The organism is Rhodococcus sp. PvR099, from assembly GCF_017833315.1.
GTDB classification, from domain to species: Bacteria; Actinomycetota; Actinomycetes; order Mycobacteriales; family Mycobacteriaceae; genus Rhodococcus_G; species Rhodococcus_G oryzae.
Genome location: NZ_JAFIBV010000001.1, coordinates 5334078 through 5391748, shown reverse-complemented (window position 1 = coordinate 5391748; position 57671 = coordinate 5334078). Strand labels below are relative to the sequence as shown.

Sequence of the window (57671 nt, the reverse complement as noted above, 5' to 3'; positions counted from 1 at the left end):
CGAAGCGGTACGCATCGAGCTGCCAGGCTGTCGACACCTCCTTGGAGGACCTGGTCCGGCGGGAGGGGACGATGTCGATGTCGTCCAGCTCGTAGGTGCGACGGGCGGTTCTGCCCATGCCGATTTCAACGAGGTCGCGCACGCGCGCCCCTTTCTTCGTTGTGGCTGATGCTTGCCTGGATCTTCGCTGGAAACTATCCCGCGCGGCTACCGCGCGGCGTAGTTCGGCGCTTCCACCGTCATGGTGATGTCGTGCGGGTGGCTCTCCTTGAGACCCGCGGCGGTGATCTGCACGAACTGCGCCTCCTGCAGTTCCTCGATGGTCGCGGATCCGGTGTAGCCCATGGCCGCGCGCAGGCCGCCGGTGAGCTGGTGGATCACCTGCGTCAGCGGGCCACGGAACGGAACCCGACCCTCGATGCCCTCGGGAACCAGCTTGTCCTCGGCGAGCACGTCGTCCTGGAAGTACCGGTCCTTGGAGTAGGACTTGCCCTGCCCGCGGCTCTGCATCGCGCCGAGCGAACCCATGCCGCGGTAGCTCTTGAACTGCTTGCCACCGACCAGGACCATCTCTCCCGGGGACTCGGCGGTGCCGGCGAGGAGCGAGCCGAGCATGGCGGCGGACGCACCGGCCGCGAGCGCCTTGGCGACATCGCCGGAGAACTGCAGGCCGCCGTCGGCGATGACCGGGACGCCGAGCGCCTTGCACGCCGCGGTGGCCTCGAGGATCGCGGTGATCTGCGGGGCACCGACACCGGCGATGACGCGGGTGGTGCAGATCGAGCCGGGACCGACACCGACCTTGACGCCGTCCGCGCCCGCCTCGACCAGTGCGAGGGCACCTGCCCGGGTCGCGACGTTGCCACCGATGAGCTGGACGCGATCGCCGATCTCCGCCTTGAGCTTCGCGATCATCTGCAAGATGTTGACCTGATGGCCGTGCGCGCTGTCGACGACGAGCACGTCGGCCCCGGCGTCGGCCAGCGCCATCGCGCGGGCCCAGGCATCGTCGCCGACACCGACGGCGGCGCCGACCAACAGGCGGCCGTCCCGGTCTTTGGTGGCGTTCGGGTGCTGCTCGGTCTTGACGAAGTCCTTGACGGTGATCAGTCCGGTGAGCTTGCCCTGGCCGTCGACGATCGGCAGCTTCTCGAGCTTGTGCCTGCGCAGCAGCCCGAGCGCGGCCTCGGCAGTGACGCCCTCGCGCGCGGTGATCAGCGGGGCCTTGGTCATCACTTCGGCCACCGTGCGGTTCTGGTCGACCTCGAAGCGCATGTCGCGGTTGGTGATGATGCCGACCAGCTGACCGGCGTCGTCGGTGACCGGTAGCCCGGAGATCCGGAACCGCGCGCACGTTGCGTCGACCTCGGCGAGCGTGTCCGACGGCTTGCAGGTGACCGGGTCGGTCACCATGCCGGCCTCGGACCGCTTGACCGTCTCGACCTGACCGGCCTGCGTCTCGACCGAGGAGTTGCGGTGCAGCACGCCCATCCCGCCCGCACGCGCCATCGCGATCGCCATCCGAGACTCGGTGACAGTGTCCATCGCCGAGCTCACCAGCGGAACCTTGAGCCGGATCTCGCGGGTCAGCTGGCTCGAGGTGTCCACCTGGTTGGGAACGACGTCCGACGCGGCGGGCAGCAGCAGCACGTCGTCGAAGGTGAGTCCCAGCATGGCAACCTTGTCGGGGCGGTCCCCTCCGGTACGCACGTGCCCTCCGGAAATACTCATGCGGCTCGGGACCCTTTCCTGGAACTGTGGTGCGCCGCCGTGCGGGGCGTCGAATCCCCGCGGCGCGGTCAAGTCGTGATTGCTTCGGGACTGAGAAGAATGCTCGGTCGAGGGCGAACTATTCCCTCAGCCCGTCCACCATGGTATCGGCTGGACACGGGTGCGAGCGAACGCGGTTCGTGTGACGGCTGGCGCAGACCCGCCTGCGCTGCGTACCGTGGACCTGTGCGTGATCAATTGCCCCCCGGTCTGCCGCCGGATCCGTTCGCCGGCGACCCCTCCGATCCGTCGGCCGCGCTGGACGCGATCGAGCCGGGTCAGCCCCTCGACCCCCATGAGCGACTGGCCGTGGAAGAAGACCTCGCGGACCTCGCCGTCTACGAGGCCCTGCTCGGCCACCGCGGCATCCGCGGGCTCGTCGTGTGCTGCGACGACTGCCAGCAGGATCACTACCACGACTGGGACATGCTGCGCGCCAACCTGCTGCAGCTGCTCGTGGACGGCACCGTGCGCCCGCACGAGCCCGCCTACGACCCGGTCCCCGAGGCCTATGTCACGTGGGACTACTGCCGCGGCTACGCGGACGCGTCGATGAACGAGGCGCTGCACGGCGACGGCTTCGACGCCTGACCCACCCCCGACACGACGAAACGGCCCGACAAGGAATTCACCTTGTCGGGCCGTTTCGTGTCTGGGCTCGGATCAGCTGGGGGCCAGTTTCGACGTCAGGTCCCGCGGCGTTGGCGTGTCCTGGGTCGGTGGCTCGATCCTGGTGGTGGTCGGCGCGGGCGGGACCGTCGTCGGCACCACCGGCGGGCTGGTGATCACCGGCGGGACCGTCAGGTCGACCGGCGGGATCGTAGTCGGCGGTACCTGAGTCGTCGGCACCCCCGGCTCGACCGGCAGGATAGTCGGCAGGCTCGGGAGGTTCGGCACGGTGGTGGGCAGCACCGGCGCGGTCACCGTGGTCCCGTCCAGCGTGACACCCGGCACCACGGGCAGTCCGGGGACAGTCCCGGCCGCAGAGGGCAGCGTGGTCGTCGTCGGAGGGGTCTTGGCGGCATCGGCCACCAGTCGCTCCCGCCAGGCCGTCAGCTCGTCGTGCTTGGCCGACTCGTTCACGCCGTCGACCCGCTTGCGTGCGGACTCGAGCACCACCAGCGCCGCCTGCGGGTCGCCTGCGCGGATGAGGCGCTCGGCCTCCTCCAGGTTGGTGGTCGTGTCGATGCCCGCGACGGTCGAGTTGGCGCGCTCGGTGAACACGACCTCCTTGACCTTCCACAGCGGATCACCCGGAACGGCGTTGTAGGAGAAGACCGTCAGCCCGGCCATCACGACGGCGACGGCCGCGGCAGCGCCCGCGATGGGCCGGAGCAACCGCAGATTCGAGCGGCGGGGTGAGCCGATCGTCGCGAGTTCGCGGTCAACGGCGGCGGCCACCTGGTCGAGGTCGGGCTCCACCGGCATGGCGGGGGCGAGGATCTCGGCGCGCCATGCGGTCAGCAGGGTCGCGAGCTCGAACTCCTCGGGGCTGTTCGTCGCGATCGGGCCGTCACCGGCGATCGCGTCGATGAGGGCGTCGTCCCGCGCGATGGCGGCGAAATCGACGGCGGTCGCATCCGCGGACTCCTCGGCGTCGCCGAGGGACGACGCGTCGGTGTCACCGAGGGACGACGCGTCGGTGTCACCGAGGGACGACGCGTCCGGGGTGAGATCGGCACCGGACGTGTCCCGCTGCGTTCCCTCGTCGTCCCCACCACGCTTGCTGCCCCTAGCCATACATCTCACCCGCTTTCGCAACTTCGTTCTTCAACTTCGCGAGCGCCCTGTGCTGGGCGACCCGTACTGCTCCGGCCGTGCTGCCCACGGCAGCTGCCGTCTCCTCCGCCGACAGGCCGACAACCAAACGCAGGACCAGGATCTCCCGATGCTTCTCGGGGAGGGTTCCCAATAGTGCGCTCATCTGCCGGGTGGTCTCCGAGTCCAGAGCGAGCTTCTCGGGTCCCTCGTCGGTGGAGATGACATCTGGTACCTCGGCCATCGACTCGGCTTTGTTACGCCCGGCGTTCCGATGTGCATCTGCCACCTTGTGCGCGGCGATGCCATACACGAATGCCATGAAGGGACGGCCCTGATCCTGATACCGCGGCAATGCGGTCATCACTGCCAGGCATACCTCCTGCGCCACGTCGTCCGCGGACAGTTGTCCCCTTTCCGCGGCTCCGACCCGTGATCGGCAGTAACGCACAACCAAGGGTCGAACACTCTCGAGCACTCGAGACAAGGCAACTCGATCGCCCTGCGCTGCCGCAGCGACGGCTGAGTCCAACTCCTCGCTCGTATTAGTCATCGTCAGAGTGATTCCTGGCGTTACAGTGGCGCCCGCTCCAGAGCGCTCCCACCTGGCGGTGGAACGTTTGAAGGATAGCGACAGACACTCACAGATCCCTGAATCGGCCACCGCGGTCGGAGATTTGCCGTCGACATTCATCCCGGATCGCCACCGCGTCCGCACCGGGACGGACTCCATTGACAAGCATCGCCGCGGCCCAGCGCAGTGGCAACAGCCCGTGCTCGGCACACCGGTCCAACACCTGTTCGCCCAGATCAAGTGCCGCGGCGGGATCCGGGCCTGCGCTGTGGGCGGCCGCCAGCAGGAGGTCCGACTTCACCTGGTGCCGAACCGAGTCGACGCCCCGGGCGAGTTCGACGGCCGCGCTCGCGTGCCGACGCGCCGTGACGGGATCCCCCGACGCCAACGCGATCTCGGCGGTCACCCAGTTCAGGCGGATGCGCTGCCGCCACAGCCCTTGGTCGTTCCCGACCAGCGGCGCGCACCGCTCGAGCAGCGCGGAACCGAGTGCGAGCCGCCCGCAGCCGAGCGCGTCCGCGGCCAGCCCGGTCAATGCGTCGCATCGAGCGGCGGTCAGCGCCGACTCCTCCCCGCCCGCCGGTCCGGCGAGTGCCGCGAGCGCGCGCCCGTCGAAGCCCGCAGCCAGCCGATGCCACCCGAGTTGCCTGAGCAACGAGGCCTCCGTGCTCAGCGCGAGCGAGGCGACGACCGGGCTCGGGCGCCCCCGTGCGATGCGCAGGAGTTCGGTGCGGGCCGCGGCGTATCGCCCCTGTCCACCGAGCGTCACCGCCATGAGCCAGCGCTGTTGGTTGTCGTCAGCGGCAGGCAACGGAGCCAACCCGGGCTGGTCGCCGAATGCGGCGTTGATCAGTGTCCCCACCAGGCCAAGAGTAGGGCCGGCCCGCGCGCCCCTGCGCCGCACCCACCCTCGCCCGAATACCCATTCGCGTCGCGTTTGTCGAGAGTTACGGGCGCGTCGACGTATTTCAAGGTTGAATCAAAGATTGAATCAGGCAACTGATTCAGAGTCCGGTTTGTGGCAATTGCGTTAACCAAGAATCTCAACCCCGCTCCGCGCGCCGACAGGGCACACACCACGCCCTCCTACCGCATCGGACCAGCAAAAGTACTCGTCAGCACCCACAACAGGACACCGAGGCCGAGCCGGAGGACCGGCGCAGCGACAGCTGATCACGGCTACATGTCCTTGTCTATGAACAGAACGTTAAATTCTCGTGCGAACACTATGGAAATCCCCACTTGAAGAACTATTGACTCGTTTTCCGCAATACCTCTAACGTTGCCGAGACGAATTGATTTCAGACCTGGAGGCTCTTCAGGTGTATGGATGGACAGGAGATGGCATGCCTCAGCCGAATCACCTCCCCGGACCGAACGCCGATATCTGGGACTGGCAGATGCACGGCCTGTGCCGCGGAGTCGACTCCGCGATGTTCTTCCATCCGGACGGTGAGCGGGGCCGGGCACGCACCCAGCGTGAGACCCGCGCCAAGGAGATGTGCCGTCAGTGCCCCGTGCTCGCGCAGTGCCGCAGCCACGCCCTCAGCGTCAGCGAGCCGTACGGGATCTGGGGCGGCATGTCCGAGACCGAACGTGAGATGCACGCCCGCAGGGGCCGCCACCGCATCGCGGTGTAGACGACGTCGTCTCGGCGCGGCCCCGGCTTCCTGGGCCGCGCCGAGATGCGTGACCCATCCTCTGCACCACCCGCTCCGAATGCCTTCCCGACAGCACTCGCACAACTCGGGAAGGCAGTCCATGAGCATCAGCACCACGCGCATGCGAACCCTCGCCATCGCGGCCACCGCGTCGGTCGCCCTGATCGGCGTCTCGGCGTGTTCCTCCGCAAACAGCGACGACTCCGCGCCCTCCTCCCCCTCGTCCGGTGACGAGATGTCACCGGCGATGACGGCCGACCCCGCAGTGAATCTGGTCGGGCCCGGCTGCGCGGACTACGCCGAGGCCGTGCCGCAGGGCGACGGCTCGATCTCGGGGATGGCCCAGGATCCGGTGGCCGTCGCCGCCTCGAACAACCCCCTCCTCACCACCCTGGTGGCCGCGGTCTCGGGGCAACTCAACCCCGACGTCAACCTCGTCGACACCCTCAACGGAGGGCAGTTCACCGTGTTCGCACCCGTCGACGACGCATTCGCCAAGGTGGATCCGGCCACCATCGACACGCTGAAGACCGACGACGCGCTGCTGACGAAGGTCCTCACCTACCACGTGGTGCCCGGCCAGATCACGCCGGACGAGATCGCCGGCCGGCACCCGACGGTCGAGGGCACCGCGGTGACCGTGACCGGATCGGGGGACGCCCTCAAGGTCAACGACGCGAATGTGACCTGCGGCGGCGTGAGCACCGCGAATGCCACCGTCTACCTCATCGATTCTGTGTTGATGCCGCAGTAACGTGACTATCGATGAAGGAAAACGGACAGTCGTGACGGACCCGGGGTCCACGGATTCCGGCGCCGCGCCCGATCACGGCATCGACGAGGCGGCCTGCCCGGCTGACGTCGGGCAGGCCCTTGCCGTGCGCGCGGCCGAAGCGGCCGAGCTGGCCGCCCTGCTTACCCGCGCCGCCGACGGCGATTCGGGGTCGTTCGCCGAGCTGTACGACCGGACCTGCGCCCGCGTCTACGGAATGGTGCTGCGGGTGCTGCGCGATCCGGGCTTCGCCGAGGAGACCACCCAGGAGGTCTACCTCCAGCTCTGGCGCACCGCCGACGACTTCGACGCGACAAGGGGCTCCGCGGTGTCCTGGCTGATGACCCTCGCGCACCGCAGGGCGGTCGACCGGGTCCGGTCGGAACAGTCGCACTCGAACCGCGAGGTGGTCTACGAGTCACGCAACCGTGGCAGCGAATTCGACGAGGTCGCCGAGGAGGTCTCCGGGCGCCTGGACAGGCAGGCCGTCATCGAGTGCCTCGACACCCTCACCTCGGTGCAGCGCGAGTCGGTCTCGCTCGCCTACTACGGCGGACGCACCTACCGCGAGGTCGCCGCCCAGCTCGGGGTCGCGCTGCCGACCATCAAGACCCGGATCCGGGACGGGCTGGTCCGGCTCAGAGGATGCTTGGGGGTGGTGTGATGGACGACGACCAGATCGACCTGGCCCACGCCTACGCCCTCGATGCGCTCGACGCGGACCAACGCCGTGCGGTCGAGCAACTCCTCGCGACCTCCGACGACAACCTGCGGGTCGAATTCGAGGCGGTGGTACGCCAGGGCCGGGAGACGATGGCGGCCACCGCCGCCGCGTACGCGACCCCTCCGCCCGCACACATCCGTGAACGCCTGCTGACGCAGATCGCGCGGGAGCCCCGCCTCGGCCCGGGTCGGGCGGCGGCGCCGGTCTCGCTCACCGATCGGCGGCGCGCCACCCCCCGGTGGCGTCTGGTGGGCGCCGCGGCGGCCGCCGTCGCGCTGCTCGCGGGCGGCGTGTTCATCGGACAGCAGCTGCGCGAGACGACGCCGCCGCAGCCGGTGGCGGCCCAGGTGATGAGCGCCCCTGACGTCCGGACGTCCTCGACGGAGGTGCCAGGCGGCGGCTCGGCGACAGCCGTCTACTCCCGGTCGACCGACGCCGCGGTGCTGATGATGAACGACGTCACCCCGCCCGCTTCGGACTCGGTCTATCAGATGTGGCTCTTCGCGGGCACCGGTGCGCCGGTCTCGGCGGGCATGATGGCGCCGGATCAGGTGTCGCCCTCGACCGTGGCCGTACTCGACGACCTGGACGGCGCCTCACTGCTCGCCTTCACGGTGGAACCCGCGGGCGGCTCGGAGCAGCCGACCACGGACGTGTTCGCCTCGCTGCCACTGGGATAGAGAAAGCGACAGGCCCCGGACGAGGATCCGTCCGGGGCCTGTCGCTGCTGTCACCAGGGGGCGACGGTGGTGCTAGTGGCTGTGGCCGTGGCCGTGATCCGCATCGGCGGCCTCGACCGGCTTCTCGACGACCGTGGCCTCGGTGGTGAGCACCATCCGGGCGACCGAGGCCGCGTTGACCACCGCGGAACGGGTCACCTTGACCGGGTCCACCACACCGTCGGCGAGCAAGTCGCCGTAGGTGAGAGTGGCGGCATTGAAGCCGTGACCCTTGGGCGCCTCGGCGACCTTGCTGACCACGACCGAGCCGTCGACGCCCGCGTTCGTAGCGATCCAGAACAACGGGGCCGACAGCGCCGCGCGCACGACCTCGACGCCGGTCGCCTCGTCGCCGGAGAGCGATGCGGCCAGCGCGCCGAGCGTCTGGCCCGCCTGCACCAGTGCGGAGCCGCCGCCGGGCACGATGCCCTCCTCGACCGCGGCCTTGGCCGCGTTGACCGCGTCCTCGACGCGGAACTTGCGCTCCTTGAGCTCGGTCTCCGTTGCGGCACCGACCTTGATCACCGCGACGCCACCGGACAGCTTGGCGAGGCGCTCCTCGAGCTTCTCGCGATCCCAGTCGGAGTCGCTGTTCTCGATCTCGCGACGCAGCTGACCGACACGGGCCTCGATGTCCGCCTCGGTGCCTGCGCCGTCGACGATGGTCGTCTCGTCCTTGGTGACGACGACCCGACGGGCGCTGCCGAGCAGCTCCAGGCCGGCCTCCTTGAGGGTCAGGCCCACATCGGAGTTGATGACCGTGCCCGCGGTGACGACCGCGAGGTCGTCGAGGAACGCCTTGCGCCGGTCACCGAAGAACGGCGCCTTCACCGCGACGGCCTTGATCGTCTTGCGGATGGAGTTCACCACCAGGGTGGAGAGCACCTCGCCCTCGACGTCCTCGGCGATGATCAGCAGCGGCTTGCCCGCCTCGGCGACCTTTTCGAGCAGCGGCAGGAAGTCCGGCAGCGAGCTGATCTTCTCGCGGAAGAGCAGGATCAGCACATCCTCGAAGATCGCCTGCTGCGCATCGATGTCGGTGACGAAGTAGGGCGAAAGGTAGCCCTTGTCGAACTGCACGCCCTCGGTCACGACGAGCTCGGTCTGCAGTGTCGAGGACTCCTCGACGGTCACGACGCCGTCGACGCCGACACGCGTCATCGCCTCGCCGACCAGCTCACCGATCTCCTCGTCGCGCGAGGAGACGGTGGCGACCTGAGCGATCGCGTCCTTGCCCTCGACGGGGGTCGCGGCGGCGATGAGAGCCTCCGACACGGCATCTGCGGCCTGGCTGATGCCCACACCGAGTGCGATCGGGTTGGCGCCGGCGGCGACGTTCTTCATACCGCCGTGGATCAGCGCCTGGGCGAGCACGGTGGCGGTGGTGGTGCCGTCGCCCGCGACGTCGTTGGTCTTGGTGGCGACGCTCTTGACGAGCTGGGCGCCGAGGTTCTCGAACGGGTCCTCGAGATCGATCTCACGGGCAATGCTCACGCCGTCGTTGGTGACGGTGGGGCCGCCGAACGCCTTGGCGAGCACCACGTGTCGACCGCGGGGGCCGAGGGTGACCTTGACCGCGTCCGCCAACGTGTCGACGCCGCGCTCGAGAGCCCGGCGGGCGGTCTCGTTGAACTGGATTTCCTTGGACATTTGCTCAGCTACTCCTGGATTGGGAGGGTCCGCAACGCGATCCGCCCCGGGCCCATGTGTGGGACGCCGGGGCGGTTCGCAAGTGGCTTACTTGGAGATGACAGCCAGCACGTCACGTGCCGAGAGGATCAGGTACTCCTGGCCGGCGTACTTGATCTCGGTTCCGCCGTACTTGCTGTAGATGACGGTGTCGCCTTCCTTGACGTCGACCGGGATGCGGTTGCCCTTGTCGGTCACACGCCCTTCGCCAACGGCGACGACGGTGCCCTCCTGGGGCTTCTCCTTGGCCGTGTCGGGGATGACCAGGCCTGAGGCAGTCGTCGTCTCGGCCTCGTTGGCCTGGACGAGGATCTTGTCCTCGAGCGGCTTGATGTTCACGCTCGCCACGATGAGCCCTCCACTTTCAGGGGTTTATGCGTCCAGGGCTGTTCCCAGGACGTGATGGTGTGTTCGTACGCTTGCGGCATCTCACTCGAGCCCCGTCGTCGCGGGTGCCGAGGCTCGGTCAGCGCCAACTAGCACTCTATACATGCGAGTGCCAGCGCTCAAGGTCGGCGGGTACTTAGGTGCTCGATGCGAGATTTGTGTGGATTGGGGGGTCAGGACCGGAGTTCACCATGTTCGTCGCCACCGTCATCGTGACCGTTCTGCTCGCCGCACTCCTCGGGTACGCGGCCATCCGGAAGCTGAGCAACCGGGAGGCGGTGGTTCGGGAATACGCCGAGCTCGGTGTGCCCGAGAACCGCCTGAACTCGCTGGCGGGAGTCCTCCTCGCCGGCGCCGCCGGCCTGGCCCTCGGCCTGGCGCTGGCCCCGCTCGGCGTCGCCGCCGCGATCGGGGTGATCTGCTACTTCACCGTGGCCGTCGTCGTCCACATCCTCGCCCACGACCCGAAGCACCTCCCCGTCCCGCTCACGTACGCGGCGCTCGCCGTCGCCGCGCTCGTTCTGCGCCTCGCGTCGAGTTGATCGACCGGCCGCGCAGTCGCGGCCGATGTCGCGGGACGGCGGCGTGAACCCGAGGTGTACGGCAGGTGACCTAGAGTCGTCGCCGTGGCAAACATCAGCAGGCGCGCATTCATCGGACTGGCCGGACTCGGAGCCGCGGGAACCCTCGGGGCCGGCGCATTCGGGAGAGCGCCGTGGGGTACCTGGTACGCCGCGGCCGACACGCTGCCCGCCTCCTTCGCAGGCACCACCCTCGAGGCCGTCGCAACTCCGGTCGGCGGAACCGGCTACCGGACGCTCACCGCGGGCCCCGGGTGGCCGATGATCGTGCGGGGCGAGCTCGCCGAGGCACGGTCGGGACGCGAGGAGCGCAGGACCGCCCTCGCGTCCGTGGTGCAGCTGACCGACCTGCACATCCTCGACGCCCAGTCCCCCATGCGTTTCGAGTACGTGCATCCGCTGAACGGGTCGGCGTTCCGACCGCACGAGACGCTCACCACGCAGGGCCTGGTCTCGCTCGTGTCGCGGATCAACTCCCTGCCCGGCGGCCCGCACACCCGCCGCGCGTTCGACGCCGTGGTGACCACCGGCGACAACACCGACAACAAGGAGCACGCGGAGCTCGGCTGGCTGCTGACCGCGCTCAACGGCGGCACCTTCATCCCGAACACCGGTGCCGCGGATCGCTATGAGGGCGTACAGAACTCCGGGGCGGACCTGTACTGGAACCCCGAGTCACCGATCCGCGACATCTACAAGAAGGCCGGCTTCCCGGAGATGCCGGGACTGCTCGGCGCTGCGGCCCTCACCCCCGTCACGAGCCCGGGCCTGCGCACCCCCTGGTACAGCGTGTTCGGCAACCACGACGACTCGATCCAGGGCACCATCCCCAGCGGAATCGGACCGCTCGAGGCCATGTACACCGGCTCGATCAAGATCGAGGCGCCCGATTCCGAGCAGGCCCGCGCGATCGGCAGCGCCGCGAGCTCGGATCCGGCTGCGCTGCCAAGCATCCTCGCCGCGGTCACCACCCCGCCGCGCATCGTCACGCCCGACGGCAACCGGGCACCGTTCACCCCGCGGCAGTACATCGCCGCCCACCTCGACCCCAGGAACGCGGGCCCCGGACCCGTCGGGCACGGCTTCGCCCCCGACGCGGGCGAGACCGGCATCGGCTTCTACTCGTTCGAGATCGCGCCGGGCGTGGTCGGTATCAGCATGGACTCCACCAACCGCGCCGGTTTCGTCGACGGCTCCCTCGGCGAGGCCCAGTTCCGCTGGATCGAACAGACCCTGCAGGCGGGCAGCAGCCGCTTCTTCGACGCGGGCGGCCGCCCGGTGACGCAGTCCCGGCAGGACACCTACTTCCTGTTGTTCAGCCACCACACCAGCGGCACGATGGACAACCTGATCCCCGACCCCGAGAATCCCGGCGAGCGCCGTCACTCCGGCGCCGAGCTGCTGGACCTGCTGCACCGCTTCCCGAACGTGCTCGCCTGGGTGAACGGGCACACCCACGAGAACAAGATCACGCCGCACCCGGGTGCAACTGCCGCACAGGGCTTCTGGGAGATCAACACCGCCTCGCACATCGACTTCCCGCAGCACGCGCGGCTGATCGAGGTTGTCGACAACACCGACGGCACGCTCTCGCTGCTGACCACGCTCGTCGAGTCGGACAGCCCGTACGAGGTCCGGCACGGGGACTTCAGCCAGGAGGGCCTGGCCTCGCTGTACCGCGAGTTGTCCTTCAACGACATCCACGCCGACCCGAAGCTGCTGGGCGGATCCGTCGATCACAACACCGAACTGGTGCTGGTCTCGCCGCGCGCATGACGGTTTTGTTGCATCTCAGATGCAAGTATCATACGGTCGGTACGTGCAGCTGACGCGTTTCACCGACCTTGGGCTGCGCGTGGTGATGCGCCTGGCCGCCTCCCCTGGAGGCGGCGGCCTGACGACAAGTCAGGTGGCGGATCAGATGTCGATTCCGTACACGCACACGGCCAAGGTCGTTGTCCGGCTACGCGAACTCGGCATGGTCGAAGCCCGCCGCGGTCGGGGCGGCGGGCTCACGATCACCGAGGCGGGTCGGCACACCTCGGTGGGCACGCTCGCCCGCGCCCTCGAGGGCGACGAGGAGGTCGTGAACTGCGAGGGCGACCATCCGTGCCCGCTGCGCAGCGGCTGCCGTCTCCGCAGCGCACTGCGCCGCGCCCAGATCGCCTTCTATGACTCCCTCGACGGGGTCACCATCGACGACCTGCTCCGGGCGCCGACCGGGCTGACCCTGCTGGAGTTGTCCGCCCCCGTCAGGGCCTGACGCCGGCGCTCACGTCGCGGCGTCCTTGCGTCGCTGTCCCAGCCGCACCGCGGCCGTGATGATGCGGACACCGACCGCGAGCAGGAACAGGTTCCCCACGATCTGCGCCGAGACGACGGCCCTGGAGACCTCGGTGGTCGCGGTGATGTCCCCGAACCCGACAGTCGAGAAGCACACCAGCGTGAAGTACACCGAATCGATCTTCGTCAGCGGCTCGTTGAAGTTCTCCGGCCCCGACAGGGACATCAGGTGGTACAGCGTCGCGAACGCGAGCAGGTACCCCGGCAGCATCAGCCCGAGGCCCTCGATCGCCTGCAGCCCCGGATGCTCCGCGCGCACGATCTTCCGGATCTGCCAGGCGAAGAGCGCGCCGACGAAGACCAGCCCCAGCACCAGCCCGCCGATCGCGGAGGCGGATTCCAGGTTCTGCATCGGGATGACGAAGTACACGAACACCAGCGCGGCCGCACTCAGGAGCGTGCGGATGGCGACGCGCCGGATCAGCCTGCGCCGCTGCTCCTTCGGCAGCTTCTCGATCCGGTCATCGACCATCGCTCGCCGTCCGTGACTGGCTGACGGTCACCGAGAGGCCCGGATCCGTGGCGACCGTCAACGGAGACGGCGTGGCGCCCCCGGCGATGACGTGCGCTCCCAATGCGGCGATCATCACCCCATTGTCGGTGCACAAGCGCGGCTTGGGGATGCGAAGGGTCAAACCGGCCTCGGCGCAACGCTCCTCGGCGAGCGAACGGATACGTGAATTGGCGGTTGCCCCGCCGCCGAGCACCAGCGTGTCGACGCCGACGTCGGTCGCCGCTCGCACCGCCTTCATGGTGAGCACATCGGCCACCGCCTCCTGGAAGGACGCCGCGATGTCGGGGATCGGGAGCGTCTCCCCCGCCCGCTCCTTCGACTCCACGAAGCGCGCGACCGCCGTCTTGAGCCCGGAGAACGAGAAGTCGTAGCGGGCGTCGCGCGGTCCGGTCATGCCGCGAGGAAAGGCGATAGCCCGCGGATCCCCTTCCTGCGCGGCCGCATCCAGTGCCGGGCCGCCGGGGAACCCGAGTCCGAGCAGCCGGGCCACCTTGTCGAATGCCTCACCCGCGGCGTCGTCCACTGTGGTGCCGAGCTCGACGATCGGCCGCGCCAGGTCCTCGACGTGCAGCAGGTGGGTGTGACCGCCCGAGACCAGGAGGGCAACGCACGGCGGCATCGGGCCGTGCTCGAGGGTGTCCACCGCGACGTGCCCGCCCAGGTGGTTCAGCGCATAGAACGGCACATCCCAGGCCGCGGCGTACGCCTTCGCGGCGGCCGCGCCGACCAGCAGCGCCCCGGCAAGCCCCGGTCCGATGGTCACCGCGAGCGCGTCCGGCTTCGCGATCCCCGCCTGTGCGAGGGCCCGCCGCATGGTCGGGACGATCGCCTCGAGATGGGCACGCGAGGCCACCTCCGGCACCACGCCTCCGTAGCGGGCGTGCTGATCGACGCTCGAGGCCACCTCGTCGGCTAGGAGCTCACAGGTGCCGTCCTCGTGCCACCGGACGATGCCGACGCCCGTTTCGTCGCACGAGCTCTCGATCCCCATCACGATCATGACAGCTGCCCCTCGACCCGGGCGGCGGGCCTGCGCATGGTGTACGCGTCGGCGCCGCTGGGCTGGTAGTAGTTCCTTCGGGTCCCGACGATCTCGAAACCCGTTCCCCGGTACAGGGCGATGGCCGGCTCGTTGTCCGTGCGGACCTCGAGGAACACAGGACCGCCGTGTTCATCGGCCTCCCGCAGCAGCGCGTCGAGCAGTTGCGCGCCGAGGCCCAGTCGCTGGTGGGCGGGATCGACCCCGATGGTGTGCACCTCGGACTCGGCGTCGGCCCCACGCCCGAGCAACGCGATCCCCGCGTAGCCGAGCATGGTGCCGGACTCGGCGCGGGCGACGAAGTAGCGGTTGTGCTGCCCGGTCAGCTCCGACCGGAACGCCTCCGCGCTCCACGGGCTGTCACCGGGGAACAGCACCGTCTCCAGCTCCTCGCAGCGGGTTGCGTCGGCCGCGGTCATCCCGACGATCCGCGCGGTCATTTCTTCCGGTCCGCGATGGCGACCGCGTCGGGGCGACGCAGGTACAGCGGCACCAACGGCGCGGGCTCCGCACCGGAACGCAGTGCTGCCACGGCCACCGCGACCAGACCCGAGGGCGACGGCGTCTCGACCGGCTCCACGGGCAGGTCGAACAGGTCGACGTGACCGGCCGATCCCGCGATCGCCTGGGAAGGAGTCGGCTCGAGGTCCGCGGGCTTGTTCACCTCCGGGCCCTGCACGCGGGCACCGCCGCTGTAGCGCGCCCAGTACACCTCGCGGCGACGGGCATCGGTGACCACCAGCAGATCCCGTCCCAGCGCGGCCTCGATCGCGATCGCGTCCAGGCTGCAGACACCGTGCACGGGAATCCCGAGGGCATCGCCGAACGCGGCCGCCGTGGCCATGCCGACCCGCAGGCCGGTGAACGGGCCGGGGCCACAACCGACCACGACGGCATCGAGGTCCGACGGGGCGAAGCCCGCCTCCGCGAGGCATTCGAGGATGTGCGGGGTCAGCACCTCCGCGTGGGCCCTCGCGTTGACCGTGATCCGGGTCGCCAGGGTTCGTGGGGTGTCGCCCTCAAGGCGCACCACCCCGGCTGTTACGGCAGGCGTGGCGGTATCGACCGCGAGTACGAGCACGGTTACCGAGGATACCTAGGAGACCCAGGCCCATTGCGCCGTGCGCACGTCCGACTCCGGTTCGCGCCGCAACCGCACCAGCAGATGCCGCTCGGCCAGGTGCTCGACGACGCCCTCGCCCCACTCGACCACCACGACGGCACCCGCGAGGTCCGTGTCCAGGTCCAGGGCGTCCAGTTCGTCGAAGGTCTGTCCCGGATCGGCGCCGATGCCGAGCCGGTACGCGTCGACGTGCACCATCGCCACCGGCTCACCGCCACCGGGCCGCTCGCCGCCCGCGCGATGCTCGCGGGCGATGATGAACGTCGGCGAGCTGACCCGGCCCTGCACGCCGAGCCCGGCCGCGATCCCCCGCGAGAGCGCAGTCTTACCAGCACCGAGCGGGCCGTCGAGCACCACCAGGTCGCCCGCGTTCAGCTCCAGGGCGAGGCGCCTGCCGAACGCCTCGGTGTCCTCGGTCGTCGGCAGGTGGATCGTGCGCGGATCGTGGTCAGCCACCGACAACCGTCCGTTCGGAATCGCCCTGCTCGGCGATGGAGCGGCCGACGAGTCGGTCGATCGCGTCCGTCACCCGGATCGGGAACTCGAGCTGCACCAGGTGCCCGCCGCCGACCACGCGCACCAGCTCGGACTCCGGCAGCTCGGCCGCCATGGCCTCGGACTGGGAGAAGGGCAGGATCATGTCCGCGTCCCCGCAGAGCACCAGCGAGGGCAGCTCGGCGATGACCGGAAGCGCCGCCGATTCATCGTGCAGCTCAAGTGATTTGAGGAAGTTCACGATCGTGGTCACCGACGTCTGGTTGAGCATCCACTCGGAGAACCGCATCAGCGAAGGACTGACATCGGTGCCGTACGAGGCGGAGCGCAGGATCGGGGAGATCAGCATGCGTGCGGCGCCGCGCCCGAACTGGACCAGACCCGGCGAGGTGCGGACCGCGAGCCGGAACGCGTCGATCACGGGGTTCTGCAGGTTCCTGCTCAGCCCGGTCTTGTTCAGGCCCTCGGCCGCGGTGGAGATGAGCCCGACCCCGATCACCTTGGTGCCGAACAACTCCGGCACCTGCCTGGCCAGCGCCAGTATCGTCATACCGCCCATCGAGTGTCCGACGAGCACCACGGGGCCCCTGGGCGCGACGGCCTGGAGGATCACATCGAGATCCCGGCCCAGCTGACCGATGGTGCAGCTCGCGGATGCGGGGACCGCGGACCGGCCGTGCCCACGCTGATCGAAGAAGACCATTCGAACGGCCTTGCCCCAACGCTTCTCGAGCTGGCGCCGTTGAAAATGCCAGGACTCCATGCGCAGGCAGTAGCCGTGCACGAAGACCACCGTGAGGGGTGCGTCCGCGGGACCTACCTCCCGGACCGCGAGCGCCGTGCCGTCCTCGGCCGCGACGATGCTGCCGCGGTCGGCGCTCATCAACCGGAAGTCCTCCTTGGCGTACCGGTCTCGCCTGCCACCGCGGCGGGCGGCCGGACGGTGCCCGACGGTGACCCCCGCGAGCGCGCCGAGCGCGGCGGCGCTGACCGCACCTCCGACGAGGCCCGCCTTCCCGAACGGATTCATCGCAGGTCCTCCCTGCCGGTGAAGCCCCGGACGATTCGCCCCCGAACCCCGGTCACCACTTCGTAGTGGATGGTGTCGAGTGCGTCGGCCCAGTCCTGGGCCACCGGTTCGCCGTCGTCGCCGCTGCCGAACAGCACCGCCACGTCGCCCTCCGCGATCCCCGCAGGATCCGGTCCGAGGTCCACCACCACCTGATCCATGCACACCCGGCCGATCTGTGGGTGGCGCCGACCACCGATCTGCACCTCGAAGCGGCCGCCGAGGGCGCGCGGGATGCCGTCGGCGTAGCCGACCGGCAGCAGGGCGACCGTGGTGTCGCGGGGCGCGATCCAGGTGTGCCCGTACGACACGCCCTCGCCCGCGGCGATCTTCTTCACCAGCGCCACCCGCGCCCGCAGTGTCATGGCGGGCCGCAGTCCGAATCCGCCGAGTTCCGGCACCGGAGAGAGCCCGTAGATCGCGATGCCGGGACGGACCATGTCGAAACGCAGGTCCGGCCGGGTCAGCACGGCGGCCGAGTTCGCCAGGTGCACCAGCTCCGGACGCAGTCCCACCCGCCTGGCCTCGGCCACGGCGTGCTCGAGGCGGGCGGCCTGGGTGTCGATCATCGGGTGGTGCGGCTCGTCGGCGTGTGCCAGGTGGGAGAACATCCCGCGCAGCCGCACCGCACCCTCGGCCTCCGCCCTGGCCAGATCCCGAAGGGTGTCCTCGAGTTCGAACGGCGAGACACCGTTGCGCCCCAGTCCGGTGTCGACCTTGAGGGTGACGGTCGCCGTGGACCCGAGCGCACGGGCCGCCGCGACCACCGATCCCAGGTGCCGGGGCGAGGACACGCTCAGTTCGATTCCTGCGGCGATCGCGGCGGTGAAGTCCGTGTCGGGAGTGTGCAGCCAGGACAGGATCGGCGCGTCGATGCCCGCGGCCCGCAATTCCAGGGCCTCCTCGACCGTGGTGACCCCCAGCTCGGCGGCCCCGGATGCGAGCGCCGTGCGCGCCACCGCTGCCGCCCCGTGGTTGTAGGCGTCGGCCTTGACCACGGCCATCACCGCGGCGTCGCCCGCGTGTTCACACAACAGGCGGACGTTGTGGGCGATCGCATCGAGATCGATCAGCGCTTCCGCCTGCGGCGCGTACGGGCCAACCGCGGAAGTCATGCGCAGATCGTCCCATACGGACAAGTCGGAGGTCACGATCCACGATCCTGCCATTGACCACCGAAAGGCCAAATGATTTCCATCACTAACGAGGTCACATTTAGGGCACCGCTTGGGCACGAAGCACCCTCACCGCCGCCCTGACCTGGCACAACAGTGCATCGGCCGAGATGGGCGCGGCCGTGCCCGAGCCCTGCCCCGCGGCCAGGTTGGCGGCCAGCGAGTGTGCGCGGGCGCCCATCGCCGCGGCGGTCAGCGGCGCAAGACCGGTCGACATGAGGGCCCCGATGACGCCGGACAGCACGTCCCCGGCGCCGGCGGTCGCAGGTGCGGAGCCACCGGCCTCGTTGAGCAGGACCGATCCGTCCGGATCTGCGACCACCGTGCACCGTCCCTTGAGCAGCACGCTGATCCCCCACTCGGCCGCCAGGCCGCGGGTCGCCGCCACCCGGTCGGCCGCCAATCTCTGCGAAGCGGAGGCGTGCCCGGTGAGCCGGGCGAACTCCCCGGCATGGGGGGTCAGCAACGTCGGCGCCGACCGGTCCGTGACGAGCCCTGGCTCCGCGGCCACCAGAGTGAGTGCGTCGGCGTCCACCAACACCGGCAGGTCGGTACCGAGGACCGCGCGCAGCACCGTCAGCGCTTCCTCGTCGACCCCCATCCCCGGGCCGACCACCCAGGCCTGCACCCGGCCTGCGGCGTCGAACCCGTCCACCGCGACCACCTCCGGCCAGCGCGAGAGAACCTGCGGTGCAGCGGTTCCCGCGTACCGAACCATGCCGGACGTGGCGGTGACCGCGGCTCCCGCACACAGCACGCCCGCACCGGGATAGCGCGCGCTGCCCGCGATCACCCCGACCACGCCCTGGCTGTACTTGTCGTCCGCAGGTCCAGGCATCGGCCAGCGGGCGCCGACCTCGGCCGCGGTCGGTGTTCGCACCGAGGCGTCCGGGAGGTCGAGGCCGATGTCGACGAGTTCCACCCGGCCGCAGTGCGCGGCCGCGAGGGCGTGCACCGGCTTGAGCGCCCCGAACGCGACCGTGACCGAGGCCGTCACGGCGGGCCCCGCCGTGACCCCGGTGTCGGGATCGACCCCGCTCGGCAGGTCCACCGCGACGATCGGCACGCCGACCCTGGCCACCAGCGCGGCGGCGGGCGGCCGCAACGGCCCCCGGCCCGAGATCCCTACGATGCCGTCGACCACCAGGTCGGGGTCGCCGAGATCGGCGTCGGCGCCCACCTCGACCCGCCCGCCGACGGCGCGCAACGCCGCCAGCCCCGCTGCGTGGGCCCTGACCGGGTCGAGCAGGATCGCCTGGACCGCGACCCCGCGCCTGCGCAGCATCGCTCCCGCCCACAGCGCGTCCCCGCCGTTGTCGCCGGAGCCGACGAGCAGAGTCACCCGCCTGCCCGCCACACCTCCAGTGCGAGAACGTAGTTCGGACGCCACCACGGCGGTCAACCCGTACGCGGCGCGGCGCATCAGGGCGCCGTCGGGAAGCGCGGCGAGCAGCGGGGCCTCGGCGGCCCGCACCTGGTCGGCCGTGAAGTAGTCGCGCATCGAATCACCGTATCTCGCCACGGCCGTCGTTCGGGGCTACCCTTTATCCATGCGCGCACTCGGCGCCACCATCGCAACCGGACTGCTCGTCGCATCGGTACTCGTGGGTAGCGGCAGTCCGGCGCAGGCGCGGGACAAGACCGTCGAGATCAACAACAATGCCTTCTGGCCGTCCACCTCACGAATCCTCATCGGCGACACCGTCACCTGGGAGTTCAACGACGAGGGCACCGAACACAACGTCACCGCGACCGGGAAGGGCACCGCAGAGGGCGACTTCGCCAGCGAGACGATGTCCGAGGGCGAGTTCAGCCACACGTTCATGAGGCATGGCACCTACCCGTACGAATGCACCCTGCACCCGCAGATGAGCGGCACCGTCATCGTGCGATGACGGCGCCACGCGCATCTATTCGACGGTGACCGACTTCGCCAGGTTGCGCGGCTTGTCCACGTCGTAGCCGCGGGTCTGCGCGACCTCGGCCGCGAACACCTGCAGCGGGACCGTGGACAGCAGCGGCTGCAGCAGGCTCGGCGCCGCCGGGATCTCGATGAGGTGATCGGCGTGCGCGCGCACCGCCTCGTCGCCCTCCTCCGCGATCACGATGGTCCGTGCGCCGCGCGCCTTGATCTCCTGGATGTTGGAGACCAGCTTCGAGTGCAGGACCGCGCGGCCCTTCGGCGACGGCATCACGACGATGACCGGAAGGCCCTCCTCGATCAGCGCGATCGGCCCGTGCTTGAGCTCGCCCGCGGCGAATCCCTCGGCGTGGATGTACGCGAGTTCCTTGAGCTTGAGCGCACCCTCGAGTGCCACCGGATACCCGACGTGGCGTCCGAGGAACAGCACGGTCGGCGAGTGCGCCAGTTCCCGCGCCAGCGCCCTGACCGGTTCGACCGTCTGCAGCACGCGCGCGACCAGGTCCGGCATGGCCTCGAGATCGCGGTACTCCCTGGCCACCTCGTCCGGGTACTTGGTGCCGCGCGCCTGCGCCAGCGCCAGCCCCACCAGATAGTTCGCGGTCACCTGGGCCAGGAACGCCTTGGTGGACGCGACACCGATCTCCGGTCCGGCCCGGGTGTAGAGGACGGCGTCGGCCTCGCGCGGGATCTGGGACCCGTTGGTGTTGCACACCGCGAGCACTCGCGCCTTCTGGTCCTTCGCGTGCCGCACCGCCTCGAGGGTGTCTGCGGTCTCACCGGACTGCGAGATCGCGACGACGAGCGTCGAGCGGTCGAGAACCGGGTCGCGGTAACGGAATTCGCTCGCCAGCTCCACCTCGACCGGCAGCCTGGTCCAGTGCTCGATCGCATACTTGGCGAGCAGGCCGGAGTGGTAGGCGCTGCCGCAGGCCACGACGAACACCTTGTCCACATCGCGGAGCTCCTGATCGGAGAGCCGCTGCTCGTCGAGAACGATGCGACCGGCATCGAAATGCCCGAGCAGGGTGTCGGCCACCGCGGCCGGCTGCTCCTCGATCTCCTTGAGCATGAAGTAGTCGTGGCCGCCCTTCTCGGCGGCGGCGAGGTCCCAGTCGATCCGGAACGGACGCGTGGGGACGTCCTCGTTCCCGTCGAAGTCGGTGACCGTGTAGCCGTCGGCGGTGATGACGACGACCTGGTCCTGGCCGAGCTCGACCGCATCGCGGGTGTGCTCGATGAAGGCCGCGACGTCGGATCCGAGGAAGGTCTCGCCCTCGCCGACGCCGATCACCAGCGGGGTGGACCGGCGGGCCGCGACGATGGTGTCCGGGTGGTCGGCGTGCGTGAACACCAGGGTGAACGCGCCCTCCAGGCGGCGGATCACCGTCCTGGCGCTCTCGACGAAGTCTCCGGCGGTGTCACCGGAGGCGTAGGCCCGCGAGACCAGGTGCACCGCCACCTCGGTGTCGGTGTCGGAGGCGAACTCGACGCCGTCGTTCTCGAGCTCGGCGCGCAGCGGCGCGAAGTTCTCGATGATGCCGTTGTGCACGACCGCGACCTTGCCCTCGGCGTCCCGGTGCGGGTGCGCGTTGCGGTCGGTCGGCCTGCCGTGCGTCGCCCAGCGGGTGTGGCCCATGCCCGTGGTGCCGACGAAGCGCTCGGTGCCGGTCTCCGCGAGCTCGGCCTCGAGGTTGGCCAGCCGGCCCGCCTTACGCTCGATCGCGACGCCGCCCACACCGTCGAGGACCGCGATACCGGCCGAGTCGTAGCCGCGATACTCCATCCGGCGCAGCGCCTCCACCACGACGTCCAGCGCCTGGCGGTGGCCGACGTATCCCACGATTCCGCACATGGGTCACCAGGGTACTGGGCTGCCGAACCCCTGCCGACCGGGAGGGCGTGGGCGCCGGGTGACCTGGGTCACGGTGCGACCGGCCCGGTGCCGAACAACGCCGTGCACACCCCGTTGTGCAGTTCGACGGCGACCTGCAGAACCCTGGACCCACCCGCGACCGGCAGCAGCGGAGAGCTGTAATTCGCACAGGTCTTGTTCTTAGCGCTCGGCGCCGCCACCGGCGCCGGGATCTCGAACCAGTTGCCGGCCCCGAAGTTGTCGTTGGCGAGCAGGACCCTGCCGTTCTTCGCCGACGGCTTGCCGTCCTTGCCGACGTAGGTCTGGCCGCCGAGCACCAGTCGGGTGCCGTTCGGCCCGCCCGGCACGGACTGCAGGTACGGCGAGTGCTGGAAGTAACTGCCGTCGGCGGTGGTCACCCTGACCCCCGGGTCGGTCGTCGCACCCCAGTTGACGCCGTCGTGCGAGACCTTGACGTACGGGCTGCAGTACTCGGCGCCGAAGTTGCACATCTCGTAGGTCGAGGCGAACCGTCCGTCCGCCAGCCGGGTCACCACGGCCATGCCGGGACGCACGCGCTGCGGATCACGCGCGAGGATCACCTGCTTGTCGACCCAGTCCAGGCCGTTGACGGAGGACACCCTGCTCAGCACCTGTGAGTGCCGCGGCATCTCGGTCTCGTCGGCGTAGTACAGCCACAGGGTGCCCGCCGCGTCGACGACGAACTCGGGCTCCCAGACGCCCTCGTGGTTCGGGGACCTGGCAGCGACGCCCAGCGGCACCCAGTCCCGGCCGCCGTTCAAGCTCGCCCACACCTTGATGGCGATCCGCCTGTCACGGCCCGCCTCGTACCCGACCGTGCCCGCCCACAGCAGCGTTCCCGGAGGCAGCAGGCCGGCCTGCTGCGGCACCTCGAAGAGGGTGCTGCAGCACAGCCCCGAGTTGGCCTCGGGGTCACGGACCGCGCCGATCGGATGGAAGCTGGCGCCGTCGTCGGTGCTCTCGAGGATCGGAGAGAAGTAACCCTGCGCATCGCGGCTGGTCATCGACGCCAGGATCGTGCCCGACTGCTTGAGCCGGACCAGGCGCGGATACTCCCCCACCCCGAGCACCGAGGGACCCGGTTGCGCTATGGCGGGGGTGGGACCGGCGACCAGGAGAAACAGGAACGAGAGTGCGAGACAATATGCTGCTCTGCGCAAGGTGCACCGTCCGGATAGTCGGGAAGTCCCGCGAATTCAAACAGACCGGAACCCCCGATCGTGATGCTTTCGCGACATTCCGATTCCGGGTGCGCAACCGGCAGTTATTGTGCTGTGATATCCGGCTCGGACCTGGTCAGGAAGTCGGCCAGTGCGGGCCACATCGTCTCGCGGGCCGCGCGACCGGTGAGCACGCCGAGGTGCCCGCCGGGGAACGCACCGAAGCGGACCGATGGCGCCCCTGTGAGCAGTTCGGTGAGGTGATGGACGGCCTTCACGGGCGCGAGCCCGTCGCCCGCGCCCGCGATGACCATGGTCGGTACGTCGATCTCGCTCAGACTGACCCGCCTGCCCCCGATCTCCATGTGGCCGGTCGCGAACTCGTTCGACCGCATCACCACGTGATAGAGCTGGCCGAAGGTGCGACCCGGGTACGCATACATGCTGTTCATGAAGCGGTCCACCGCCTCGAGCTGCTCGAGGTGGTCCCTGTCGTCGAGGTTCGCGAGAACGGTGAACGGCCTGGTCAGATACTTGTCGACACTCGCCGCCTTGAAGCCGAGGCTGGTCAGCGGGGCCGGGATGTTTCCGAGCGCCCGATAGAGGGGCGCAACGGTATAGGGACCGAACAGCCGGTCGAGCGGACGCAGGGTCGCGAACAGCGGAACCTGCCGCAGGTCGAACGGGCTGGCGATCGGGGTCAGTGAGGCCAACGGCAACTCCGGATGTGCCGCGGCCGCATAGACGGCGAAGATCCCGCCCAGCGACCAGCCCGCGAGGTGCACGAGCGCGCCGCCCGCGTCGTCACTGACCACCTGCACCGCATCGGGGATCACGTCGTCCACCCAGTGCTCGAAGCCGCGGGTCCGGTCCTGGAAGTTCACCGGGCCGTAGTCCACGACATACACGTCACGACCGGTTTCCATCAGGTATTCCACGACGCTGCAGCCACGGCGCAGGTCGAAGGCGACAGAGGTGGCCGCCAGCGGCGTGACCAAGAGCAGGGGCACACCCGTCGCCGCACGGTCGGCGGAGCGGAACCGGCGGATCGTGCGCTCGGCGTTCGAGTCGACGACCTCCGACGGCGTCGGCCGCAGGTCCGCCAGCCCGTTCGACCCGAGTCGGGCGCACACGTTCTCGAACGCGCGGGTCAGATCGCGGGGCACCGGTACCGGAATGCCAAACACTTGTCGCTTCTCCCTCGTGGTTCTCGATCGGATACGGTCATCCTCGTGGCGCCGACTCCTAAGACCCTGGCCTCTCAGCTATCTAAGCGCGGTCCGCACAAGGTGCTGCGCGGCGACCTCTCCCTCGCGGGCCAGCCCGGTGTGGTGTACACACCGGCGGAAGGCTTCTCGCTGCCCGCGGTCGCGTTCGCGCACGGCTGGATGACCGGCGTCGACCGGTACGCCCAGACCCTCACCCACCTCGCGTCCTGGGGCCTGGTAGTGGCCGCACCCGCCACCCAGCGCACGCCGGTCCCCTCGCACCTGGGCCTCGCCGCGGATCTGCGGACCGCGGTCGACATCTGTGCGGGCGTGCGCCTCGGCCCCGGGAAGATCAGCGTCGACGCGACCCGGGTGGCCTACGCCGGCCACGGCATGGGGGCGGGCGCTGCGGTGATCGCGGCCGCCCAGCACGGCCCGGCCGCGGCCGTCGCCGCACTGTTCCCGGCACCGACCTCGCCGTCGGCCGAGAAAGCCGCAGCCACCCTCGCGGGTCCCGGGCTGATCATCGCGGGCGACGAGGACATCGATTCGCTGAACTGCAATGCCCGCTCGATCGCCGAGGCCTGGGGCGGACAGGCGATCCTGCGGACGGTCGACGGCGGCTCGGCCGGCGGACTCCCCGAGGGCCGCAGGATGCTCGGCGCGCTCGGACTCGGCGGTTCCGAGCGCCGGACGCAGAAGACGACGCGCGCGCTGCTGACCGGATACCTGCTCTATCACCTGCTCGGCGAGACCCGGTACGAGCAGTTCGCGCTGCCAGGCGCCCACCTCCCTGGCTCCCTGGCCGTCGAGCTGGCCGCCGATCAGACGAGCCAGCTCACCGGGTAGCCGTCGGCCGGCTCCGTCTCCGCGGCCGGTGAGTCCACTGCCGCGGAACACAATTGACGCGAACGCGCCTCGGCGGCGAGGTTCGCGTCCGCGATGGCGACCCGGATCCGCTCGAGCGCGGCGGAATGCTCGGCGAGCACCGATTCCGCCCTTAGCCGGTTCCTCACAGCGGACCGGCCTCGGCCAGTTCGGCCCCCGATTCCGGCGCCGGGTCGGCGGGGCGCTCGTCGACGGTCGACGCGGGGGCCTTGGACCTGCCGTCGCGGGCCTGCCGCGGGGTCGGTACTGGCGGCATGGGTTCGGGCGCCGGGGCATCCGACACCGGGGGTTCGGGCACCGGGTGATCCCCCTGGTCGGCGGCGGGATCGGGCGACGCAGGCGGTTCCGGCGGTTTCGTGATCGGCGCGGATTCGGTTGCCCGCGAATCGCATTCGCACAGATTCGGTTCACCGTCCGCTCCGATCTCGACACGGTAGGTTCTCGGCTCGCCATCCTCCCGCACCAGCTGCAGGGTCTGGCCCTCGGTGGTCTCGACGACGACCATCGTCACCGTCGGTTCGGCGGCCGCCACCGGCGCGACGGGCGACTGCGCGGGAGCCGCCGGGGTGAATCCGGCGACGGGATCGTCCACCCGGTCGACCGCACCGAATCCGTCCGGATCGGAGCCGGCGAGTTCCATTGCGTCCGAGACCAATCGGTGCGCGCCGTCGATCGCCCTCGCGGTCGCGTCGCACAGCTCGAGGACACATGAGAGCTGCGCCTGCACGTGCGGCACGAACACTTCACTCAGCCACGTCGAGGTGAGGTCGACGGCGACGTCGAGAAGCCGGTCGCCGACCAGCGCCCCGGAACGCACCACGGACGGGATCATCGGGGTCAGCTCGGCGAACAGACCGGACGCCTGCCGCAACAGCCCCCACGCGTTGTCGCCGGACTCGAGCCGCACGACCGCGATCATCAGGTCGATCTCCGCCGGGGTGCGCCCCGCGATCTGCGTCGCGTCGAGTTCGTCCATCACGGTGGCGTTCGCCGCGACCACCGTCGCGATGACATCGGCGGCCGCCAGCAGGGCAGCGTGCACGCCTGCCATGGCCTCGGTGCTCGCGCGGGCGCGATCGAGGTCGGCGTCGAGCGCCGCCAGCGCCGAGTCGGCCGCGACGCCCTCCCACCCGGCCGCGAGGCCGAGGATCAGCTGCTGCTGCGCGTCGCACTGCGCGCGCATCGTGTCGACCGCGGCCCCGACGACGTCCGCGTCCGCGCGCAGCGCCGCGAGATCGCTCACGGCGAGTCCGAAATACCGCTCGCTGAGCTGGTCGTAGTCGATCGTCGGCTCGGTCACGGACCCCAGCCTCGGCAGGAACCGGGCGAAGTACGCCAGTTCGTCCGAAGCGGCCGGATTCACCGGTCCGCCCCGCCGACGGTCCCGGCGTTCTCCCTTTCCTGCCACGCATACGCGGCGATCGCCGCATCCAGCCGGTGCGCGTTCGACCTCGTCGCCTCCGCCCAGGCCAGCACGGGACCGGCGAGCCGTTCGTCACGGCTCCGCAGCGCCGCCGCCGCCGCGTCCAGCGCTGCCGCGGAGGTGACGAACCCCGCCGTGACGGTTCGCAGCGCCGCCACGTCCAGTTCGAAACGCTCCCCCACCACGACTCCCCCCGCCGGATACACCTGTCAGGAGTACAGACGCAGCCGGTGCCCGTTCGGTTCCCTCCGGTGACCTAGAAGGCCTCTTCCTCCAGCTCCATGATCTCGTTGTCGATCGACTCGAGGATCACCTTCGTCGCGGCCAGGTGCGGCAGGACATTCTTGGCGAAGAACGACGCGACCGCGACCTTGCCGCGATAGAACGACCGATCCTTGGCCGGTGCGCCACCGTCGAGGGCGGTCAGCGCCACCTCGGCCTGAGCCAGCAGACGCCACGCGATGAGCAGGTCTCCCACGGCGTACAGGAAGCGCACCGAGCCGAGTCCGACCTTGTACAGCTCGGACGGCTGCTGCTGAGAGGCCATCAGGTAGCCGGTCAGGATCCCCGCCATCTCCTGCACGTCGGTCAGTGCGGTCTCGAGCAGCGCCCGTTCGGTCTTGAGGCGGCCGTTGCCCGCGGCGCTGTCGATGAACTGGCGCACCTGACCCGCCACGTGGGCGAGCGCGACCCCACGGTCGCGGGCAATCTTCCGGAAGAAGAAGTCCTGTGCCTGGATCGCCGTGGTGCCCTCGTAGAGGGTGTCGATCTTGGCATCGCGGATGTACTGCTCGATCGGGTAGTCCTGCAGGTAGCCGGAACCACCGAGGGTCTGCAGGCTCTCGGTGAGCAACTCGTAGGCCCGCTCGGAGCCGACGCCTTTGACGATCGGCAGCAGCAGATCGTTCACCCGCTCGGCGAGCTCGGCGTCGGCACCGGACACCAACTCGGCGACATCGGCGTTCTGATGCGCCGCGGTGTAGAGATACACCGCGCGCAGGCCCTCCGCGTACGCCTTCTGCATCGCCAGGCTGCGGCGCACGTCGGGATGGTGGGTGATGGTCACCCGGGGCGCGGACTTGTCCGTCATCTCGGTGAGGTCCGCGCCCTGCACGCGCTCCCTGGCGTAGGCCAAGGCGTTCAGGTATCCGGTCGACAGCGTCCCGGCAGCCTTGGTGCCCACCATCATTCGAGCGTTCTCGATCACCTGGAACATCTGGGCGATGCCATTGTGTACCTCGCCGACGAGCCAGCCGACGGCCGGTACATCGGTGGCTCCGAAGGTCAGCTCGCACGTGGGTGAGGACTTGATGCCCATCTTGTGCTCGACACCGGTGACGTACACGCCGTTGCGATCGCCGAGTTCGAGGGTGTCCGGATCGAAATGGACCTTCGGGACGTAGAACAGGCTCAGGCCCTTCGTCCCCGGGCCCGCACCCTCGGGACGGGCCAGCACCAGGTGGAACAGGTTCTCGGCGGTGTCCCCGACGTCGCCGCCCGAGATGAACCGCTTGACGCCCTCGATGTGCCAGGTGCCGTCGGTCTGCTGGATCGCCTTCGTGCGGCCCGCACCGACGTCAGACCCGGCGTCCGGTTCGGTCAGCACCATGGTGCCCGCCCACCCACGCTCGAATCCGGCCTTGGCCCAGTGCTTCTGCTGTTCGGTCCCGACGGTGTAGAGCACGCTGGCCATCAACGGCCCCATGTTGAAGAAGCTCGCCGACCCGTTCGCGGCGACCAGCATCTCGCCGATCGCCCAGACCAGGGGGGCCGGAGCGGGCACACCGCCCATGCCCTCGGGCAGGCCGAGGCGTGACCACCCGGCCTCGTTCACCGCCTCGACGGTCTTGCGCAGTGAATCGGGGACGACGATCGCGTGGTTCTGGGCGTCGAACTCGACGGGATGGCGATCCGCGTCGACGAAGGACGCGGCGACCGGCCCCTCTGCCAGCCTCGCGACCTCCGCGAGGATGTTGCGCACGGTGTCGGCGTCGAGGTCGCCGTAGGCACCACCGTCGAGCAGCTTTCCGATCCCGAGCACCTCGAACAGGTTGAACTCAATATCGCGCACGTTGCTCTTGTAGTGACCCATCTCGCCGAACCCTCCCTAGTCGTCGATTCGCAAAGAAGCCTGCCCGACAAGAGATTCAGTACGCAACCGTAGGTAGCGGGACGCCCGCTCAGAACTCGCTCTTCGGGATGAAGATCCACATCGCCAAGTAGATGAGGAACTGCGGGCCCGGCAGCAGACAGGAGGCGACGAAGAGCGCTCGCACCAGCCACGGCTTCCAGCCGAGGTACTGGGCGAGGCCGGCGCAGACGCCGCCGAAGATGTTCCCGGTGCGGGCACGAGTCAGGCGACGGCTGGTGGTCTGGGTGGTCATGGTGCTCCCTTTCGTCGGACGGTGCAGCGGCTCGCTGCGTTGTCCTCCACTATTCGGGAGTCGATGTCCTCACCGCATCGCGCTGAGGGTTGATTTCGGCATCGGGGTATCCCCTTGGAGGATGAGTCGAAACCCCTGGCCGGTTCGGGGTTCACCCCTAGTCCGCGACCACGGACGCCGCGCCCTAGACCGAGGCGACACGGTCCGCGAGCCCATCGGCCAGCTTCTGCGCGATCTCGATCTCGGTGGCCTCGACCATCACCCGCACCAGCTGCTCGGTGCCGGACGGGCGGAGCAGCACGCGGCCGGCCTCGCCGAGCATCGCCTCGGCCTCGGCAACCGCCTCGAGCACTGCGGGCGCGCAGGCGACCGCGGCCTTGTCGGTGACCTGGACGTTGACGAGCACCTGCGGCAGCGTGCGCATCACCGCGGCCAGCTCACGCAGCGACTTGCCGGTCTGGGCCATCCGGCCCATCAGCCTGAGCCCGGTGAGGACGCCGTCGCCGGTGGTCCCGAAGCCGGGCAGCACCACGTGTCCCGACTGCTCGCCGCCGAGGCTGAACGAACCGTTGCGCAGCTCCTCGAGGACGTACCGGTCGCCGACCGCCGTCGTGCGGACCTCGATACCCGCCTCACGCATCGCGATGTGCAGGCCGAGGTTGCTCATCACCGTCGCGACCAGGGTGTTCTGGGCCAGTTCGCCGGACTCGCGCATCGCGAGGGCGAGCACGCTCATGATCGCGTCACCGTCGACCACGGAGCCGGTGGCGTCGACGGCCAGGCACCTGTCCGCGTCCCCGTCGTGCGCGATGCCCAGGTCAGCGCCGTGTGCGAGCACCGCGGCCTGCAGCTCTTCGAGGTGGGTGGAACCGCAGCCGTCGTTGATGTTGAGGCCGTCGGGATCGGCGTGGATGGCGATGACCCGCGCGCCCGCCGCCCGGTAGGCCTCCGGGCCCACCGTCGAGGCGGCGCCGTTCGCGCAGTCCACCACCACGGTCAGCCCGTCGACACGGTGGGTGGTGGCGCGAGTGAGGTTCTCGAGGTACCGCTCGGCCGCGTCGGTCGCGGTGCGGACGCGACCGATGCCGGCGCCGGTCGGCCGCGGGATCAGGTCGCGGTCGGCGATGGCGGCCTCGATGCGGTCTTCCGACTCGTCGTCGAGCTTGTGACCGCCCGCCGCGAAGATCTTGATGCCGTTGTCCGGCATGGGGTTGTGCGAGGCGGAGATCATCACGCCGAGCGCGGCGTCGTAGGCGCCGGTGAGGAAGGCGACGGCAGGAGTGGGCAGCACGCCGACGTTGATGACGTCGACGCCCGCCGCGGTGAGCCCGGCGGTGACGGCCGCCTCGAGCATCTCACCGCTCGCGCGGGGGTCCCGTCCGAGGACGGCGATCGGTCGGGGCGCGCCCCGCTCGGAGAGCGCCAGCACAGAGGCTGCCGCCCCCGCGATCCGCAGCGCCAACTCGGCGTCTAGCTCCGCATTCGCCAAGCCGCGCACGCCGTCCGTACCGAACATCCGACCCATGTAAACAGACCCCTCTGTCTTTGCTACGACAAGAGCAGGCGTCCGGTACTGCTGGACGCCTGCTCTTGTTGGTGAACAGGTGCCGATGCCGACCCTCGGGGCCGGCATCGGCGACACATCAGCGCTTGGAGTACTGAGATGCCTTACGGGCCTTCTTCAGGCCGTACTTCTTGCGCTCGACGGCGCGGGCGTCACGGGTGAGGAAGCCGGCGCTCTTGAGGGCCGGGCGATCCTCGGGGGTGACCTCGATCAGGGCGCGGGCGATGGCCAGACGCAGGGCGCCTGCCTGTCCGGACGGTCCGCCGCCGTGCAGGAGGGCAACGATGTCGAAGGACTCGGTGCGCTCCACGGTGACGAGCGGGGCCTTGATGAGCTGCTGGTGCACCTTGTTGGGGAAGTAATCCTCCATGGTGCGGCCGTTGAGCTTGAACTCGCCGGTGCCGGGGACCATGCGGACGCGGACGACCGCCTCCTTACGACGGCCGACGGTCTGGATCGGACGATCGATGTAGATCGGGGCTGCGGGGGCGACTGCCGCCTCGGCCTCGAACTCCTCGACGATCTCGGGCTGATCCGCGGAGTCGAACTCCTCCACCACGGTCTCCTCGACAACGACCTCAGCGGTCTCGTTCTGCTCGGTCACTGGGCCACCTGCTTGATCTCGAACGGAACCGGCTGCTGCGCGGCGTGGGGGTGATTCGGGCCTGCGTAGACCTTCAGCTTGCCGGCGATGGCGCTGCCGAGCTTGTTCTTCGGGAGCATGCCGACGACGGCCTTCTCCACGAGGCGGTCGGGGGTCCGCTCGAGGACCTCGCCGACGGTGCGGGACCGCAGGCCACCCGGGTATCCGGAGTGGTTGTACAGGAGCTTGCCGTCGCGCTTGTTGCCGCTGATCGCGACCTTGTCGGCGTTGATGATGACGACGAAGTCGCCGCCGTCAACGTGCGGTGCAAAGGTGGGCTTGTGCTTGCCGCGGAGCAGGTTCGCTGCCTGCACGGCAAGTCGGCCGAGCACCACGTCAGTGGCGTCGATGACGTGCCACGTGCGGGTCACATCTCCGGCCTTCGGGGTGTACGTAGACACAGAACTTCCTCGTCATATCGTGTAGCTGCTGGCCACAGCGTGTGGTCCGGATGATCTCGGCGGCCAGTGGAGACCCGAGAACCCGCACTACAACGGGCACGTGAGTGCCGCGCCGTACCGCACGCCGACGTAGAACCATACCGCGCAGGTCAGGGCCTGGTCAAAGTCGGTCCCGGTGGCTCACCGATCCCGTGGCTCACCGCTGGCCGAGCGCGTCCGCCAGCTGCTCGACCGCCCAGGTGATCTCGTCGCGCTCGATGACGAGCGGCGGCGCCATCCGGATGGTCCCCTCGTGCGCGTCCTTCGCGAGTACCCGGCGGGCGAGCAAACGCTCGCAGACGACCCGGGCGCCCGGCTGACCGGCCGCCAGCTGCACGCCTGCCCACAACCCGCGCCCGCGGACCTCCGAGACCTGTTCCTGCGGCAGCTGCCCGAGCAGATCGTGCAGATGGGCGCCCAGTTCGCGGCTGCGCTGCTGGAACTCCCCCGTCTCCAGCAGCCGGACCACCTCGCTGCCGACCGCGCAGGCGAGCGGGTTCCCGCCGAAGGTGCTGCCGTGCTGACCGGGGCGGATCACCTCCATCACCGACCGGTCCGCCACCACGGCGGAGACCGGGATCAGCCCACCACCGAGCGCCTTCCCGAGGATGTAGACGTCGGGGACGACGTTCTCGTGATCGCAGGCGAAGGTGTCGCCGGTCCGGCCGAGACCGCTCTGGATCTCATCCGCGAGCATGAGGATCGAGTGCTCGTCGCACAGCGCCCGGACCGCGGCGAGGTAGCCGTCGGGCGGGACCAGCACACCTGCCTCGCCCTGGATCGGCTCGATCAGGACGGCCACGGTGTTCGGGGTGACCGCGGCCGCGAGCGCGTCGAGGTCGCCGTAGTCGACGGTGAGGAAACCGGGTGCGTACGGGCCGAAGCCGTCGTGCGCATCGGGGTCGGTGGAGAACCCGACGATGGTGATGGTCCGGCCGTGGAAGTTCCCGGCGAAGGTGATGATCTCGGCGCGGTCGGCGGCGACACCCTTGACGTCGTACCCCCAGCGCCTTGCCAGTTTCAGCGCGGTCTCGACGGCCTCGGCCCCGGTGTTCATCGGGAGCACCGCCTCCTTGCCGCACAGCCGGCTCACGTCCTCGCAGAACCCGGCGAACGCCTCGTGCTGGAACGCGCGGCTGGTGAGCGCGAGCGTGCCGAGCTGCGCACGGGCGACCTCGACCAGTCGCGGGTGCCCGTGCCCGAAGTTGAGCGCCGAGTACCCGGCCAGCATGTCGAGGTACTCGACGCCGTCGATGCCGCGCGCCCAGGCACCGCGCGCCGAGTCGATGACCACCGGCAGCGGATCGTAGTTGTGCGCGCTGTGCGCCTGGGCCCGCGCGAGTTCCGCGAGCGTGCCCGCGGTCACCGGCACCCGCGCGTTCATCGGGCCGCCTGTATCTCGCGATAGCCGCGGAGTTCGAGGGTGCAACATTTGATCCCACCGCCGGACTTGAGGAACTCCGAGAAGTCCACCGGGACCGGGGTGTACCCACGCTCGGCGAGCAGGCCGGCCAGCCGCTGCGCCTGACTGGGCAGCACCACGTTGCGGCCGTCGCTGACCAGGTTGAGGCCGAGCCACCGGGTGTCGGCCTCCTCGGCGATGACGGCGTCGGGGAACAGGTCTCGAAGGACCGCGAGGCTCTCGGGGGCGAATGCCCCCGGCAGGTAGGCGACGGTGCGATCGTCGAGGACGCCGAGCGCCGTGTTGAGGTGGTAGTACCGGGGATCGATCAGCCGCAGGGTGACCACCCGGCGGCCCAGGTGCCGGGCCACCTCGGCGTGCGCGCGCTCGTCGGTGCGGAACCCCGTTCCCGCGCAGACGATGTCGCCGACCACCAGCAGGTCGCCCTCACCCTCGTTGATGTACCGAGGACGGGTGGGCCGGAACAGTCCGTTGGCGCGGAACCAGCGCAGCACGTGGTCGGCCTCCGCGGCCCGCTGTTCGGTTCGGTACCGGGCACCGAGCGCGACCCCGTCGATGACGAGGCCGCTGTCGGTCACGAAGACCATGTCCGGGAGCCCCGGCACGGGATCGATCGTCAGGACCTCGTGTCCGAGCCGCCGATAGGTCTCGACCAGGTGCTCCCACTGCGACATCGCCAACGCGGTGTCGACGGGATCCTCGGGTCGCATCCACTCATTGATGCTGTAGACCACGTCGAAGAAGGTCGGGGGGCACATCAGGTAGCTCCGCGGCCGCGCGCGGCGGGCGTCCGTCGGGCCGGGATCGGCCCCTGCGGTCTGCGTCATCCCCTGCCCCTTTCGGCGAAGGTGCTACGAGTATCCGCGCCAGGCGAAACCGAATCAATGACCTGGCCCCGAACACGAGAATTCCCCGGTGGCTCTCCTCCACCGGGGAATTCTCATGGCATGAACGCAACCAGCGCGCCGATCTCAGGCCCAGCTGGCGGCCGCACTGTTGTTCGTCGCGTTCATGTCGTCATTACCGGCGCCGACGGCCCGACCGATGGCCTCGAGGACCTGGTTCAGCTCGTTGGCCGCGGAATCCCACTTGGCCTGCTGCGCCTGGTAGGCCTCCGACGCGGAGCCCTCCCACTCGGCGACGAGCGGCGCGAGGTAGCTCTTCAGGTCGCCCAGCTTGCCGTTGATGTTGCCGCTGGTGGCGGCGATGTCCGCCCTGGCGCCGTCGATGGCGCCGAAGTCGTAACGCATGGTCCCGCTCATGGGTCCTCCTACTGTGTGGATCGAAGCAGTCTGGTTCGAAAAAGGGTGTCGCCCACCCGGGTCCGGCCCGAGCGCGCGGGACTCAGATGTTGAGGCCGCCGCCCGCGTTGTTGATGGCGCTCGAGTGGTCGTCCTGCACCGCGGCGTAGGCGACGCCATTGGCCTTGATGTTCTCGCTGATCGCGAGCAGCGACTCGTTGAGGCGCTTGGCGCTGGAGTCCCAGCGGACCATCAGGTTGTCGAACGCGACCTTGGCTGCGCCTTCCCAGGCACCGTTGACGGCGGCGAGCCGACCCTGCAGCGAGGACAGCTGCCCCTGGATGTCCGCGTTGACATCGCCCACGTGCCGCGACGCGGTCTCCATGGTTTCGGTGGTAGTCCTCATCTGACCGCTCATGACCAGCTCCTTAGAAATCGTCCGCGTCCTGGATTTCCAGCCCCCTCTGGACTGAGACGGACCGCGCCTACAGATAGTTGGACGCGCGCGCCCAGCCGTTCGGTTCCATCGAATCCGAACCAATTTCCGCGAGCAGGCAAGCGCTCAGCGGCCGGCGATCACCGTCGAGCGAACTGCCTGCTCACACGGGTCTGCGAGGTCACGCCACCGATCCGGCGAGGTCTGGCAGCCGACACTGACCTGCAGCCCGTCCTCGACGAGGACAGACCACCGGACCTCGGTATCGGGGTCCGGTCTCTCCCGGTACAGAAGTCCCGGCCGCCCGTCGACGGCACCGCGCTCGATCGCGCTGAAGGTCTCCGGCCGCATCTCGGCGCGCCGACTCAGGGTGTGCGCCACCGCCTCGAGATCCGCCCCAGGCGTCAGTTCCTGCGCCACGACCAGGATTCGTGCGGCTGCGCCCTTCTCCGGCACCAGCTCCACCCGGGCCGCGTCGCCGCGGTCGGCGCGTTCGCGCCACCCAAGGGGAACGGTCACGCTCACCCGGCCCGCGCGTGCGGATGACTGCGCCTGCACCTCCGTGTCCGGCTCCGCCGATGCGCGAGGATCGCCGCCTCCCGCGACGACGACAACCGCGGTGATCGCCGCGACCACGAGCACACCGGCCGCGACAAGCGGGCCCCACCGGCCGACGGTGGCCCACCGCGACCGGCGCACCACCGGCGCGATCGTCTCGGGCGCGGCCGGCGTCTGAGCCACCATGTCGAGCCCACGGGCCAGCGCACCCGCCGCGACGGCGGAGCCAGAGACCACCCTCGCCACCACCGGCAGATCCCACCCCGCCTCGATCGCATCGACGATCGAGAGTCCAGCCGTTCCCGGCAGTTCGCCGGTGACGAGGATTCTCGGCGGTCGTTCGGGGCACAGTTCACGCATCGCCGCGGCGAACTCGCCTGCCACATCCGGGTTGTCACGCAGATCCGACGAGCCCAGTTCCGCCCGGTGTACGCAGTCGTCGCTCTCGGCACCGGGCACCGAGGCCGTCGTCTCGAGGAACCCGACCTCGAGCACCGCGCTTCCGGTCGGCATCGGCTCGGGCGACCACCGCGCCAGCGCCTCCGGGACACCGATCAGGAGCACCCCCTTGCCTATCCCACGGCCTGCCTTGACCAGGGCCCGCCGACGACCGCGACCCCAGTGCGCCGGGTGGGTGAGCACCACCAGATCCGGCGCGGTGCGCACCCCGAGTCCTGCCACCAGGTGCCCCAGCATCCCTGCCAGCACCTCGTCCATCGGAAACACCCGATCGCCGAGCGAGAGGTACTCGTCGTCGACATACCGGATCGGGTACGGCTCGAAGGACTCAGGATCGGCGATCCCCGCGGCGAAGGCCCGGTCCCCGAACCGCAGGCCGAACGAGTCGGCGAACACCGCTGCCGGGCAATCGAAATGCACGCCCGCGTGGCACCCCCACACCGTCGACTCGGTGAGGTGGATGGCCAGCGCACTGTTGTCGGTCACAGCGGCGGAAGCCACGCCACCTGCACCAGGGAGGCACCCGCCCTGGTGACCAGAGTGCCGCGGCCAGGTGGCATCTCACCGGGGCGGACGGTGCCGATCAGGTTGCCCTCGTCGCGGCTTCCGCTCATCACGAGTCCCGCCGGGACGAGGTCGCGCAACCGCGCGATGATCGGCTCGTACAGCGCCCGGGCCGCGCCGCCGGAACGGCGGGCGATGACCAGGTGCAGGCCGATGTCGTTGGCGTGCGGCAGGTACTCGAGCAGCGGGGTCAGCGGGTTCCCGCTCGAGGTGGCGACGAGGTCGTAATCGTCGACCACCACGTAGATCTCGGGTCCGGTCCACCAGTTCCGTTCGCGCATCGCCTGGATGGTGATGTCGGGCGCGGGCATCCGGGTCTCCATGATCGATGCGAGCTCGTTCATGAACTTGGTCGCCGTCACAGAGTTGGGCGCGTACCCGGCGAGATGATCGCCCTCGACGACCCCCAGCATGGTCCGCCGGTAGTCGATCTGGATGATCTTGGCCTGCGATGGGGTGTTCGACTCCATGATGCCCGCGCAGATCCCGCGCAGCAGCGTGGTCTTACCCGACGCGCTGTCGGCGAACGTGAGCATGTGCGGCTGTTCCGCGAAGTCGACGAAAGCCGGCGCCAATTCGGCCTCGTCGATGCCGATCGGGATCCGGAGACACCCGCCATCGCCCGCGGGCAGCCTGCCCGGCGCCGCCATCGCGAGCAGTTCTGCGCGCGGGAATCGTTCGGGGAGCATCCGCACCGGCGGTGCGGCGCGCCCGACGGTGACCGCCGAGATCCGCGCGACGGCATCCGCGACGCCGGCGGTGAGGTCGGCACTGGTCGGGTTCCCGTCCACCCGCGGCAACCCCGTCAGCAGGTGCAGTCCCTCCCGCGTCATGCCGCGGCCCGGTCGCCCTTCCGGCACGCGGGATGCCTTGGGCCTGCCCACGTCCGAATCCGACGGGTCGCCGAGCCGGAGCTCGATCCGGGTGCCCAACTGATCCTTGAGCGCCGGTCGGATCTCGCCCCACCGGGACGCAGTGAGGACCACGTGCACGCCGAACGAGAGGCCCTGACCGGCCAGGGCACCGATCTGCGCCTCGAGGGGTTCGAAGTCCTGCCGGATGCTGGGCCAGCCGTCGATCACCAGGAACACGTCGCCGAACGGGTCCCCGGACACGCCGAGCACTCCAGGCTCTCGGGTCACTCCGCGGGCTCCGCTCTCGTGGCCGCCGGTGGCCGGATCGAGCGAACGAAGCCGCCGGAACTCGGCCATCGAATCGATGCCCAGCTCCCGGAAGCGGTGTTCGCGCTGACGCACGATGGAGTTCATCTCGGCGACGGTGCGCCGCACCCGGTCCACGTCGAGGCGGTTCGCGACCGATCCGACATGCGGGAGTCCGGCCAGGCCTGCCAGGGTGCCGCCGCCGAAGTCGAGGCAGTAGAACTGCACCTGCTCGGGGGAATGGACAAGGGCCATCGACATGATCACGGTGCGCAGCACGGTCGACTTGCCCGACTGAGGTCCGCCGACGATCGCCATGTTGCCCTGGGAGCCGGAGAGATCCACCACCAGCTCGTCGCGCCGCTGGTCGTAGGGCCGGTCCACGATACCGATCGGCGCCCGCAGCGTGCTGACCGCGGAGACCGGCTCGACCAGAACGGATCTCGGCAACAACGAGTTCAGGGTCGGCGGGTCCTCAAGCGGGGGCAGCCACACGTTGTGGGCGGCGGGACCGCGTCCCCGGATCCGGCCCACCACCGTCTCCAGGACCGTCAACCCGCTCGGTTCGGGCGCCACGTCCGCGGCACTCGGCGGCAGCGCGGCCGGGACATCGACGATCAGGTCGGACACCGGCGCGGCGGTGAACGGGCGCGGCCTCAGGTCGATCGGGGACGCGGCGGCCTCGATCGCGGCTCGCGATCGGCCACCGAGGTAGGGACCGGAGACATAGGCGGCCGCGAACCTGACGATCTCGGCGGAGTCGCACTTGAGGTAGCCGGAGCCCGGTGTGCCCGGGAGGTGGTACGCGTCCGGCACACCGAGGACGGTGCGGGACTCGTTGGCAGAGAACGTCTTGAGGCCGATCCGGTAGGAGAGGTGACTGTCGAGCCCGCGAAGCTTGCCTTCCTCGAGCCGCTGGCTGGCCAGCAGCAGGTGCATGTGCAGTGACCGGCCCAGCCGCCCGATCGCAACGAACAGGTCCGCGAACTCCGGCTGCTGACTGAGCAGCTCGGAGAACTCGTCGACCACGATGAACAGCGCGGGCAGCGGGGCGAGGTCGGCTCCGGCGGCACGCGCCTTCTCGTAGTCGGAGACGTTCGCGAAGTTGCCCGCCGAACGCAGCAACTCCTGCCTGCGGTTCATCTCTCCCGCGAGGGCGTCCTTCATCCGGTCGACCATCGCCAACTCCTCGGAGAGGTTGGTGATGACCGCGGAGACGTGCGGTGCCCCCTCGAGTCCGAGGAAGGTGGCGCCGCCCTTGAAATCGACGAGCACGAGGTTCAACGATTCCGGCGAGTGGGTGGCCAGCAGCCCGAGGACCAGGGTGCGGAGGAACTCCGACTTCCCCGATCCGGTCGCGCCGATGCACAGGCCGTGGGGGCCCATGCCGTTCTCGGCGGCTTCCTTGAGATCGATCTCGACCGGTGAGCCATCCATACCGACGCCGATCGGTACGCGCAGGCGCTCGCGCGCGGTCCTCGGCGCCCACGCCACCCCCGGGTCGAGGGTGGCGACATCCGGGATACCGAGCAGGTGATGCCAGCTCGCCACCGGCTGACCGTCCTCGACCGCATCGGTCGTCTGCTGGGTCGCCGTTCGGTAGGGGGCCAGTCGCCTGGCTGCGGTCTGCGCCTGATGGGTACTGAGCTGATCCGCCACCGCGAAGATCTCGATCCCGGAACCGCTTCGTGCGCCGATGGATTCGCCATCCATCACCAGCTGGATCCCACGACTCGCCGCCAGCTTGGGGCAGTATCCGCTGAGGTCGAGCACCGTCACGGAATCGAGGCCGCCGTCGATGATGGACTCGCCGTCCAGGATCCCGCCGTCGATCACCACGATCATCTGCGCCACCCCGGGAGTGGCCGGGGCGTTGCGCGAGTACCGATTGCGGACGGCCAGCTGCGGCCCGAGCGAGGCCTCGAGCTCCATCAACGAACCGAAGAACATCCTGCTGGTGCCTGCCCCGTCCTGCGCCTCCGGATGCTGCGAATGCGGCAGCCATTTTGCCCATTCCCACTCGGGCGCGGTGTCGGGACCGCAGACGACCGCGACCTGCAGCTGATCGGGACCGTGGAAGGTGCACAGCTGCACCAGCATCGAACGCACCATCGCCCTGGCCGCCTGACGGTCACCGTCGACCCCGATGGCAGCGAAACCGCGCACCGATACCGCGGTCGGCAGCTCGTGGACCACCGAATGGGTGCGCACGAATCGTCGCAGCGACACCGCGGCGACCGGTTCGAGGTCCTCCACGGGGCCGGTCTCCGGCGCGATCAGGCGGGTCGCCAGCCGTTGGCTGCCTCGGCCGACCCGAACGTGGCAGTAATCCGGATCGGCGACCCGCCGCTCCCACATACGCGCGGTCCCCGCGAGCGTCCACAGGAACCTCGGATCCGGGTGACTCCACTCGAGCGCCGCACGCTGCTTGTCGCCGGTGTCGTAGACGTCCCGTCGCAGCTGATCGAGGTAGCGCAGATAGTCCTTGCGGTCCTCGTTCGCCTCCGCCGACCTGGCGCCCCCGCCCTTTCCGCCCCCGCCCGCGAGCATCCCCAGCATCGAGACGACCATCATCACCGGGAACAGCAGCGACATCGGGTTGGCTGCCATGCCGGAGGTGAACATCAGGGCGACCATGCCGAGCATCGCCACCACCATCACCACCGGCAGCAGCTTGGTGAGCAGGTTGCCCGGAATGATCTTCGGGATCTCGGGCGGCGCCTGCAGGCTCAACTCGCCTCCCGGCGTGCGCGGCACCTCTCGGCGCGCCCTACGTACGAATCGCACGGTACTCACGCGCGTTCACCCCCCAGATTCCGCTTTGGCAATCCCGAAATGGACCCCACTCCCCTGGGTCGACACCTCGAGCCATGAGAGGTTAGCCCATCCCGCGGGCGCCCCACGGCGCCGGGCCGAGGAGCCCGATGTCGTAGAGTGCACCCGTTAGGCGAGGATCGGTGCAGGTGGGGCCCTGCACACCGAGTTTCTTGGGGGGAAACGAACAATGACCGCTGCGCGCGTGGATGCGTCGCCGGCCGACGCACATCGGGGTGGCCGCACCGACCTGTGTCGCCTGACGATCCTGGCGGATCACACCCAGGTGGACCTCGCGGTCCCGTTCGGGGTGCCGCTGGCTCTGATCATTCCCGGCATCGTCGACATGATCGAAAGCCACAGCATCGCAAACGACTTCGCCACACCCGCCGAGCCGTTCGAGCCCACCGAGTGGGTGCTGGCACGGATCGGGCAGTCACCGCTGTCGGCCACCCTCAGCCTCGGTGAACACGGAGTTCGCGACGGCGACCTGCTGGTCCTGCAGTCCGCGCCGACGAGCGCCCCGGCACCCCTGTTCGACGACATCATGCACAATGTCGCTGCCCTGGAGGCCGACCGGTACCGGCGCTGGACCCCGCTCTCGGCACGGGTGATGGGCAGCGCCGTCGCGGTTCTCGCCACGGTGGCAGGCGCCGGGGCTCTGCTGCTGGCGCGCGCCGAATCGGACAGTCTCGTCGGCGCGTTCGCGGCCCTGTTCGTCGCCGCCCTGCTGATCACGGCGGGCACCGTGGTGAGCCGGATCTATCTCGACCGTGCCGCGGCCGCGGTGCTGTGCGCATGCGCGATGCCCCTCGCGTTCACCGCGGGCGCCCTGATGGTGCCCGGCCGACTCGGCGCGCCTGGCCTACTACTCGGGGTTGTGACCTGCGGTGCGGCCGCCGCACTCGCGCTGCGGATCAGCGGCGTCGGTCTCTCCCTGTTCACCGGGATCGCGGCCGCCGCGCTGCCGGTGTCCGCCGCCGCCGCGGTCGGCACGCTGACCGAACAGCCCACCTACGCGATCGGTGCGGTGCTCGCGGCCGTCGCCCTCGTCGGGCTCGCTGCCGCCCCGCGCATCGCGATGTTGTTGGCCAAACTCCCCCTGCCACCGGTGCCCGCACCGGGCTCGGCGGTCGATATCGAAGAGGAGGCACTGGAGCCGGACGCCGCGCTGCCCTCGTTCGCCTCCCTCGCGTTGCGAGCGGCCCGTGCGCGGCAGTACCTCACCGGCCTCGTGTGCGCGATGACCGCACTGACCGCGGTGGGCACCCTGGTCGCCGCCAGGGTCTTCGCCGATGGCGGGATCTACTGGCCCGGGACAATTCTCGCGACCGTGTGCGCGGGAGTCCTGATGCTCCGCGGCCGCACCTACGCCAGTGCCGAGCAGGCGGCACCCCTCATCGGCGGCGGTGCGGCCATCGTGCTGATGCTCCTCGTCGGCGCCGCCGTCACCAATCCCGGACAGTCCGTCGGCGTCTTCGCGCTCGCGATCGTCGTCGCGGGTCTCGCGCTCACGCTCGGTGTCATCGCGCCGAACCAGACCTTCTCGCCGGTCCTGCGTCGCTGCGTCGAACTGCTCGACTACGCGGCCATCGCCGCGGTGGTCCCGCTGGTCTGCTGGGTGTCCGGGCTGTTCACCATGATGCGCGGCCTGTGAGCGGCCAGGCACGACGGATCCCGATCGCGCTCGCCGGCGTCGCCCTCGCGGTGTCACTCGGTCAGGCGACCGCGATCGCGGTCCCCCCGCCGTCGATCGACCCCGGCCGGGTGCCGCCCAACTCGGCGCCGTCCGGACCGAAGACCGAGCTCAGGGACCCCTGCTCGACCACGCAGCCGGTCGCCGATCTGGCACAGGTCCCGCCGCCGCAGCGCGCACTGGACCTGGAGTCGGTGTGGCCGCTCAGCACCGGGCGAGGTCAGACGGTGGCGGTGATCGACACCGGGGTCGAGCGGCACAGCCGCCTGCCCGGACTGATCCCCGGCGGGGACTACGTCTCCACAGGCGACGGCACCCAGGACTGCGACGCGCACGGAACCCTGGTGGCGGGCATCATCGCCGCGAATCGCAACGGTCAGACCGGATTCGCAGGCGTCGCTCCCGATGCCCGGATCCTGAGCATCCGGCAGTCGAGCAACATCTATCGGGAAACCGACGGCCGCAAGGACGCCGAGGGCCAGAACGCGAAGGGTGTGGGGAACGTGAGCACCCTCGCCCGGGCCATCCGTCACGCCGCGGACTTCCCCGGTGTCACGGTCATCAACATCTCCGAGGTGGCGTGCGTCCCCGCAGGCGCGGGCGACAGCGCGGCGCTCGGCGCCGCCGTCGACTACGCCGCCCGCATCAAGGACATCGTCGTGGTCGCCGCGGCAGGCAACCTCGACAGCGAGGCCTGCAAGGCATCGAACCCGCCACCGGACCCCGCCACACCCCATGCGAGTCCATGGGATTCGGTGACCACCATCGCGACCCCGGCCTGGTACGACGATCAGGTGCTCGCCGTGGGCTCGGTCGACCAGGACGGCGCGCCGTCCCCCTTCACCGTCCCCGGACCCTGGGTCGACGTCGCGGCGCCCGGCACCGAGATCACCTCGCTCGACCCGCGCCGGCCGGAGCCGACCGGGCTGACTGATTCCGTCAACGGCGGCTCGGTTCAGGGCACCAGCTTCGCCGCCCCCTACGTGGCCGGCACCGCTGCCCTGATCCGGGCTCGGTTCCCGCGGTTGACCGCCCGGCAGGTCATGGACCGGATCGAACAGACGGCGCACGCGCCGGCCGACGGATGGGATCCGTTCGTCGGACACGGCGTCATCGACCCGGCGGCCGCCGTGACTGCGGAGCTTCCCGGTTCCGTACCCGCGGACGAACCCCAGTCCACCGCGATCGCCATTCCCGAAGCGCCTGCGCCGCCCGACGACCGTCCACGAAAAGTCGCCGTGGCGGGAGCGGGCGGCGTCGTTGCGCTGCTCGGGCTCGGGTTACTGGCCTCGTTCCCGTTGCGCCGCAGGCTTCACCGGGACGGCGGCGAAACGTCGACCGGCTGATCGTCGGGGGCGACCCCGTCGTGCGCCAGGAAGGCCGCTTCCCTGCCGAGCATCGGGCCCGGGGCGAGCAGTCCGACGATTGACCACGGTGCTGCGACGCTCCCGTCGGTGAACCCGAGAACCTTTGCGGCGTCCACGTTCTCGACGCCATAGCGGACACCCGTGTCCGCCACGAAGAACAGCGCACCCTTGCGTTCGCTGGACGGGTCCATACCTGCGGCCTGAACCAGCCCGCCGCTACCCGGTTTCAGGTATGCGGTGTCGACCATGGGGCCGGTGCCGTCCGCCTGCGCCAGCGAGACCATCTCGGCGTCGCGCGGGAGCGGGAGCGCGTTCCCCGTGATCACCGTGACCGTGGCGTTGAGACCCCCGTCGGATTCGTCGGCCCCCTCGATCGGCTGCCAGGACAGGCAGCTCACCGGACTGCTGTCGATGTCGACGATTTCCGGCGCCGTCTCCGGGAAGGTGGACACGGCAAGGTCGTTCACCTGTGGAGGTCGCGACACGACGTCGAGACTGACCTCGTCGGCCTCCGCGCTGCCCTGCGAGTCGGACGCCCGGATCAAGTCACTGGTGGCTTGGCTGATCCGCTGCAACCCACCGCGCAGCACCACGTAGGACTTGCTCCCCTGGGCATCCTTGGCCCGGATCACCGATCCGATCGTCTTGCCCTGCACCGGATAGTCCGGCTGCTCGCCCGCCCCACTGATCTCGGGCGGCGCGATCGCCTGCGCCTCCGGGATGGCATTGAGCAGGCCGGGGCTCACCGGCCGCGGCTCGACTCCGTCCAATCCGAAGGCGAGGGACACCGCGCGATTGTTCGGGTCGATCCGGGCTCGCTTGCCGTCGTAGACGAGAAAGGTGCCGTCCGTCCCCGTCACCAGCAGCGCTTGGCCGTCGGCCAGGGTCGAGACGTTCTCACCGAGCTCGGGATCTCCCGCGATGACGGCGGTCCTGATCGCCTTGGTGCCACCGGAGGCGATGGAATCGCACACCGTCCACGCGGTCGGCTCACCGTGCGGAAGTGCCGATGGCGCACCAGGAATGCCCATCAGGGCGCCGCGCGGACGAGTGCCGAGCTCCGACTCCTTGACGATCACCGGCGTTGCAGCGTCGCCCGCGATCAATCGGGCGGACGCCAGGTTCAGCACCGGATGGAGTGTGTCCTCCACCATCACGAACATGGCCCCGGAATCCTTGCCGACGACGATCTGCGCGTCACCGATCTTGTCCTGCGGCCGGATCAACGCCAGCGCTCCGCACCCGGCGAGCCCGATGACGGCCAAGACCGCCCCCACGGTCAGAGCCCGAGACTGGGTTCGCATCGGGTCGTGCAGCATCCGCACATCCCGGCGAACCAGGGCGTGTTCCATCCGACGAACCAAGAAGCGATACCCGTTGACCTGCCAACGCGTGGTCGGCTGTGCTGCCATGATCCCTCCCCCGTTTGGCGCGCACTACGGAGGGACACAGTACAGTTCTGTCGAAGAACCGAGCGGCGGGGACCGCACGGATCAGGGGGGATGGGGGAAGACTGTGTCTCGACGGCGGGGGCGGCGTCTGCGTGTGGTGCCGAGGGTGTCGATCCGAAATCTGGTCATCGCGCAGCTGTTGGGTGCAGGCGCGGGCGCAGCGGCGGCAGGCTTCGGTGCGACCTGGTGGCCGGCCGTGGCCGTCGGAGCGGCCGTCGCACTGCTCGGCCTGATCCCGGTCGGCGGACGCTGCGTACTCGACTGGGCGGCCACCGGATGGCGGTATCTGCTGCGGCGCGAACGCCGCCTCGGGGAGACATCCGACTTCCGCGCCCCGTCGGGTCCCGTGGTCGGGCTGCACTGGGACGACGGGTCGGTGGTCGCGGTCATCGAGGTGCTGCCGATTCCCGGCAATCTGACTCAGGTCACCCGCGACGGATTCGAATCGGTCCACCGGCTGCCGGCGCTCGCGCTCGCCGAATCGATGACACAGCACGACATCAGTCTCGGTGGCATCGACATCGTCAGTCACGGCTATCGCGCGAGCGCGGGCAGCCCCGCCACCGAGGTGTACGACCAGCTGGTGGGTCCGCTGCCCGCGATGGCCCAGCGGACGGTGTGGCTCGCGGTTCGATTCGACGCGACCGCCCAGTCCGATGCCGTCACGCGGCGCGGCGGCGGCACCACCGGTGCCGCGCGGGCCGCATCGGTCGCGGCACTGCGGATCGTCCGCGCACTGTCCGAGGCGGGCTGCCCGTCTCGGCTGCTCACCGCGGGCGAGATCACCTCCGCCGCAGCGCAGATCACCCGTGGCGTCCGGCCCGACTCGTTCGCCCGTTCCTGGTCCCACACTCCGCTGCCTGGCGTGTGCAACACCGGCTATGCGATCGATCCGCGGGTGCTGTCCGACGACTTGCTGGCCAAGCTGTGGGTACCGTCGAGCCTCGGTACCACGGTGACCGTGCGGCTGCGCCCCGGCGCACGCGCGGGCGAGGTCCGGGTCGCTGCCTCCTGCCGGATGACCACCCGCACCCTGCCGGAGCGGCTCGACCTCCCCGGACTCATCTCGATGCAGGGCAGGCAGGCCGACGGACTGATCTCCAACCTGCCGTTTGCCTCGGCCGATCTCGACTCGCTGACCCCGTTCACGGACTTCTCCGCAGCGCAGCTCGATGCTCTGGCCCTGCCGCTGTCCGGGTGCGGGCAGCTGATCGGCTCGGACAACTACGGGCACGGACTGACGGCCCGGATCGTGGGGCCCGAGATCGAGTACGTGGACGTGCTCGGCGAGTTGTACCTCGCGCAGCAGTTGGTCTTCCGCGCCATCGCGACGGGAGCCCGGATCCAGATCCACTCGGACCGTCCCCAGGTGTGGGGTTCGCTGATCGACTCCATCGCCACACCCGACCGGTTGCGGCTGATCGACGACCCCACCCGGCTCGACCCGACCTTCACGGCGGTTCTGTTCGACGGGGTGGAGCCGGTGCCGCCGCGCGCCGGGGTCACCACCATCCGGATACGCGACGTGCACGAGCCCGCGTCGGCGATCGATCCGCAGATCTCGATCGTGCAGCCCGGCGCGGGCGGCGACCGTGTCACCCTCCGAGCCGACGGCAATCAGGTCGACCTGGTGTTGGTCACCATCGCGCAGGAGACCGCGTTCATCGGCAGGCCGAGGGCCACGCGCCCGCTTCAGCCGGCCCGGTGAGCAGCGGTCAGCCGGGATACGGATCGGCGACGCGCGCGGTCCGGAGCGCCTCGGCCCACCACGCCAGCTGATCGAGCATACGGACGGAGCCGTCGATCGCGGCTCCGTCCTGGGTCTCGCCGTCCGGACCGAATCGCTTGCGCGCCTGGTGAAAACTGACGGTCTGCCGGATCGAGACCATGTGCACCTCGGCCACCACCTGACGTAACTGTTCGGTGGCGCGCAGTCCGCCCGACAGCCCGCCGTAGGAGACGAAACCGACCGGCTTGGCCCGCCACTGCTGCTTCGCGGTGTCGATCGCGTTCTTCAGTGCGCCCGGATAGCCGTGGTTGTACTCCGGGGTCACCACCACGAACGCCGCTGCGGCGTCGACCCGTTCGCGAAAGACGGCCGCTTCGGGGCCGTCGGACAGATCGGCGGGCAGCGCGATGTCGGCGAGGTCGAGCACACCGACGTCGAAGGCCCGATGCGCGCGCGCCCGACGCACGAACCAGTCGGCGACGACGGGTGCGAACCTCCCGACGCGGACGCTGCCGATGATCACCTCGAGCCGGATCGGTTCCGTTGCCACGCCTCATCGAACCACGTGCCGCGGACGTCCTCGGCACCCCCTTGCCCCAATATCCGAGCCCGTATACTCTGAGTCGAGTATTTGAGTCGGGATCCAACGGGAGGGCGACGATGGCCAGAACACGGGCGTTCTCCCGAGGCAATCCGCTGGCGCTGGCGATCCTCGGGCTCGTCTCCGAGCGGCCCATGCATCCGTACCAGATGTCCCAGACCCTCAAGGACCGCGGCAAGGACGACTCCGTCAAGCTCAACTACGGATCGCTCTATTCGGTGGTCGAGTCGCTGGCCAAACAGGGAATGATCGAACCGGTCGGCACCGAGCGGGACGGAAACCGGCCACCGCGGACCGTCTACGGCATCACCGACTCCGGCGCCGCGGAGGTCGAGGCGTGGATGCGTGAACTCCTCTCGAGCCCGACCAAGGAATACACCCAGTTCCTCGCGGCGCTGTCGTTCATGCCGCTGCTGAGCCCGGACGTGTCGGTCCAGCTGCTGCGACAGCGCCTGGCCCGGCTCGACGACCGGATCGGGCAGCTCGACGCGACGATCGCCGCGACAGCGTCCTTCCTGCCCGAGCTGTTCGTCGTCGAGAACCAATACGAGCTCGCGCTGCTCCGGGCCGAGCGGGACTACGTCGCGAGCCTGGCCGGGCGCATCGCGGACGGCAGCCTCGGCGGCGTACGCGGCTGGCGGTCGCTGCACGAGCGGCTGGCCCAGGGCCCCATTCCCCCCGACGAACTCGATGCGATCTTCCGATCCGAGGGGGTACCGCCGCCACAGCACTAGCGACGAAACAGCAACGGCCCGGGTGCGCCAACACCCGAGCCGTCACCGGATCCGAACCGACCGACACTCGCGCATCGATGCGTTTCGTCTGCACCGATCAGCATAGACGCGCGAGGCACGCCGGTTCACCCACCACTCATGAGTGAGGAACCAGAGATGCACGCAGTGAACCCGGTCGCCGTCGAAGCGACCGACCTGGTCAAGACCTATCCGGGCGGCCGGAAACAACCGGACGTCAAAGCCCTTGACGGCCTGTCCTTCTCCATACCGGCGGGCACCGTGTACGGGATGCTCGGCCCGAACGGGGCCGGCAAGTCCACCACGACCAAGATCGCCGCCACGCTGTCGACCGCGACATCCGGCACCGTGCGGGTCGCCGGCTTCGATGTCGGCTCCGCCCCCGACGCGGTCCGCGGCCAGATCGGTTACGTCTCGCAGGGCACCGGTGCCGATCCCCGGCAGACCCCGTTGGAGTCGCTGATGATGGCCGCACGGCTACGCGGGGTCCCCCGGGCAGCCGCGCGCGACCGCGCGACCGAACTCCTCGCGCAGTTCGACCTCGCCGATGCCGCCGACCGGCGGGTCGGCACGCTGTCCGGCGGGATGCGACGCAAGCTCGACGTCGCGATCGGACTGATCCATGCGCCGGCGGTGCTGTTCCTCGACGAGCCGACCACCGGGCTCGACCCGGAGGCGCGGGCCGAGATGTGGGCCGAGATCCGCAGGCTCTCGGCCGAGACCTCGCTGACCGTCGTGCTCACCACGCACTACCTCGAGGAGGCGGACGAACTCGCCGACCGCCTGGTCATCATCGATCACGGCCGTGCGGTCGTCGAGGGCACGCCAGGTGAGCTCAAGGCCACGCTCGACGGCGACACCCTGTCCGTCGATCTGATCGAACCGGACCCCGCGTCGGTCCGCGCGGCGGCCGGCTCGATCGCCGCCCTGCGCGACGTGGTGGTCGAGGCCCGCGGCACCAGCGGCAGGCTCATCGCGAGGGCCGATGACGCCCCCGCGGTGATCGGCTCGGTCATCTCGGCCTTCGATTCGGCCGGAATCGGCTTCGGGGCGGTCTCGGTCTCGCGGCCGTCCCTCGACGACGTCTATCTCCACTACGTCGGCCACGCCTTCGAGGTCGACGCCCAGAACGGGAAGGCGGCCCGGTCATGACCACAGCGGTGCTCACCCACTCCCCCGCCCGCACCGACCATCGTGCCCGCTGGTCGGTCGCCGCGGGGCAGATATTCCGGCGCTGGAGCGTCAACACCATGCGCGAGGCCTGGGGCGTCGGGGTCTCGCTGTTGCAGCCGGTGATCTGGATCCTGTTGTTCGGTCAGGTCTTCACCTCGATCGGGACCATCCCCGGCTTCGGCTCCGACGGCTACATCACCTTCCTGGTGCCGGGAATCCTGATGATGACGGTCCTGTACTCCGGCGCCTGGGCGGGCACCGGCTACATCGAGGACATCGACAACGGCGTGATGGACCAGCTCCTCACCGCCCCGGTCCGTCGATCCGCGCTGGTGGCCGGCCAGCTCGCGCAGCAACTGGTGGTGGGGCTGCTGCAGTCCGCGATCGTGCTGGTGATCGGCTTCGCGGGCGGGGCCCGGTATCCGGGCGGAGTCTGGGGCGTCGGGCTGGCACTGGTCGCGGCGACCCTGCTGGCCGCCGCGTTCTGCTCCCTCTCGACCGCAGTCGCGCTGACGACCAGGAGTCACCTCGCGCTGATCGGCATCGCCCAGATGGTGGTGCTGCCGGTGACGTTCCTGTCCACCGCGATGATGCCGCGGGACCTCATGCCCGGGTGGGTGCAGGCCGTCTCTCGGTACAACCCGATGACATGGTCGGTAGAGATCGCCAGGACGGGCCTCGCCGGCACCGCGAACTGGGGCGAGATCGCCTGGCAGCTGGGCCTTCTGACCGCATTGGCCACCGCGGCGTTCGCCTGGTCGATCGCGGCGTTCAACAGTTACCGGCGCGCGCTCTAGATCCCGCTCCGCCCCCGAACACGACAGGGCCCCGCCGAGCTTCGGCGGGGCCCTGTCGCTTACGCGTCTAGGAGCCGAAAGGCAGCCCGGCCGAACCGGTTCCGCCGCCGCTACCGCCCGACACGTTCACGGACAATGTCGGCGAGGCCGACCCGAGGAATCGACCCGCGCCCGAGTACACCGCGGTGATCGGGTGACTCCCGTTCGTGTCGAAGGTGTGCGGGAGCGTCGCCTTGCCGTCCACGACGTTGACGGGTGCACCGATCGGGGCATCACCGTCCTTGAACTGCACGGTGCCTCCGGTGGGAACCGGGGCCACCGTCGCCGACAGCTCGACGGCGGTGCCCGCCGACGCCGAACCGGGCACGGTGAGCCCGGTCGTGGTCGCGGTGTCCGGCGTCTCGACGGTCGCGAAGACGCCGATCGGGTTGAACACCTGCGTCGAACCGAAGGTGTTCACATCGAACGTCAGGCCGCTGTCGAACGTGCCCGCGGGCGCGTTGTCCGGAACCTTGTACGACAGCTCCAACGACACCGTCCGGTTGACGTTCTTCGACAACATCCACGCACTGAGCGAATTCGACACCGACACCCGGTTGTTCGCCACATCCACGCTCGGCGTCACCGCCGACGTCGACGCCGCCGAGACCTTCGCACTGCCCGGCACGTACTCGAACCCGGCCGGATGCACATCGGTGATCTTGTTCAGGTACCGGTCGATGATGCTGTTCACCGAGAACTCGGTCCGATACGTCACCACCTCACCCGGGAACACCGAACCATCACCGAGCAACGTCTTCGTCGCCACGATGTTCGTGGACGTCACCGTCGCCGACTGCTGCGCCGCCGACGCGACACCACCACCGACCCCGAGACCGAGGGCGACAACGGCCGCCGCGCTGATCGCGGCCGCCGCGCGGCGCATCACCGTCTGAGACATGAGAATTCCTCCAAGGTGCTTGTGTGGAACTGAATGCGACCGGGCCCTGGTGATCAGGAGCCGAACCCGAGCGACCCGGTGCCGCCGGTGTTCGCCCCGGTGACCTTGAGTGCGGTGGCCGCGGAGGTCGACGCCTTGAAGCCGGGCGCACCCGAGTACACGCCGGTGATCTGATGATCACCCGCGGTGTTGAACGTGAACCACAGCGTGGCCTTGCCGTCCACCACGCCCACCGGGCCGCCGATCGGGGTGTCGCCGTCCTTGAACTGCACCGTGCCGCCTGCCGGGGCGGGGGTCACTGCGGCGACCAGGCTCACCTGGACGCCGGTCTGCGCGTCGTTCGCGAGGCTGAGCACCGTCGAGGTCGCGACGTCGGGCATCGACACCGCCACCGTCGAAGGCGCGGAGGTCGAACCCGCGAATCCCGGTACGCCCGAGTAGACCGCGGTGATACTGCGCGGGCCCGCCGTGGCGAACGCATGCGACAACGTCGCGGTGCCGTTCACGACATTGGCAGGCGCGCCGATGTTCACATCGCCGTCCTTGAACTGCACGGTGCCGCCCGCGACAGACGGGGACACTGAGGCCGACAGGTCAACCGCGACACCCACGGTCGCGGCCGCGGGAGCCGTCAGCTGCGTGGTGGTCGAGGCCGGGCCCTGCACGTCGATCGTCACGCCGATCGGGTTGAACACCTGCGTCGAACCGAAGGTGTTCACATCGAACGTCAGGCCGCTGTCGAACGTGCCCGCGGGCGCGTTGTCCGGAACCTTGTACGACAGCTCCAACGACACCGTCCGGTTGACGTTCTTCGACAACATCCACGCACTGAGCGAATTCGACACCGACACCCGGTTGTTCGCCACATCCACGCTCGGCGTCACCGCCGACGTCGACGCCGCCGAGACCTTCGCACTGCCCGGCACGTACTCGAACCCGGCCGGATGCACATCGGTGATCTTGTTCAGGTACCGGTCGATGATGCTGTTCACCGAGAACTCGGTCCGATACGTCACCACCTCACCCGGGAACACCGAACCATCACCGAGCAACGTCTTCGTCGCCACGATGTTCGTGGACGTCACCGTCGCCGACTGCTGCGCCGCCGACGCGACACCACCACCGACCCCGAGACCGAGGGCGACAACGGCCGCCGCGCTGATCGCGGCCGCCGCGCGGCGCATCACCGTCTGAGACATGAAAGTTCCTCCATTTGCAGCACAAAGCATTGTTGGATCGAAACAGAACTGAAGACTCAGGAACCGAACTGGCTGGAACCGAACGACCCGTCGCCACCGGCACCGGCCACCGTCACCGTGCTCGCCTGAGAACCCGCACCCGAGAAACCAGCGAACCCGGAGTACGTCACCGAGATCGAATGAGCACCCGGCGAATCAAAGGTATGCGACAGCTTCGCCTTACCGTCGACCACATTCACCGGACCACCGATCGGGGTCGCACCATCCTTGAACTGCACCGTGCCACCATTCGGAGTCGGCGACACAACCGCCGAGAACTCCACCACGACACCACGATCCGCAGTCGCAGGCGCCGTCAACACGATCGACGTCACCACATCCGGAACCGGAACCGACACCGACTGCACCGCAGAGGTCGAACCCAGGAAACCGGGAGCACCCGAGAACACAGCCGAAATCGCATGCGAACCAGCAGCAGCGAACGTATGCGACAGCACCGCCTTACCGTCCACCACATTCACCGGAGCACCCAGCGCCAGATCACCATTCTTGAACTGCACCGTGCCACCGGCGGGAGCGGGCGAGACCGTCGCCTTCAACTCCGCAGGCGCACCCACGAACGCCGTCGCAGGCACCGTCAGCTGGGTCGACGTCGCGACATCGGCAACCGACACGGTCACCGTCGCGGCAGGAGAGGTCGAACCGGTGAACCCGGCACCGCCGGAGTAGACAGCGGTGATCGACTTCGCACCCGCAGCATCAAAGGCGTGCGACAAGGTCGCCACACCAGCGTTCACCGCAACCGGACCACCGATGTTCGCAGCGCCGTCCTTGAACTGCACCGTCCCGGCCGCGGCAGCCGGAGCAACCGTCGCCTTCAACTCAACCGCAGCACCCACATTCGCCGTCGCAGGCACCGTCAACGTCGTGGTGGTCGCCTCATCGGGCACCGACACCGTCACCGTCGCCGCAGCCGAGGTCGAACCCGTGAAACCAGCACCACCCGAATACACAGCGGTGATCGACTTCGCACCCGCAGCATCAAAGCTGTGCGACAACGTCGCCACACCAGCGTTGAGAGTGACCGGACCACCGATGTTCGCAGCGCCGTCCTTGAACTGCACCGTGCCACCCGCGGCAGCCGGAGCAACCGTCGCCTTCAACTCAACCGCCGCACCCACATTCGCCGTCGCAGGCACCGTCAACGTCGTGGTGGTCGCCTCATCGGGCACCGACACCGTCACCGTCGCCGCAGCCGAGGTCGAACCCGTGAAACCCGCACCACCCGAATACACAGCGGTGATCGACTTCGCACCCGCAGCATCAAAGCTGTGCGACAACGTCGCCACACCAGCGTTGAGAGTGACCGGACCACCGATGTTCGCGGCACCATCCTTGAACTGCACCGTGCCACCCGCGGCAGCCGGAGCAACCGTCGCCTTCAACTCAACCGCCGCACCCACATTCGCCGTCGCAGGCACCGTCAACGTCGTGGTGGTCGCCTCATCGGGCACCGACACCGTCACCGTCGCCGCAGCAGACGTCGAACCCGTGAAACCCGCACCACCCGAATACACAGCGGTGATCGACTTCGCACCCGCAGCATCAAAGCTGTGCGACAACGTCGCCACACCACCGGCAACCGCAACCGGACCACCGATGTTCGCGGCACCATCCTTGAACTGCACCGTGCCACCCGCGGCAGCCGGAGCAACCGTCGCCTTCAACTCAACCGCCGCACCCACATTCGCCGTCGCAGGCACCGTCAACGTCGTGGTGGTCGCCTCATCCGGCACCGACACCGTCACCGTCGCCGCAGCAGACGTCGAACCCGTGAAACCCGCACCACCCGAATACACAGCGGTAATCGACTTCGCACCCGCAGCATCAAAGCTGTGCGACAACGTCGCCACACCACCGGCAACCGCAACCGGACCACCGATATTCGCGGCACCATCCTTGAACTGCACCGTGCCACCCGCGGCAGCCGGAGCAACCGTCGCCTTCAACTCAACAGCAGCACCCACATTCGCCGTCGCAGGCACCGTCAGCGTCGTCGTGGTCGCCGCGTCGGGAGCCGACACCGTCACCGCCTGGGCGGCCGACTGCGAGCCCTCGGCTGTGGCGGTCGGGAGGAACTTCGCGGAGAGGTTGTGCGCGCCGGCGGTGGACGGCGTCCAGCCGACCGTCACTGCGCTGCCGACGAGCGGTCCCTCACCGATCTTGGCGGCACCGTCGTAGAACTCGACGACATTGCCCACGGCGCCGCCCGCGACGGTCGCGGTCAGCTGCACGGCCTGCCCGACAGTCGCGGCCGGCACGGGGGCAAGCGTCGTGGTCGAGGCGTTCTTGCGGACCGACACCGTCGGGCCCTTGCCGTCATAGGTACCGCTGCCGAGCGTCCCGGAGTAGTGCACCGTGGTCATCAGCGGCACGCCTCGGGCACAGTCGGCACCCACCTTGTACGAGAACTCGAAGGTTCGCAGATTCGGCGAGATGCTCGGGTACAGCGCCCAGCTGCCGGACACCTTCGCGAAGTCGGCGCCCTGGCTGTCGAGTCCCTGTCCGGAACCGTCGACCTTCGCGGAGCCGTCCACATAGGTCAGGCACGGCGGATGGATGTCCTTGACCTGCTGGATGTACTCGACGACTCCGCCGGTCCGGTCGAAGACGGTCTTCGAGGTGATGGTGTCGCCTGCGGCCGGGGTGACGTCGCTGATCGTGCGGGTGATCCGCTCGTTCCCGTCATCCCAGGTCACCGAGCCCGGCGCCGCCGAGGCGACCCCGACCCCGAGACCGAGCACCGCGAGGGCGGCACCACTCACCGCCGCCACCGCGCGGCGCATCATCAGACCGGACATGAAAGTTCCTCCATTTGCAGCACAGAGCATTGTTGGATCGAAACAGAGCTAGAGACTCAGGAACCGAACTGGCTGGAACCGAACGACCCGTCGCCACCGGCACCGGCCACCGTCACCGTGCTCGCCTGAGAACCCGCACCCGAGAAACCTGCGAACCCGGAGTACGTCACCGAGATCGAATGAGCACCCGGCGAATCGAAGGTGTGCGACAGCTTCGCCTTACCGTCGACCACATTCACCGGACCACCGATCGGGGTCGCACCGTCCTTGAACTGCACCGTGCCACCATTCGGAGTCGGCGACACAACCGCCGAGAACTCCACCACGACACCACGATCCGCAGTCGCAGGCGCCGTCAACACGATCGACGTCACCACGGCGGGAACCGGAACCGACACCGACTGCACCGCAGAGGTCGAACCCAGGAAACCGGGAGCACCCGAGAACACGGCCGAAATCGCATGCGAACCAGCAGCAGCGAACGTATGCGACAGCACCGCCTTACCGTCCACCACATTCACCGGAGCACCCAGCGCCAGATCACCATTCTTGAACTGCACCGTGCCACCGGCGGGAGCGGGCGAGACCGTCGCCTTCAACTCCGCAGGCGCACCCACGAACGCCGTCGCAGGCACCGTCAGCTGGGTCGACGTCGCGACATCGGCAACCGACACGGTCACCGTCGCGGCAGGAGAGGTCGAACCGGTGAACCCGGCACCGCCGGAGTAGACAGCGGTGATCGACTTCGCACCCGCAGCATCAAAGGCGTGCGACAAGGTCGCCACACCAGCGTTCACCGCAACCGGACCACCGATGTTCGCAGCGCCGTCCTTGAACTGCACCGTCCCGGCCGCGGCAGCCGGAGCAACCGTCGCCTTCAACTCAACAGCAGCACCCACATTCGCCGTCGCAGGCACCGTCAACGTCGTGGTGGTCGCCTCATCCGGCACCGACACCGTCACCGTCGCCGCAGCCGAGGTCGAACCCGTGAAACCAGCACCACCCGAATACACAGCGGTGATCGACTTCGCACCCGCAGCATCAAAGCTGTGCGACAAGGTCGCCACACCACCGGCAACCGCAACCGGACCACCGATATTCGCGGCACCATCCTTGAACTGCACCGTGCCACCCGCAGCAGCCGGAGCAACCGTCGCCTTCAACTCAACCGCAGCACCCACATTCGCCGTCGCAGGCACCGTCAACGTCGTGGTGGTCGCCTCATCGGGCACCGACACCGTCACCGTCGCAGCAGCAGACGTCGAACCCGTGAAACCCGCACCACCCGAATACACAGCGGTAATCGACTTCGCACCCGCAGCATCAAAGCTGTGCGACAACGTCGCAACACCAGCGTTGACCACAACTGGGCCACCGATATTCGCGGCACCATCCTTGAACTGCACCGTCCCGGCCGCGGCAGCCGGAGCAACCGTCGCCTTCAACTCAACCGCCGCACCCACATTCGCCGTCGCCGGCACCGTCAACGTGGTCGTGGTTGCGGTCTCGGACACCGATACCGTCGGGCCCTTGCCGTCATAGGTGCCGCTGCCGAGCGTCCCGGCGTAGTGCACCGTCGTCATCAGCGGTACGCCGCGGGCGCAGTCGGCGCCCACCTTGTAGGAGAACTCGAAGGTCCGCAGGTTCGGCGAGATGTGCGGGTAGAGCGCCCAACTGCCCGCCACCTTCGCGAAGTCGGCGCCCTGGCTGTCGAGCCCGCGCGGCGAGCCGTCGACCTTCGCGGAACCCTCCACATAGGTCAGGCACGGCGGATGAATGTCCTTGACCTGCTGGATGTACTCGACAACCCCACCGGTCCGGTCGAAGGCGGTCGTCGACGTGATGGTGTCGCCGGCGGCCGGAGTGACGTCGCTGATCGTGCGGGTGATCCGCTCGCTCCCGTCGTCCCAGGTCACCGAGCCGGGCGCCGCCGAGGCGACACCACCGCCGATCCCCAGACCGAGCACCGCGAGGGCCGCACCACTCACCGCCGCCACCGCACGACGCATCACCGCATGTGACATTCTTGTTCCTCCATGCATCCAGGGACCGCGCGAATGCATAGCCAGACCTAGAACCGGTTACAGATCGCACGAAATGCGGCAACCATAACCAACCGCCATCGCGCTGCGATGCCAAATTGAGATGATTGCCGTCGCGGACATTCGTCCAACTGTGAAATTGCAGGTCAGAGGTTCACACCGCGAGACCATGGGTGAGCAGCGCCGCCAGTTCGAGATACGCCTGGGCGTCCGGGAGCCCCGTTGACTCCGCGACCCGGCGCTGCTGGATGCGCACCATCATCGCCGCGGCCACATCGGCGACGAAGGCGGCATTGACGTCCCGGAACTCGCCCTCCCGGACCCCCTCCGTGATCAGTTCCTGCACCCGTCGGGCGGCGAACCGAGTATTGCGCTCGTAGATCTCGCGGGCCGCGGCATTGCTCGCGAGGTCGTCCATGAAGCGGGTCAAGGCCGGCCGGAGTTGCTCGCCCACCGCCTCCAGGTAAGTCCCGATTCGTTCGCGCGC

The 57671-nt window shown here is 69.3% G+C and carries 55 protein-coding genes (2 of these 55 cut by a window edge); 16 read left to right on the top strand and 39 right to left on the bottom strand.

All coding sequences use genetic code 11. The annotated features are described in order from the left end of the window. Both JOE46_RS24880 and guaB read right to left on the bottom strand, forming a co-directional pair. Positions 1-142, bottom strand: partial view of a GuaB3 family IMP dehydrogenase-related protein gene (locus JOE46_RS24880; protein WP_097210410.1) — the beginning only. The gene continues 998 nt to the left of window position 1, outside the view; only the first 142 of its 1140 coding nucleotides appear in the window; its start codon is at positions 140-142; its stop codon lies off the left edge, out of view. A 65-nt stretch (positions 143-207) separates the two neighbouring features. Then, positions 208-1731, bottom strand: coding sequence for an IMP dehydrogenase (guaB, locus tag JOE46_RS24875; RefSeq protein ID WP_097210637.1), 1524 nt, complete (start codon positions 1729-1731; stop codon positions 208-210). A gap of 225 nt (positions 1732-1956) precedes the next feature. Here guaB and JOE46_RS24870 point away from each other — a divergent pair, with 225 nt between their 5' ends. Then, positions 1957-2361 (top strand): DUF5319 domain-containing protein, encoded by a 405-nt coding sequence (locus JOE46_RS24870; RefSeq protein ID WP_027501780.1) that lies wholly within the window; start codon positions 1957-1959, stop codon positions 2359-2361. Between the two features lie 72 nt (positions 2362-2433). Here JOE46_RS24870 and JOE46_RS24865 read toward each other — a convergent pair whose 3' ends face one another. The 3 genes from JOE46_RS24865 to JOE46_RS24855 all read right to left on the bottom strand — a co-directional run bounded on the left by JOE46_RS24865 (position 2434) and on the right by JOE46_RS24855 (position 4964). Further along, entirely contained in the window at positions 2434-3510 is a 1077-nt protein-coding gene (locus JOE46_RS24865) for an anti-sigma-D factor RsdA (protein ID WP_097210409.1), read from the bottom strand. Then, positions 3503-4081: a sigma-70 family RNA polymerase sigma factor gene (locus JOE46_RS24860; protein WP_097210408.1), complete on the bottom strand. Its 579-nt coding sequence runs from the start codon at positions 4079-4081 to the stop codon at positions 3503-3505. The genes JOE46_RS24865 and JOE46_RS24860 overlap by 8 nt, the downstream gene beginning before the upstream one ends. 88 nt (positions 4082-4169) lie before the next feature. Then, positions 4170-4964, bottom strand: coding sequence for a hypothetical protein (locus JOE46_RS24855; protein ID WP_257017070.1), 795 nt, complete (start codon positions 4962-4964; stop codon positions 4170-4172). Between the two features lie 484 nt (positions 4965-5448). Between JOE46_RS24855 and JOE46_RS24850 the strand changes: the two genes are divergently transcribed. From JOE46_RS24850 to JOE46_RS24835, 4 genes are all read left to right on the top strand, one after another. Next, on the top strand, positions 5449-5742 hold the full coding sequence (locus JOE46_RS24850) for a WhiB family transcriptional regulator (protein WP_027501783.1): 294 nt from the start codon (positions 5449-5451) through the stop codon (positions 5740-5742). A gap of 121 nt (positions 5743-5863) precedes the next feature. Next, positions 5864-6517 carry a fasciclin domain-containing protein gene (locus JOE46_RS24845; RefSeq protein WP_097210407.1) on the top strand — a complete coding sequence of 218 codons (654 nt, stop codon included), beginning with the start codon at positions 5864-5866 and terminating at the stop codon, positions 6515-6517. A 31-nt stretch (positions 6518-6548) separates the two neighbouring features. Continuing rightward, positions 6549-7199: an ECF RNA polymerase sigma factor SigK gene (gene sigK / locus JOE46_RS24840; RefSeq protein ID WP_097210406.1), complete on the top strand. Its 651-nt coding sequence runs from the start codon at positions 6549-6551 to the stop codon at positions 7197-7199. Continuing rightward, positions 7199-7939, top strand: coding sequence for an anti-sigma factor (locus JOE46_RS24835; RefSeq protein WP_097210405.1), 741 nt, complete (start codon positions 7199-7201; stop codon positions 7937-7939). The genes sigK and JOE46_RS24835 overlap by 1 nt, the downstream gene beginning before the upstream one ends. Before the next feature lie 72 nt (positions 7940-8011). Here the strand turns inward: JOE46_RS24835 and groL are convergent, their stop codons facing one another. Then, a complete protein-coding gene (groL, locus tag JOE46_RS24830) occupies positions 8012-9628 on the bottom strand; it encodes a chaperonin GroEL (RefSeq protein WP_097210404.1) in 1617 nt (538 codons plus the stop codon). Between the two features lie 87 nt (positions 9629-9715). Continuing rightward, complete coding sequence (gene groES / locus JOE46_RS24825; RefSeq protein WP_027501788.1) at positions 9716-10015, bottom strand: co-chaperone GroES; 300 nt, start codon at positions 10013-10015, stop codon at positions 9716-9718. A gap of 230 nt (positions 10016-10245) precedes the next feature. Between groES and JOE46_RS24820 the strand changes: the two genes are divergently transcribed. The 3 genes from JOE46_RS24820 to JOE46_RS24810 all read left to right on the top strand — a co-directional run bounded on the left by JOE46_RS24820 (position 10246) and on the right by JOE46_RS24810 (position 12898). Beyond that, a complete protein-coding gene (locus JOE46_RS24820) occupies positions 10246-10596 on the top strand; it encodes a DoxX family protein (RefSeq protein WP_097210403.1) in 351 nt (116 codons plus the stop codon). Between the two features lie 84 nt (positions 10597-10680). Beyond that, positions 10681-12411: a TIGR03767 family metallophosphoesterase gene (locus JOE46_RS24815; RefSeq protein ID WP_097210402.1), complete on the top strand. Its 1731-nt coding sequence runs from the start codon at positions 10681-10683 to the stop codon at positions 12409-12411. Positions 12412-12454: 43 nt separating this feature from the next. Next, the gene (locus JOE46_RS24810) at positions 12455-12898 is read left to right on the top strand and encodes an Rrf2 family transcriptional regulator (protein ID WP_097210401.1); all 444 of its coding nucleotides are present in this window, start codon (positions 12455-12457) and stop codon (positions 12896-12898) included. A 9-nt stretch (positions 12899-12907) separates the two neighbouring features. Here JOE46_RS24810 and JOE46_RS24805 read toward each other — a convergent pair whose 3' ends face one another. From JOE46_RS24805 to JOE46_RS24770, 8 genes are all read right to left on the bottom strand, one after another. Continuing rightward, positions 12908-13450: a potassium channel family protein gene (locus JOE46_RS24805; protein WP_097210400.1), complete on the bottom strand. Its 543-nt coding sequence runs from the start codon at positions 13448-13450 to the stop codon at positions 12908-12910. Further along, positions 13440-14492 (bottom strand): tRNA (adenosine(37)-N6)-threonylcarbamoyltransferase complex transferase subunit TsaD, encoded by a 1053-nt coding sequence (gene tsaD / locus JOE46_RS24800; protein WP_097210399.1) that lies wholly within the window; start codon positions 14490-14492, stop codon positions 13440-13442. Before tsaD ends, JOE46_RS24805 begins: the two co-directional genes overlap by 11 nt. Further along, positions 14489-14971: a ribosomal protein S18-alanine N-acetyltransferase gene (gene rimI / locus JOE46_RS24795; RefSeq protein ID WP_097210398.1), complete on the bottom strand. Its 483-nt coding sequence runs from the start codon at positions 14969-14971 to the stop codon at positions 14489-14491. Before rimI ends, tsaD begins: the two co-directional genes overlap by 4 nt. Next, entirely contained in the window at positions 14968-15612 is a 645-nt protein-coding gene (tsaB, locus tag JOE46_RS24790) for a tRNA (adenosine(37)-N6)-threonylcarbamoyltransferase complex dimerization subunit type 1 TsaB (protein WP_097210397.1), read from the bottom strand. The genes rimI and tsaB overlap by 4 nt, the downstream gene beginning before the upstream one ends. 15 nt (positions 15613-15627) lie before the next feature. Then, the gene (gene tsaE / locus JOE46_RS24785) at positions 15628-16110 is read right to left on the bottom strand and encodes a tRNA (adenosine(37)-N6)-threonylcarbamoyltransferase complex ATPase subunit type 1 TsaE (RefSeq protein WP_097210396.1); all 483 of its coding nucleotides are present in this window, start codon (positions 16108-16110) and stop codon (positions 15628-15630) included. Further along, on the bottom strand, positions 16103-17179 hold the full coding sequence (locus JOE46_RS24780; protein ID WP_097210395.1) for an alpha/beta fold hydrolase: 1077 nt from the start codon (positions 17177-17179) through the stop codon (positions 16103-16105). The genes tsaE and JOE46_RS24780 overlap by 8 nt, the downstream gene beginning before the upstream one ends. Beyond that, positions 17176-18333: an alanine racemase gene (alr, locus tag JOE46_RS24775; protein ID WP_097210635.1), complete on the bottom strand. Its 1158-nt coding sequence runs from the start codon at positions 18331-18333 to the stop codon at positions 17176-17178. The genes JOE46_RS24780 and alr overlap by 4 nt, the downstream gene beginning before the upstream one ends. Before the next feature lie 100 nt (positions 18334-18433). Then, complete coding sequence (locus JOE46_RS24770; RefSeq protein ID WP_097210394.1) at positions 18434-19894, bottom strand: NAD(P)H-hydrate dehydratase; 1461 nt, start codon at positions 19892-19894, stop codon at positions 18434-18436. A gap of 49 nt (positions 19895-19943) precedes the next feature. Between JOE46_RS24770 and JOE46_RS24765 the strand changes: the two genes are divergently transcribed. Next, positions 19944-20288: a plastocyanin/azurin family copper-binding protein gene (locus JOE46_RS24765; protein WP_097210393.1), complete on the top strand. Its 345-nt coding sequence runs from the start codon at positions 19944-19946 to the stop codon at positions 20286-20288. Between the two features lie 15 nt (positions 20289-20303). Here the strand turns inward: JOE46_RS24765 and glmS are convergent, their stop codons facing one another. From glmS to JOE46_RS24750, 3 genes are all read right to left on the bottom strand, one after another. Next, positions 20304-22169, bottom strand: a complete 1866-nt coding sequence (gene glmS / locus JOE46_RS24760) for a glutamine--fructose-6-phosphate transaminase (isomerizing) (RefSeq protein ID WP_097210392.1) — start codon at positions 22167-22169, stop codon at positions 20304-20306. Positions 22170-22237: 68 nt separating this feature from the next. Then, positions 22238-23272 (bottom strand): sialidase family protein, encoded by a 1035-nt coding sequence (locus JOE46_RS24755; RefSeq protein ID WP_209928753.1) that lies wholly within the window; start codon positions 23270-23272, stop codon positions 22238-22240. 203 nt (positions 23273-23475) lie between these two features. After that, complete coding sequence (locus JOE46_RS24750; protein WP_097210390.1) at positions 23476-24558, bottom strand: alpha/beta fold hydrolase; 1083 nt, start codon at positions 24556-24558, stop codon at positions 23476-23478. Positions 24559-24603: 45 nt separating this feature from the next. Between JOE46_RS24750 and JOE46_RS24745 the strand changes: the two genes are divergently transcribed. Further along, positions 24604-25428, top strand: coding sequence for a hypothetical protein (locus JOE46_RS24745; RefSeq protein ID WP_097210389.1), 825 nt, complete (start codon positions 24604-24606; stop codon positions 25426-25428). Here the strand turns inward: JOE46_RS24745 and JOE46_RS24740 are convergent. The 14 genes from JOE46_RS24740 to eccCa form a co-directional block, all read right to left on the bottom strand. Continuing rightward, positions 25404-25568, bottom strand: a complete 165-nt coding sequence (locus tag JOE46_RS24740) for a hypothetical protein (protein ID WP_209928751.1) — start codon at positions 25566-25568, stop codon at positions 25404-25406. The two genes, JOE46_RS24745 and JOE46_RS24740, sit on opposite strands and share 25 nt — an antisense overlap. A 23-nt stretch (positions 25569-25591) precedes the next feature. Continuing rightward, entirely contained in the window at positions 25592-26830 is a 1239-nt protein-coding gene (locus JOE46_RS24735; protein WP_097210387.1) for a hypothetical protein, read from the bottom strand. Further along, positions 26827-27072 carry a hypothetical protein gene (locus tag JOE46_RS24730; protein ID WP_143548381.1) on the bottom strand — a complete coding sequence of 82 codons (246 nt, stop codon included), beginning with the start codon at positions 27070-27072 and terminating at the stop codon, positions 26827-26829. The genes JOE46_RS24735 and JOE46_RS24730 overlap by 4 nt, the downstream gene beginning before the upstream one ends. 74 nt (positions 27073-27146) lie before the next feature. After that, positions 27147-28982: an acyl-CoA dehydrogenase gene (locus tag JOE46_RS24725; RefSeq protein WP_097210385.1), complete on the bottom strand. Its 1836-nt coding sequence runs from the start codon at positions 28980-28982 to the stop codon at positions 27147-27149. An 88-nt stretch (positions 28983-29070) separates the two neighbouring features. After that, complete coding sequence (locus tag JOE46_RS24720) at positions 29071-29274, bottom strand: PspC domain-containing protein (protein ID WP_077040870.1); 204 nt, start codon at positions 29272-29274, stop codon at positions 29071-29073. A gap of 184 nt (positions 29275-29458) precedes the next feature. Continuing rightward, positions 29459-30799 carry a phosphoglucosamine mutase gene (gene glmM / locus JOE46_RS24715; protein WP_097210384.1) on the bottom strand — a complete coding sequence of 447 codons (1341 nt, stop codon included), beginning with the start codon at positions 30797-30799 and terminating at the stop codon, positions 29459-29461. 118 nt (positions 30800-30917) lie between these two features. Beyond that, positions 30918-31442, bottom strand: coding sequence for a 30S ribosomal protein S9 (rpsI, locus tag JOE46_RS24710; RefSeq protein ID WP_097210383.1), 525 nt, complete (start codon positions 31440-31442; stop codon positions 30918-30920). Then, positions 31439-31882, bottom strand: a complete 444-nt coding sequence (gene rplM / locus JOE46_RS24705) for a 50S ribosomal protein L13 (protein WP_097210382.1) — start codon at positions 31880-31882, stop codon at positions 31439-31441. Before rplM ends, rpsI begins: the two co-directional genes overlap by 4 nt. A 196-nt stretch (positions 31883-32078) precedes the next feature. Then, complete coding sequence (rocD, locus tag JOE46_RS24700) at positions 32079-33305, bottom strand: ornithine--oxo-acid transaminase (protein WP_097210381.1); 1227 nt, start codon at positions 33303-33305, stop codon at positions 32079-32081. Further along, the gene (ddaH, locus tag JOE46_RS24695; RefSeq protein ID WP_245221164.1) at positions 33302-34171 is read right to left on the bottom strand and encodes a dimethylargininase; all 870 of its coding nucleotides are present in this window, start codon (positions 34169-34171) and stop codon (positions 33302-33304) included. The genes rocD and ddaH overlap by 4 nt, the downstream gene beginning before the upstream one ends. Before the next feature lie 144 nt (positions 34172-34315). Next, positions 34316-34606, bottom strand: a complete 291-nt coding sequence (locus JOE46_RS24690) for a WXG100 family type VII secretion target (RefSeq protein WP_077040866.1) — start codon at positions 34604-34606, stop codon at positions 34316-34318. A gap of 82 nt (positions 34607-34688) precedes the next feature. After that, positions 34689-35003, bottom strand: a complete 315-nt coding sequence (locus JOE46_RS24685; RefSeq protein WP_097210380.1) for a WXG100 family type VII secretion target — start codon at positions 35001-35003, stop codon at positions 34689-34691. 144 nt (positions 35004-35147) lie between these two features. After that, positions 35148-36539, bottom strand: a complete 1392-nt coding sequence (locus JOE46_RS27040) for a type VII secretion-associated protein (protein ID WP_209928750.1) — start codon at positions 36537-36539, stop codon at positions 35148-35150. Continuing rightward, positions 36521-40558, bottom strand: coding sequence for a type VII secretion protein EccCa (eccCa, locus tag JOE46_RS24675; protein WP_209928748.1), 4038 nt, complete (start codon positions 40556-40558; stop codon positions 36521-36523). The genes JOE46_RS27040 and eccCa overlap by 19 nt, the downstream gene beginning before the upstream one ends. 208 nt (positions 40559-40766) lie before the next feature. Here eccCa and eccD point away from each other — a divergent pair, with 208 nt between their 5' ends. Both eccD and mycP read left to right on the top strand, forming a co-directional pair. Then, entirely contained in the window at positions 40767-42233 is a 1467-nt protein-coding gene (gene eccD / locus JOE46_RS26655) for a type VII secretion integral membrane protein EccD (RefSeq protein WP_097210377.1), read from the top strand. Continuing rightward, the gene (mycP, locus tag JOE46_RS26650; RefSeq protein ID WP_257017064.1) at positions 42230-43618 is read left to right on the top strand and encodes a type VII secretion-associated serine protease mycosin; all 1389 of its coding nucleotides are present in this window, start codon (positions 42230-42232) and stop codon (positions 43616-43618) included. The genes eccD and mycP overlap by 4 nt, the downstream gene beginning before the upstream one ends. On the opposite strand, the gene eccB is transcribed toward mycP, so the two are convergent. After that, positions 43585-45051 (bottom strand): type VII secretion protein EccB, encoded by a 1467-nt coding sequence (eccB, locus tag JOE46_RS24665; protein ID WP_097210376.1) that lies wholly within the window; start codon positions 45049-45051, stop codon positions 43585-43587. The genes mycP and eccB overlap by 34 nt on opposite strands. A 145-nt stretch (positions 45052-45196) precedes the next feature. Here eccB and eccE point away from each other — a divergent pair, with 145 nt between their 5' ends. Then, the gene (gene eccE / locus JOE46_RS24660; protein ID WP_257017063.1) at positions 45197-46798 is read left to right on the top strand and encodes a type VII secretion protein EccE; all 1602 of its coding nucleotides are present in this window, start codon (positions 45197-45199) and stop codon (positions 46796-46798) included. Positions 46799-46805: 7 nt separating this feature from the next. Here eccE and JOE46_RS24655 read toward each other — a convergent pair whose 3' ends face one another. Continuing rightward, entirely contained in the window at positions 46806-47369 is a 564-nt protein-coding gene (locus JOE46_RS24655) for an NADPH-dependent FMN reductase (protein WP_097210374.1), read from the bottom strand. Between the two features lie 110 nt (positions 47370-47479). On the opposite strand from JOE46_RS24655, the gene JOE46_RS24650 reads away from it, so the two are divergent. From JOE46_RS24650 to JOE46_RS24640, 3 genes are all read left to right on the top strand, one after another. Beyond that, a complete protein-coding gene (locus JOE46_RS24650; RefSeq protein ID WP_097210373.1) occupies positions 47480-48154 on the top strand; it encodes a PadR family transcriptional regulator in 675 nt (224 codons plus the stop codon). Positions 48155-48310: 156 nt separating this feature from the next. Beyond that, on the top strand, positions 48311-49324 hold the full coding sequence (locus JOE46_RS24645) for an ABC transporter ATP-binding protein (RefSeq protein WP_209928746.1): 1014 nt from the start codon (positions 48311-48313) through the stop codon (positions 49322-49324). After that, positions 49321-50142, top strand: a complete 822-nt coding sequence (locus JOE46_RS24640) for an ABC transporter permease (protein ID WP_209928745.1) — start codon at positions 49321-49323, stop codon at positions 50140-50142. The genes JOE46_RS24645 and JOE46_RS24640 overlap by 4 nt, the downstream gene beginning before the upstream one ends. A 67-nt stretch (positions 50143-50209) precedes the next feature. On the opposite strand, the gene JOE46_RS24635 is transcribed toward JOE46_RS24640, so the two are convergent. From JOE46_RS24635 to JOE46_RS24615, 5 genes are all read right to left on the bottom strand, one after another. Beyond that, the gene (locus tag JOE46_RS24635; RefSeq protein WP_097210370.1) at positions 50210-51082 is read right to left on the bottom strand and encodes an Ig-like domain-containing protein; all 873 of its coding nucleotides are present in this window, start codon (positions 51080-51082) and stop codon (positions 50210-50212) included. Between the two features lie 53 nt (positions 51083-51135). Then, positions 51136-52281: an Ig-like domain-containing protein gene (locus JOE46_RS24630; protein WP_209928743.1), complete on the bottom strand. Its 1146-nt coding sequence runs from the start codon at positions 52279-52281 to the stop codon at positions 51136-51138. A gap of 56 nt (positions 52282-52337) precedes the next feature. Further along, on the bottom strand, positions 52338-55142 hold the full coding sequence (locus JOE46_RS24625) for an Ig-like domain-containing protein (protein WP_209928741.1): 2805 nt from the start codon (positions 55140-55142) through the stop codon (positions 52338-52340). Between the two features lie 56 nt (positions 55143-55198). After that, a complete protein-coding gene (locus JOE46_RS24620) occupies positions 55199-57166 on the bottom strand; it encodes an Ig-like domain-containing protein (protein WP_209928738.1) in 1968 nt (655 codons plus the stop codon). A 172-nt stretch (positions 57167-57338) separates the two neighbouring features. Then, a protein-coding gene (locus tag JOE46_RS24615) for a TetR/AcrR family transcriptional regulator (protein ID WP_209928736.1) crosses the window boundary here: on the bottom strand, positions 57339-57671 show its 3' portion. Its footprint extends 258 nt past the window's final position; the window shows 333 of its 591 coding nt (coding positions 259-591); its start codon lies off the right edge, out of view; its stop codon occupies positions 57339-57341.

Excerpts from the sequence above, each read along its gene's own strand:
- JOE46_RS24845 (WP_097210407.1), top strand. The coding sequence starts at position 5,864 with ATGAGCATCAGCACCACGCGCATGCGAACCCTCGCCATCGCGGCCACC.
- JOE46_RS24780 (WP_097210395.1), bottom strand. The coding sequence starts at position 17,179 with ATGAATCCGTTCGGGAAGGCGGGCCTCGTCGGAGGTGCGGTCAGCGCC.
- rimI (WP_097210398.1), bottom strand. The coding sequence starts at position 14,971 with ATGACCGCGCGGATCGTCGGGATGACCGCGGCCGACGCAACCCGCTGC.
- eccD (WP_097210377.1), top strand. The coding sequence starts at position 40,767 with ATGACCGCTGCGCGCGTGGATGCGTCGCCGGCCGACGCACATCGGGGT.
- JOE46_RS24820 (WP_097210403.1), top strand. The coding sequence starts at position 10,246 with ATGTTCGTCGCCACCGTCATCGTGACCGTTCTGCTCGCCGCACTCCTC.
- JOE46_RS24685 (WP_097210380.1), bottom strand. The coding sequence starts at position 35,003 with ATGAGCGGTCAGATGAGGACTACCACCGAAACCATGGAGACCGCGTCG.
- rocD (WP_097210381.1), bottom strand. The coding sequence starts at position 33,305 with ATGAACGCGCGGGTGCCGGTGACCGCGGGCACGCTCGCGGAACTCGCG.
- glmS (WP_097210392.1), bottom strand. The coding sequence starts at position 22,169 with ATGTGCGGAATCGTGGGATACGTCGGCCACCGCCAGGCGCTGGACGTC.
- glmM (WP_097210384.1), bottom strand. The coding sequence starts at position 30,799 with ATGGGTCGGATGTTCGGTACGGACGGCGTGCGCGGCTTGGCGAATGCG.
- JOE46_RS24640 (WP_209928745.1), top strand. The coding sequence starts at position 49,321 with ATGACCACAGCGGTGCTCACCCACTCCCCCGCCCGCACCGACCATCGT.
- alr (WP_097210635.1), bottom strand. The coding sequence starts at position 18,333 with ATGACTTCCGCGGTTGGCCCGTACGCGCCGCAGGCGGAAGCGCTGATC.
- JOE46_RS24860 (WP_097210408.1), bottom strand. The coding sequence starts at position 4,081 with ATGACTAATACGAGCGAGGAGTTGGACTCAGCCGTCGCTGCGGCAGCG.
- JOE46_RS24850 (WP_027501783.1), top strand. The coding sequence starts at position 5,449 with ATGCCTCAGCCGAATCACCTCCCCGGACCGAACGCCGATATCTGGGAC.
- JOE46_RS24690 (WP_077040866.1), bottom strand. The coding sequence starts at position 34,606 with ATGAGCGGGACCATGCGTTACGACTTCGGCGCCATCGACGGCGCCAGG.
- JOE46_RS24720 (WP_077040870.1), bottom strand. The coding sequence starts at position 29,274 with ATGACCACCCAGACCACCAGCCGTCGCCTGACTCGTGCCCGCACCGGG.
- tsaD (WP_097210399.1), bottom strand. The coding sequence starts at position 14,492 with ATGATCGTGATGGGGATCGAGAGCTCGTGCGACGAAACGGGCGTCGGC.
- JOE46_RS24630 (WP_209928743.1), bottom strand. The coding sequence starts at position 52,281 with ATGTCTCAGACGGTGATGCGCCGCGCGGCGGCCGCGATCAGCGCGGCG.
- groL (WP_097210404.1), bottom strand. The coding sequence starts at position 9,628 with ATGTCCAAGGAAATCCAGTTCAACGAGACCGCCCGCCGGGCTCTCGAG.
- JOE46_RS24650 (WP_097210373.1), top strand. The coding sequence starts at position 47,480 with ATGGCCAGAACACGGGCGTTCTCCCGAGGCAATCCGCTGGCGCTGGCG.
- JOE46_RS24635 (WP_097210370.1), bottom strand. The coding sequence starts at position 51,082 with ATGTCTCAGACGGTGATGCGCCGCGCGGCGGCCGCGATCAGCGCGGCG.
- guaB (WP_097210637.1), bottom strand. The coding sequence starts at position 1,731 with ATGAGTATTTCCGGAGGGCACGTGCGTACCGGAGGGGACCGCCCCGAC.
- eccB (WP_097210376.1), bottom strand. The coding sequence starts at position 45,051 with ATGGCAGCACAGCCGACCACGCGTTGGCAGGTCAACGGGTATCGCTTC.
- JOE46_RS24725 (WP_097210385.1), bottom strand. The coding sequence starts at position 28,982 with ATGGGTCACTACAAGAGCAACGTGCGCGATATTGAGTTCAACCTGTTC.
- JOE46_RS24620 (WP_209928738.1), bottom strand. The coding sequence starts at position 57,166 with ATGTCACATGCGGTGATGCGTCGTGCGGTGGCGGCGGTGAGTGGTGCG.
- JOE46_RS24835 (WP_097210405.1), top strand. The coding sequence starts at position 7,199 with ATGGACGACGACCAGATCGACCTGGCCCACGCCTACGCCCTCGATGCG.
- JOE46_RS24865 (WP_097210409.1), bottom strand. The coding sequence starts at position 3,510 with ATGGCTAGGGGCAGCAAGCGTGGTGGGGACGACGAGGGAACGCAGCGG.
- JOE46_RS24625 (WP_209928741.1), bottom strand. The coding sequence starts at position 55,142 with ATGTCCGGTCTGATGATGCGCCGCGCGGTGGCGGCGGTGAGTGGTGCC.
- JOE46_RS24645 (WP_209928746.1), top strand. The coding sequence starts at position 48,311 with ATGCACGCAGTGAACCCGGTCGCCGTCGAAGCGACCGACCTGGTCAAG.
- JOE46_RS24805 (WP_097210400.1), bottom strand. The coding sequence starts at position 13,450 with ATGGTCGATGACCGGATCGAGAAGCTGCCGAAGGAGCAGCGGCGCAGG.
- JOE46_RS24770 (WP_097210394.1), bottom strand. The coding sequence starts at position 19,894 with ATGCGCGACTACTTCACGGCCGACCAGGTGCGGGCCGCCGAGGCCCCG.
- ddaH (WP_245221164.1), bottom strand. The coding sequence starts at position 34,171 with ATGACGCAGACCGCAGGGGCCGATCCCGGCCCGACGGACGCCCGCCGC.
- JOE46_RS24765 (WP_097210393.1), top strand. The coding sequence starts at position 19,944 with ATGCGCGCACTCGGCGCCACCATCGCAACCGGACTGCTCGTCGCATCG.